The following is a 56475-nucleotide window of genomic DNA, read 5'->3' as shown; positions in this document are numbered from 1 at the left end:
AGGTCGGCACCGACTTCGCGGCGGCCTGGTTCTCCGACCTCACGCGGGCCGTGACTCCGACCCTGACCTCCACCGACACCGCGGGCGGCGCCTACATGCTCACCTACCGCCGCTACAACGCCGACAACGTCCTGATGCCCATGCGCCTGGACATCACCGTCTCCACCTCCGGCCGGGTCATGGCGTCATCCGCACGCTGGGACGCCGATCCCCAGTTGCCGCACCCCACCGTCACCGCCGACGCCGCCAAGCAACGGGCCCTCGCTGCCGTGCCGGGATCCCGCGCGGACACCACCTTCCTCCTGGCGAAGCAGATCGACGGACAGTGGCGGCCCTGCTGGGTGGTCAACCTCATCAAGCCCGGCGAGACCCAGAGCTCCGGCACGGTCGAGTTCATCGACGCCGTCACCGGGCAGTCCGTGGCACACCAGGGGTGAACGCGCCGTCGACAGGCTGCTGATCGTGAGCGGCCCTGCTCCCCTCCCCGCGGGGAGGGGGTGGTGGGGGCAGGTGCGGGCGTCCGGGTGAACTCGTGGGCTGCGACGGAGGGATGTGTCCGTGTGCGATCGGTTCGCGGCTACGGTCCGGCCACGAGCGATCGAAAGGGGACGCATCATGGCCACCGGGGTTCTGGACTACGAGAGCGACGCGATCGTCCAGCTGATGAACATCGCGGAGGACGACTGGACCGAGCAGGAGCTCAAGGACGCGCTGCAGCGGGCGATCATGCTGGAGCTCTCCACCATCCCGCCGTACGCCACCGCGCTCTGGTCGATCACCGATCCGGACAACACCAAGCCGGTCCGCCACACCATCCGCGAGATCGTCTTCGACGAGATGTCGCACTTCGGCCTGGTCTGCAACATGCTCACCAGCATCGGCGGCACGGTCGTGCTCACCGACCCGCTCACCGTCCCCAAGTACCCCGGTGAGCTGCCCGGCGGCGTCAACCCCGGTCTCGAGGTGTTCCTCAGCGGGCTGACCCGGGACTCCGCCGCACTGTTCGCCGCCGTCGAGAAGCCCGAGCACCCGCTCGGCTTCGCCGCGGACGGCAACACCATCGGCGCCTTCTACCAGCGGATCGCCGACGTCTTTCCCAAGTTCGCCCACCTGCTCACCGGTCAGCGGCAGGTGAGCTTCCCCCTCGGGTCGAGCCACGGGGCCGGCAACGACATCGTCCCGATGAACGCCCTCGGCGATGTCCTGACCGCCATCCACGTCATCCAGGCCCAGGGCGAGGGCACCACCGCCTCCCCGGAGAACCCCTTCCCCGGCACCCCGGGAGAACTCGCCCACTACTACGCGTTCAAGGAGATCGCCGTCGGCAAGAGGTTCGTCCGCGACGAGCGGACGGGGACGTTCGACTTCATCGGTCCCGACGTGCCGCTGCCGGACACCTTCCCGGTCGGCCGGGTCCCCCAGGGCGGCTGGGCCGGCTCCCCCAACGCGCCCGACGCGCCCACCGCCGCCCTCCTGCACACCTTCAACCAGCAGTACAGCGACATGCTGCGCGCCCTGGAGGCCGCGTGGGGACCCACCGGGGCGGACATCTTTCCGGCGATCGGCCTGATGGGCGACCTGCGCCGGACCGCCCAGAAGATCAACAGCATCAAGCTGCCCGTCGACCCCCGCTTCACCTACGGCCCGGAGTGGCTGTTCGTCACCTCCTGACGCCGCGGGCCGCCGTCGGCTCAGCCCTTGACCGAGCCGGCGGTGAGGCCCTGGGCGAGGTAGCGCTGGAGGAACTGGTAGACCAGGATCACCGGCAGCGAGGTGACCAGCGCCCCGGCCGCGAAGAGGCCGTAGTTCTGGTCCTGCTGGCCGGAGATGATCCCGTAGAGGCCGACCGCCACCGTCTTGGACTCGTTGGAGGTCAGGAAGATGCCCGCCAGGATGACGTCGTTGAGCGCGGTGGTCAGCGAGAGGATCCCGACCACCACCAGCATCGGCGCGGCCAGCGGCAGGATGATCCGGAAGAAGATCTGCGCGTGCCCGGCCCCGTCCATCTTGGCGGCCTCGTCGATCTCCTTCGGAATGGTGTCCAGGTACCCCTTCATCAGCCAGGTGTTCACGCCCATCGCCCCGCCCAGGTAGACCAGCAGCAGTCCCCAGGGCGTGTCCAGGCCGATCACCGGCAGCACGTCACCGATCCCGGCGAACAGCAGGTAGAGCGAGACGACCGCGAGGAACTGCGGGAACATCTGGGCCAGCAGGACGGTGAGCAGCCCCACCCGCCGGCCGCGGAAGCGGAAGCGGGAGAACGCGTACGCCGAGCAGACCCCGAGCAGCACGTTGAGCACGGCGAAGCTGCCGCAGATCAGCACCGTGTTGAGCAGCCAGCGGCCGAACGGGTACTGCTCGTCGGTGAACAGCGCGGTGAAGTTGGCGAACGAGGCGTGCTCGGGAAGCAGCGTGGAGGACTGCAGGGTGCCGAGCGGGTTGAGCGCGGCGGAGAACACGAAGAGCAGCGGGAGGAGCGCGAAGCAGACGGCGAGGACGGCGACCAGGTGCCGCCAGCCGAACCGGCGCAGCCATCGGGCGGTGGTGGTCATGCGTTCAGCTCCTCAAGGGCCCGGGTGCGGCGGAAGCCCACCAGGGTGATCAGGCCGACCAGCAGGAAGATGAAGATCGACAGGGCGGCGGCGAAGCCGTACTGGGCGCCCTGCCCGCCGAAGGCCACCCGGTAGGTGTAGCTGATCAGGATGTCGGTGGAGCCGGCCGTCCCGCCGGCGCCGTCGAACGGGCCGCCGCCGGTGAGCAGTTGGACGGCGTTGAAGTTGTTGAAGTTGAAGGCGAAGGAGGAGATCAGCACGGGCGAGGCGGCCACCAGCAGCAGCGGGAAGGTCACCGCCCGGAAGGCCGTCCACGGCCCGGCGCCGTCGATCCGCGCGGCTTCGTTCAGCTCGGCGGGCATCGACTGCAGCACCCCGGTGCAGATCAGCAGCATGTTGGGGAAGCCCAGCCACAGGCTGGTCAGGACGACCGCGAAGCGCGCGCTCCAGGTGTCGCCGAGCCAGTCGATCCGGGTGTGCAGCAGCTGGTTGAGCAGCCCGAAGTCCCGGTTGTACATGCTCTGCCAGATCAGGATGCCGATGAACGCGGGCATCGCGTACGGGAGCAGCAGCAGCGAGCGGTAGGCCCGCTGCCCGCGCAGCCGCGGGTGGTGCAGGGTGAAGGCGAGGCCGAGGCCGAGCGCGAAGGAGGCGCCGGTGGAGAGCGCGGCGAAGCCGAAGGTCCAGGCGAGCACGCCGAGGAAGGGGCCGCGCACGGCCGGGCTGGTGAGCACGGCGGTGAAGTTGGCGAAGCCGACGGTGCGGTGCCAGCCGGTGGGCAGGGTCCGTCCGGAGCCGTCGTCGGCGGTGAACCGGCCGTCGCCGGAGCGGTAGACGGTGCCGGTGCGGGTGTCGGTGAGGGTGTCGGCCCGGGCGTCGTGCACCAGGGTGGGCCGGGCGGTGGTGGCCGAGGAGAGTCCCTGGCCGACCACGAAGCCGCCGTCCACCGGGACCCTCAGGTCCTTCAGCTCCTGGGCGCGGCCGTTGACCTGGCCCGGGGTGAGGATCCGCAGGCCCGGCGCGGTGGTCACCCGGCCGTCGGGCGCGGTCACCGTCCCGGCCGGGGCGGGGGCCAGGCCGTGGGCGGTACCGGCCTCGGTCCGGCCGGTCGCCGGGTCGGTGAGCAGCAGGACGAGCGGGCCGCCGGCCGGCTCGGTGGCGACGGTGAGCGTGTACGAGGGGCCGTCGGGGACGGGCTCCACCGAGTTGTCGACCAGGGTGCGGACGGCCTGGTCCTTGGTGAGCAGGTGCCCGTCCCCGTAGTCGGTGAAGGAGACCGCGACGATGTGGAGCACGGGGTAGACCACGAAGGCCAGGAAGAGCACGGTGGCCGGCAGCAGGTACTTGGCGGCGAGCCGGCGCGGCGAGAGGTAGATCCAGAAGGTGGCCCCGGTCCCGGCGGCGAGGACGCCGAGGCCGGCCCAGTGGCCGGCCCCGTAGAGCTTGGGCGCGGCGAACAGGGCGAGTGCGGCGACCCCGGACAGCAGGGCGAGCTTCACCAGCTGCGCGGTCAGTGCGCCGGCCCGGCGGGGCGGGCGGATCGGGGCGTCGGCGGGGCGGGCCGGACGCCTGCTGTCCTGAAGGGTGGGGGAGGTCATGGGGGTGGTCCCTGGTCCGTCCGGGAGGGGCGCGGGGCGCCGGGGAGTGTGTCAGTGGCCGGCGCCGAGGGCGGCGCGGATGGCCTCGCCGGCCTGGCGCATGGTCTCCGCCGGGTCGGCGCCGGCCACGATGCTCGCCTCGGCCTGGCCGAGCGGTCCCCAGATCGCGTTCATCGCGGGGATGGTCGGCAGCGGCTGCCCCGCCTCGCCCGCGGCCGCGAAGGCGCCGATGTCCGGGTCGCCGGCCGAGACCTTGGCGAGGGCGGAGGTCAGCGCGGGCGGCTCCGGCGAGGCCTGGTAGAGCGCCAGCTGGCCCTCTTCCGAGCCGATCGCGCGCAGCAGGAACTCCTGGGCCAGCGGCTGGTTCTTCGCCTTGGCGGAGAGGTAGAACGCCTGCACGCCGATGAAGGGACGGGCCTGCTCCTTGCCGGCCCAGCCGGGCACCGGGGAGATCGCGTACGGCAGGCCGGCCTGCTTGACCTGCCCGAGCGCCCACGGCCCGGCCACCAGGTAGGGCGACTTGCGCCCGGTGAACAGCGAGATGGCGTTGGTGTCCACCGAGCGGTTGAACAGCCCGGCGCCCTTCTCCCCGTACTGCTTGAACAGCTCGCCGGCCGCGATCGAGCCCGGGCCGCCGACCCCGAGGTCCGCGGTGTCCCAGCCGCCGTCCGGCTTCCCGCCGAACAGGTAGCCGCCGGCCGAGGTGAACAGCGGCTGCAGGGCGTAGGCGTTGCCCTGCTGGCCGATCGGCAGCGCCAGCGGGACCTCGGCCTTCCCGGCCCGGACGGCGTCCTGGGCGGTGCCGGCCAGGTCCTCGAAGGTGGCGGGGGCGGCCGGGGCCAGTTCGGTGTTGCGGAACAGCACCAGGGTCTCGGTCGCGTACGGCACGCCGTACTGCTGGCCGCCCTGGGCCACGGCCGCCAGGGCGGTGGGCTGGAACAGCGTCTTCTGCTGCGCGGTCAGCGGGACGGGGGCGACCGTGCCGTTCTGCACCAGGTTGCCGAGCCAGTCGGAGGCGCCGACCACGAGGTCGGGGCCCTTGCCGGCGTTGGTGGCCGTGACGTACGCCTGCTGGGTGTTGACGGACTGCGGGGCGACGGTGACCTTGACGCCGTGCTCCTTGCCGAAGCGGTCGGCGAGCGGCTGCAGGGCGGCGGCCTGCTGGGTCTGGGCCCAGATCACCAGGTCGCCCCCGTCGGCGGTGATCGGCGGGGCGGTCATCGGCCCGTCCGCGGCGGCGGTGCCGCCGGCGGGCGCGGGGCCCGCGGAGGGCGAGGTGCCGCCGCAGGCCGTGACCAGCAGGGCGAGCAGGCCGAGTGCGGCGGTTCTGCGGGGGCGGGGGATCCGGTGGCGCATGGTCCGAGACTCCTTCGTCCGGGAGGGGTGCGGTGGTGGGTCGCGGGGGGTGGGGGTCGCGGGGGCGGGGGTCAGATGCCGTCCGCCGGCCGGTACCAGCGCTCGACAGTGAGGTCGAGCCTGGTGTCGCGGTCGACCCGCAGCGGGTGCAGCACCCGCCGGCCGTCGGCGTCGACGGCGTCCAGGCCCCAGCCGCGCGAGACGCCGCCGTCGAAGCCGGTGCCGCGCGGGACGGCGATCCGTCCGCGGAACCGGCCGGGCCCGGCCGGAGCGCAGGGCAGCGGGCCGAACATCACCGGGGCGTCGTCGGGGGTGCCGGGCGGGACGGTCACGGTGACCTCCAGCACCGGGCGGGCCGGCAGCTCCGGGTCGACCGCGACCTCGGTGCGCGCCGTCAGCCCGTGGGCCCGGACGGTGACCGCCGTGCACCCGGCGGCCAGCGGGCGCAGTCCGCCGTGCGGCGAGACGGCCGCCACCCCGGGCCGCTCGACCCGGTAGCCGGCCTCCAGCGCGGTGTACCGCACGCCGTCGGCGCGGACCGCGACCGGGTTGACGGCGCTCCAGGTCTCGCCGGGCGCCAGCAGGATCCGCGGCTCGACGGTGAGCGAGCTCACCGGGGAGGGCGCGCCGAACAGGTGCAGCAGCGCGTGCCGGGCGCGCGGGCGCCAGGCGTTCTCGTGGTGCGGCGCGGCCGGGTCCTCGTAGTAGAGCAGGTCGGCGCCGGAGGTGTAGCCGGCCTCGTCGACCAGCCGGCCGGCCAGTTCGCGGGCGGGCCGGGCCATGATCAGCCCCTCCCGGCCGCCGATGTCCAGCCAGATCCGCCGCGGCCCGCGCCGCCGGTAGCGCTCGTGCACCACGCGTTCGCCGAGGCTCTCCGGGTCGACGTGGGTGAGGAACGGGGAGAGGACGGCGGCCAGGCCGAAGACCTCGGGGCGGCGGAAGGCGATGTGGTACGTGACCAGGCCGCCCATCGAGGAGCCCATCAGCGCGGTGTGCTCCGGGCCGGTCCTGGTCCGGTAGCGGGCGTCGACGAAGGGCTTGACCTCGTCGGTCAGGAAGGCCTCGTAGCGGTGGCCCTTCAGCGGGGTGCCGGGGGTGCGCCAGTACTCGGCGACGTGGGAGTACTCGACGCCCCGGTCGGCGCCGGCGTTGGGCACGGCGACCGCGATCAGCTCGGGGATCAGCCCCTGCGCGTACAGCGCCTCCAGCGTCCGGTCCACCGCCCAGGTGGGCTGCTGCCCCTGGTCGAAGACCTGCTGGCCGTCGTGCAGGTAGAGCACCGGGTAGTCGGCGTCCGGCCGGTCGTCGTAGCCGGGCGGCAGGTGGACCAGCAGGTCCCGTTCGTTGCCCAGCAGCTCGGAACGGAAGCCGGGGATCCGTTCGATCCGACCCCGGCGCACGGCGGGCTCGCCGCGCCGGGCGGTCCCTCCGGACGCGCCGGCCCAGGCGGTGTCGGCGCTCATCGGGCCACCGACCAGACGTGCACGGCCGGGCCCTCGTTGGGCAGGTCGCGGCCGGGGACCAGCTGCGGGCCGCCGAGCAGGTGGGTGGCGTGCCACTCCCCCGCCACCGGCGGGTGGTCGGCCCGGCTGATCTGCACCAGGATCCGTTCCCGCTCGTCCTCCCGCTCGAACAGCAGGACGTCGCCCTCGGCGACCAGCCAGCGCAGCCCGCCGCCGGTCAGCGCGCTGTGGCTGCGGCGCAGCCGGACCAGGTCCCGGTAGGTGCGCCAGGTCTGCTGGTCCCAGGCGGACTCGTCCCAGGGGAACGGCTTGCGGCCCTCCTCCAGGCCCTCGCCCAGCACCCCGACCTCGTCGCCGGAGAACACCATGGGGATGCCGGGCAGGGTGAACAGCAGGGCCGCGCCGAGCAGTTGCCGCTCCGGGCCGGCGAAGGTCCGGAACCGGGCGGTGTCGTGCGAGTCCAGCAGGGTCAGGTTGTGGGCGCGGCTGCGCCAGGGCAGCGCGGCACCGAAGGCCGTCATGGTGGCGCGCACCCGGGCGGCGTCGTAGTCGGGGATCGGCCCGGGGACGGCCCAGAAGTCCTTCTGGTCGTGCTTCTCGACCAGCCAGCTCCAGACCGGCCGGGTGAAGCCGGCGTAGCTCATGGTGCCCTGCCAGCCGTCGCCGGCCAGGGCGAGCGAGGCGTCGTGCTGGTGCTCGGCGAGCAGGACGGCGTCGGGGTTGGCGGCCCGGACGGTGGCCGCGGTGGTGGTGGCGACCAGGTGGTTGAGCTCGACGTCGCCGCGCCGGCCGGCCATCTGCGCCACGTCGACCCGCCAGCCGTCCAGGTGGAAGGGCGCGCCGAGGTACTTGGCGATCACCGAGCCGGGGCCCTCGTAGAGGCGGCGGCGCAGCTCGGCGGAGCGGTGGTCGAGGGTCGGCAGGGTGCGCACGCCGAGGAAGGTCGCGTAGTCGTCCGGTCCGCCGTCGCCGAAGAAGTAGAAGCCGGCCTCGGGGCTCGCCGGGTCGGACTGCGCGGTGCGGAACCAGGCGTGCTGGTCGCCGGAGTGGTTGAGGGTGATGTCGCCGATCACCCTGATGCCGCGCCGGTGCGCCTCGGTGGTGAGGGCGATCAGCGCCTCGTCGCCGCCGAGCGCCGGATCGACCCGGTCGAAGGAGACCGCGTCGTAGCGGTGGTTGGAGCGGCCCTCGAAGAACGGGGTCAGGTAGATCACCGTGGCGCCGAGCCGCTGGATGTGGTCGATCTTGCGCACCACGCCCCAGAGGTCGCCGCCGTACATCTGCTGGAGGGCCTCCGCGTCGCCGGTGCGCAGCGGGGTGTCCCAGTCGGCCGGGCCGGCCCAGGCGGCGAGCGGGGAGTCGCCGGAGCGGTGGTAGCGGTCCGGGAAGATCTGGTAGACCACCGCGTCCGCGGCCCAGGCGGGCGGCGCGGGGTGGGTGGTGAGGCGGAAGTCGGTGGCGTCCGGCAGGTCGTGGTCGTGCAGGCCGGCGGCGGTGAGCCAGCGCCCGCCGTCCGGGGTGTGCAGCCAGAACCGGTAGTTCATCTCCGGGTTGACCATCTCCAGGGCGGCCCGCCACCAGGTGGTCCCGGTGTCGTCGACGCGGTCGACGACGGCGGCCGTGAAGTGCGGTTCGCCGTCCGGGACGGAGCGCAGGAAGACCCGCTCGACCTCCTGCCCGGCGGGCACCCGGACCAGCAGGTCGACGTGCTGCCCGAGGCGCGGGGCGAGGTCGCCGACGTAGCGCGCGGACCCGTCGTGGTGCGGCTGGTGGCGGGCGGCGAGGCGGTGGCTGCTGGCCGGGTCCATGGGGCTCCTCGGGGCGGGTGGACAGGCTGACGGATGACGGCATTCCGCTTATCGGGGCCGACGAGGGAACCGTAACGGCGATGAAACTGTTGCGCAATATGTTGCTAAGATCGTTTCATCCTGGTGCGCGGCCTGTCGCACCGGGCTTTGTAAGATGCAGGCCGGACCAGACCGGAGGACCAATTGAGCGGCCCGTCACTGCGCGACATCGCCGCCCGGGCGGGCGTCAGCGCCGCCTCGGTGAGCAGGGTGATCAACGACCGGCCGGGCGTCTCCGACGACACCAAGGTGAAGGTCGCCGAGGCCATGCGGGAGCTCGGCTGGCAGCCCGACCAGGGCTACGACCCGCACCAGGGCGCACTGATCGGCATCGTCGTCCCCGAACTCGACAACCCGGTCTTCCCGCTGCTCGCCTCCGCGATCGAGGTGCAGCTCGCCAAGCACGGCCTCACCGCCGTGGTCGGCACCTCCACCCGCCAGGGCACCGCCGAACTCGGCTACATCGACGTCCTGCTCCGCAAGGGCGTCTCCGGCCTGGTCCTGGTCTCCGGGCGGCACGCCAACCCGAACGCCGACCACGGCTTCTACCGGCTGCTGCACGAGCGCGGCATCCCGATGGTGCTGGTCAGCGGCCGGGTGGAGGGCCTGGCCGTCCCCACCGTCGCCACCGACGAGGCGCTCGGCGCCCGGATCGCCGTCGCCCACCTGCGCGAACTCGGCCACCGCCGGATCGGCCTGGCCGGCGGCCAGGGCTATCTGCGCCCCTCGCTCAACCGCCTGGACGGCTACCGGCGGGCGATGCGCGAGCTGCTCGGCGGGGAGCCGCCCGCCGACTGGTACGCCGAGTCCGCCTACTCCATCGCCGGCGGCGCGGCGGCCGCCCGCCAACTGCTCGACGCGGACGTCACCGCCGTGATCGCCGGCAGCGACCTGATGGCCCTCGGCGTGGTCCAGGCCGCCCGCGAGGCCGGCCGCAGCGTCCCCGGCGACCTCTCGGTGATCGGCTACGACGACTGCTACCTCGCCGCCCACAGCAACCCGCCGCTCACCACCGTCCGCCAGCCGATCGACGAGATGGGCGCCGCCGTCGCCGACGCGCTCTGGCGCCAGCTGGAGGGCCACGGCGGCCGGGCCCGGGACTACCTGTTCACCCCCGTCCTGGTCGCCCGGGACTCCACCGCCCGCTCCCGCGGCTGACCCCGGACACCTGCCGGACACGCCGGAGGGCCGGTGAGCTGCTGCTCACCGGCCCTCCGGCGTGTCCGGGCGACGTCAGTCGTTCAGGACGGTCGCGTAGCGCGCGGTGCCCTCGGCCATCTGCCGCAGGGCGTCCTTGCGGTCCCGCTTCGACAGCTTGTCGATGTAGAGGAAGCCGAACAGGTGGTCGGTCTCGTGCTGCAGGCAGCGGGCGAAGAAGCCGGTGCCCTCGACCCGGATCGGGTTGCCGTCCTTGTCCTGGCCGGTCACCGCCGCGTAGTCCGGGCGGGGCAGCTCGGCGTAGGCGGTCGGCACCGACAGGCAGCCCTCGTTGCCGTCGTCCAGCACCCGCTTGCGGTCCTTCGGGAACTCCTCCAGCACCGGGTTGACCACGTGGCCGATGTGCCGCACGCCCTCGTCGTCCGGGCAGTCGTAGACGAAGACCTTGAGGTCCACGCCGATCTGGTTGGCGGCCAGGCCCACGCCCTCCGCCGCGTACATCGACTGGAACATGTCGTCGATCAGCGCGGACAGCTCGCCGTCGAAGGCCGTCACGTCCTTCACCTCGCGGTGCAGCACGGGGTTGCCGTAGACGGTGATCGGGCGCGCCGTGCCCTTGGAGAGGTCCGGCTGCTCGCCGACCACCTTCGGGGTCTCGTCGTGCTCGTGCTGGTCCTGCTCCGCCATGTCTTCCGCTTCCCTAGGCCTACGCGTACCGCACCAGGGTACTCAGCGCGCTCAGCAGACCTCTTCGAGATCCCGGTAGGCCCGGCTTCCCGGCGACGCGGCGGCCCAGCGGTCCAGCAGCACCCGTACCAGGTGCGCCGGGGCGGCGATCCCGCACTCGCGCTCGGCCAGCCAGGACATCCCGCCCGCGCCCGGGCTCAGGTGGCTGAGGTGGCCGGGGTGCGCGGCGTCCCCGTCGTCGTGCGGGTCGTGGTGGGCGGTGTGCCCGTCGTCCGAGGCCATCCGGCTCTCCGAGCAGGCCCGGCACAGCAGCCGCACCGAGGACGTCCAGTCCTCCGCCGCGTAGCCGGCGTCCGCGACCAGCCGCTCCAGCGCGTCCCGGTCCGCCTCGGTCGCCGCCTGCAGCAGGACCACGTACGTCGGCACCGGGGACGGCGCCCACAGCTCGATCTCGTCGAACACCGGGTAGGCGACCCCGTCGGTGACCCGCTCGCCGTGCGGGGCGCCGTCGTGCAGCACCACCTCGCCCCAGCGGCGGCCGGAGGACGGCAGCGGGATCGACAGCACCTCGATCCGGGCCGGGTCCAGCCGGCGGCCCCACACCACCTCGGACTCGCCGTCCGGGGAGAGCCGCACCGGGGTGGTCCCGAGGTCCAGGCTGACCGGCCCCTCCTCGCGCCCGCCCGGGCCACCGGGCAGCTTCAGCCCGTACGCCTGCCAGGCCCGGCGGGCCAGCGGCCAGTCCTGCAGCGCGGTCGCGGTGATGCCGAGGTTCCACCAGTCCGGGGCGCCCTGCTCGCGGTCCAGCAGCGCCACCGCCCGCAGCCCGGCCGCCCGGGCCTGCTCCCAGTCGCGGCGGAACTTGTGCAGCAGCGCCAGGTTGAACCACGAGTCCGACAGCCACGGCTCCAGGTCGGCCGCCATCACCAGCAGGGCGCCGGCGTCCTCATAGCGGCCGTCGCCGATCAGCGTGAAAGCCCGGTCGGTCGTCTGCCGCCAGGTGGCGGACGGCCGGTGCCGTGCCCGGTGGAAGATCCTCACGTTCGTCCCTGCCGTCGTCGTCCGCTCAAGTCCCGCGACCGCTCCCGCGTCACGGGCCCGGTGTCCCGGGTCGGTTTTCCACGCTACGACCGCATCCAACCACGACGGCCGCCGCCCGCGCTCCCCACCGCCGGGGTTGCCCGGTTCCGTCCCGGCCCGTTTCCGGCCCCTCCCCCAGCCTGCCCGTCCGGCCCCGGCGCCTCAACCCCGGACGCCCCGCGGCCCGGCCCGGCCGCGGGCGCCGGAGCCGGGGGCGCGCGCTCAGCCGCGCACCCGCACCAGCGCGTCCACCACCCTCGCGTCGTACACCCGCCCCCGCTCCAGCCGCAGCGCCTCCAGCACCTCCAGCCGGCCCACCGCCTCCCCCACGCCGCGCCCCCGGGCCGCCGTGAGCAGGTCGTCGTGCGCGTTCGCCACCCGGATGATCCGCGCCGCCAGCGGCACCGGGCGCCCGCCGCCGTCCGGTCCGGGGAACGGGTCGGCCAGCCGGGCGACCTGCTCGGCCACCCGCCGCGGCACCCCGGTGCGCCGGATCACCTCGCTGCCCAGCCGGGCGATCCGCTGCTGCTCCTCGTCCGGCAGCAGCGCCGTCGCCCCGTCCGGCACCGGCTCCACCAGCGACAGCTGCCCGACGTCGTGCATCAGCGCCGCGTACTCCAGCAGCGCCAGCTCACGGGTGCCGAGACCCAGCTCGCGGCCGACCGCGCACGCCGTGTCGGCGACCCGGCGGGCGTGCCCGGGCGGCGTGTACCCGGCCACCTCGGTGGCCTTGGCCAGGCTGGCGATGGTCTGCCCGGTGGTGGCCCGCACCGCCGCCGCCCGCCGGAACGACACCTGGGCCAGCAGCAGCGGCGCGCAGAACAGCGGCAGCGCCCACAGCCCGACCTCCCCGGCGGCGAGGCTCACCAGCATGCCGGTGGCGGCGATCGCCGTGCCGACCCCGAACAGCGAGCGCAGCTCGTCCTCCAGCGCCGCCGGGAACCGCAGCCCGCCGCGGGCCCGCCGCAGCAGCGCCGCCAGCACCGCGTCGCAGAGCGTGGCCAGCGCGGCCACCGCCGTCAGGAACGCGCCGTACGCCGGGCCGTCGGCGGAGAACCGGTCGACCACACCGCTGTTGTAGAGCGGCTGGAACACGGCGGCCGCGAAGCCCGCCCCGAGCAGCCGGCGCGCCGCACCGTCCCGCCGGGCCCGCTCGTGCCACGGCGCCGGCCCGGACCGCCCGGACCCTCGCGCACCGGCCGCCGCCCGGCCCGCCGCCGGCAGCAGCGCCAGCAGCAGACCGACGCCGGTCACCGCCACCACCTGGAGCACCCCGGGCCCGGCCGGCAGCCCGCGCAGCGGCCCGAGCAGCGCGTACGCCAGCGCGCCCGCCGCCCCGATCGGCGCCTGCTCGCGGTCGCCCGGAAGAGTGATCCGCACACACTCGCCGAGGGCGATCAGCGCGGTGAAGGCCAGCGCCACCCCCGGCTCGGCCGGACCGCGCACCGCCACCGCCCCGAGGGACGCCGCCAGCAGTGCGAGCGCCGCACCGTGCACGGCGCACACCGCGCCGGCGCACCCCAGTCGCGCACCCGCACGCCCGGCGCCCGGCTTCCGGCGCGCGCCTCCCGGTGCGGCCGACGCGCCCGGCTTCGCACCGCCCGGCCGCTCACCGCCCGACCGCGAACCGTGCCGGGTGCTCATGAGGGCCCGGTCGTCGGCACGCCGCCGCCCTGGGCGGGCACCCCGCGCGGGGCCGCCCGGGGCGCCGGTTCGGGCACGCCGAGCGGGATGTCCGGCACCGCCTTGATGCAGTCCGGGGGCGGCAGCACCGGCTGCCAGTCGTGCACGGCCAGCGCGTCCACCAGCGCCCGCACCATCACCGGGTCGAACTGGCTGCCCGAGCAGCGCTCCAGCTCGGCGACCGCCTCGGTGACCGGCCGGCCGCGCCGGTAGGACCGGGTGGAGGTCATCGAGTCGAAGGCGTCGGCGACCGAGATGATCCGGGCGAACTCGGGGATCTGCTCGCCGGCCAGCCCGGCCGGGTAGCCGCGGCCGTCCATCCGCTCGTGGTGGTGCAGGATCCCGGCGTGCGCCTCGCCGAGGAAGGCGATCCCGCGCACCAGCTCGTACCCGTGCACCGGGTGCACCTCGACGGCCCGGCGCTCCGCCTCGGTCAGGGGACCGTTTCTGCGCAGCAGCTCGGTGGCGACGCCGAGTTTGCCGACGTCGTGCAGGATGCCCGCGTAGCGCAGGGTGCGCAGCCGCTCGGCCTCCATGCCCAGCTGATCGGCGATCAGCACCGCCGCCCGGCCGACCCGTTCGCTGTGGCCCCGGGTGTAGGCGTCCTTGATCTCCACCGCCTGGACCAGCGCCCGGACGGTCGCCTGGTGGGCGTCGCGCTCCCGGTGCCCCTGGGCGAACACCCACGCCGAGACGGACAGCGGCAGCAGGGCCAGCAGCGCCGCGAACGCGCCGTACGGGCCCTGCCACAGCACGGCGAGCATCAGCCCGCCCGCCGCGTGCAGCAGCACCGGCACCCATGCGGCGGCGGACGCGTCGCGCAGCAGCTCGGCCGGCCGCCGGCCCTCCGCCAGCACCCGCATGCCGCCCACCAGAACACCGTTGACCAGGCAGAACGCCCCGAGCGCGGCAAACGCGGGCAGCAGCGCGGCCGGAAAGCGGGAGCCGAGCAGCAGCTGCGGACCGGCCAGCAGGTGGAACACCGCCGAGGCCGCGAAGGCGGACAGCGCGAGCTGCGCGCCGTTCCACGCCTGGCGCCGCCGGCCCTCCGACTCGGCGGCCCCGAGCAGCGCGGCCGGGACGGCCACCAGCCCGGCGGCGGCCGGCGGCAGCATCAGCACCCCGGCGAACAGCACCGGGAAGAAGGCGTTGACGCCGGGCCGCACCGGCCGGCGCGGTCGCAGCGGCGGACGGCGCAGCAGCAGCCACGCCAACCGCAGGCAGGGCGTCGACAGGCCCTGGGCGAGCGACTCCCAGCAGGTGTGCAGGAAGGCCAGCAGCCCGACCTTCGGCCAGTCCACCGGGGCACCCAGCCAGTGCGCCCCGGGCACCGGGGCCGGTAACGGCAGCAGCGGCAGCAGGCAGCACAGCGCCACCGCCGGCACGGCCACCAGGTAGCGCGCCGCGCCCGGCGGCAGGTCCGCGTCTCCACTGTCGGTAGCGATGGTGATATCGACCTCCCCGCGTGCCGGCCCGCGTCGCCCTGGCCCGCCGTCCCGGGCCGCCGGCCGCCCGCGCTCGCCGAGGCGGCGGCGTACGGGCGGCGGTGAGCGTCCGTCAGGAGGATAGGACGCCGCTCCCGCGCCGGGACGCGTGATCGCGCAATGCCGCTGCTGGCACACCGCCAACTCATCCGAACGAGTGACGGTGTGCCAGGGCCGCCGGGGACGCGGACAGACGACGGCCCCGGGAGCATCCGCTCCCGGGGCCGTTCACGTCCACATCGTCCGGTGTGCGCCGTCCGCCGCGCCTCAGGTTCCGGCCGCCGCCTCCGCGGCACGGCCCGGACCGGCCGGCTCACCGGCCGACTCGGCGTGCACCTCGACCGCCGTCTCGACCGCGACCACCACCGCCTCGCCCGACCGCTGCCCGGCCCGGATCGAGTCGATCCTGGCCAGTACCTTGCCGCGCAGGTCGGCCGGGGTGTCGTCGCAGCCGCAGGAACGCTTGATCAGCGCCTTGATCGCCTGCTCCAGCCCGTACTGCTTCAGGCAGGGCGAGCACTCCTCGAAGTGCACGCGCAGCTTGACGCAGTCGCCCTCGGCCATCTCGTTGTCGAGGAATTCGTAGAGGTGGTCGAGGACCTCGCCACACTCGGTGTCGTGCGGATCGCCGCAGCTCATGAGCCCGAGCCCTTCGCTTCCTGCCCTGCCCCGCTGCCGGCCGGGACCAGCCCGCGCTCACGGGCGTAATCCTCCAGCATGCCGCGCAACTGACGGCGGCCGCGGTGCAGCCGGGACATCACCGTACCGATGGGAGTACCCATGATGTCCGCGATCTCCTTGTACGCAAAGCCCTCTACGTCCGCGAGATAGACGGCGATGCGGAACTCCTCCGGGATGGCCTGGAGGGCGTCCTTCACATCGCTGTCCGGGAGGTGGTCCAGAGCCTGGGTCTCCGCCGAGCGCAGACCCGTCGACATGTGCGACTCGGCCCGGGCCAGCTGCCAGTCCTCGATCTCCTCGGCGGCGGTGCGCTGCGGCTCCCGCTGCTTCTTGCGGTACGAGTTGATGAAGGTGTTGGTGAGGATGCGGTACAGCCACGCCTTGAGGTTGGTGCCCTCGCGGAACTGGTGGAACGACGCGTACGCCTTCGCGAACGCCTCCTGCAGGAGGTCCTCCGCGTCGGCCGGGTTGCGGGTCATCCGCAGGGCGGCCGAGTACATCGGGTCCAGGTAGCCCAGGGCGTCGCGCTCGAAGCGCTCCCGCCGGGCCTCCTCGCTCTCCTCCGCCGACACCCGGAAGGTGTCCTCACCGATCGCCTCGGCCAGCTCCTCACCGGTGAGCGCCTCGCCCGCGGGCCGGCCCTCCTCCGGGCCCCGGCCCGGCTCGGCCTCGTGCTCGGTCCCGACGACCGGACCCACCTCCTCGGCATGACGGACACGGCCCACGGCGGGCCGCCCCGAAAGCGAGGATATCGGGCCGACGGGCTTCTCGCCCGCCGCCGGCCACTCCGGCCAGGACAGCGCGAAGGCCTCGCGCTCGTCCGGTCGCTCGGGGCACGCGATCGAACCCATCTGCCCTGCCTTCCACCGGGACGCCAACTGACGACCGTCACAACCACGCGGGCCCCGCCCGCATTCCCGGGCCCCGGTGACCGGTCTCACACCACCCGCAGCACCCAGTCACCGACCGCCGAGACGATCAGGTCCAGCAGCTCCCGCTGCCCCACCGCCGCCCGCTTCGGCACCTCGAAGCCGTGGTTGCCGACCGGCAGCGCCACCAGCTCGTGCGAGTCCGGCAGCTCCGGGAACTCCGCGGGCCCGCCGAACGGATCCGCCGCCCCCTGCACCACCAGCGTCGGCAGCCCCGACCCCAGCAGCTCCTCGGCCCGGCTGCGCTCCGGCCGGCCCGGCGGGTGCAGCGGGAACGCCAGCGCCACCACGCCCACCGCCCCGCTCTGCGCCCCGGTCCGGCAGGCCACCCGCGCCCCGGCGCTGCGCCCGCCCACCAGCAGCGGCAGACCCGCCCCGGCCAGCCGCCCGGCCACCGGCACCCAGCCCGCGTCCAGGGTCTTCGGCGCCGGCGCCACCTTGCGCCCCGCCACCCGCCAGGGCTGCTCGACCAGCGCCACCGACACCCCGCGGGCCGGCAGGGCGGCGGCCAGCGCCGCCAGGTCGCGCGCCTCGATCCCGCCGCCGGCGCCGTGCCCCAGGGCCAGCACCGCCCGCGGCGCGGACGCCGGGTGCAGGGTGATCCGGGCCTCCCCGGCGGGCGTGGTCACCGACTCGGTGGTCACGGGGGCCGATTTCACGGCGGTCACGGCGGCGGTCGTCACAACAGGGTCGTCAGAACAGGGTGGTCTCGTACTCGACCTCGGTGTACGGCGCGGTGAGCCCGGCGTGGTCGTTGCGGATGCTGCCGACGTCCGGCGACACCGGCGTCACCCGCAGCGCGCCCGGCGGCGGCGGTACCAGCAGCCGCCGCAGCTCCTCGGACCCGCCGTCGTCCAGCCCCGGGTCCAGCCAGGCGTCGAACGATCCCGGGTCCAGGAACAGCGGCATCCGCTCGTGGACCGGCGCCAGCAGCTCCTCGGCCTCGGTCGTCACGATCGTGAACGTCACCAGCCAGCCCTCCGGGTGGTCCGAGGGCACCGCCCGGTTGCGCCAGAACTCGTACAGGCCCGCCAGCGCCAGCGGAGCGCCGTCCGCCCGGGAGACGAAGAACGGCTTCTTGCGCGCCCGGCCCCGCTCCCCCGGCACGGTCTGCCACTCGTAGTAGCCGTCCACCGGCACGACGCACCGGCGCGCGGCGAACGCCTGCCGGTACGACGGCTTCTCGTGCACCGTGTCCGCCCGGGCGTTGATCATCTTCACCGCCGCCTCCGGCGAGCCCGCCCACTGCGGCACCAGCCCCCAGCGCAGCACCCGCAGCTGGCGCACCGGCGCGGGCGCCCCCTTCGCCAGGCGCTCCAGCACCACGAAGGCGCTCTGCGTCGGCGCGACGTTCCAGCTCGGGTCCAGCGTCTCGGCCGGGTCCCACTGCTCGACGCCGAACAGCTCGACGACGGACTCGGGCCGGGTACTCGCGGCGAAGCGACCACACATACCGTCAGCTTGCCACGGCCCCGCCCGCCCCGTGCCCCCCGCCCGCTCGCAGAACCACCCGCCCCGGGCCCGCCGTCCTCCCCATGGCAGGCTGCCGTGCGCAGGAAGCGGCCGAACCGAGGCGGAGGAGAACCATGGACGCCAGGACCCTCGACGAGCTGTGGACCGCCGTCACCGGCACCCAGCCCGACCCGCCCGGCTGGCTCGCCCTCGCCACCGGCGCCACCGCCCTGCTCACCGTCCTCGCCCGCCCGCTGTGGCGGATCGCCCGCAACGCCGTCACCATCGCCCACGAGGGCGGCCACGGCCTCGCCGCCCTCGCCACCCGCCGCAGGCTCGCCGGCATCCGGCTGCACTCCGACACCTCCGGCCTCACCCTCTCCTACGGCCGCGCCACCGGCCCCGGCATGCTGCTCACCCTCGCCGCCGGCTACACCACCCCCGCCCTGCTCGGCCTCGGCTGCGCCGCCCTGCTCGCCGCCGACCGGATCACCCTGCTGCTGTGGCTCGCCGTCGCCCTGCTGCTCGCCCTGCTCGTCCGGATCCGCAACGCCTTCGGCCTGTTCACCGTGCTGCTCGCCGGCGGCGCCTTCTTCCTGGTCTCCTGGTTCGGCTCCCCCGGCGTCCAGGCGGGCTTCGCCTACCTCGGCACCTGGTTCCTGCTGCTCGGCGCCGTCCGCCCGGTCCTCGAACTCCAGCGCCAGCGCCGGCACGGCGAGGCGCACGACTCCGACGCCGACCAGCTCGCCCGGCTCACCGGCATCCCCGGCCTCGCCTGGATCACCCTCTTCCTGGTCACCGCCCTCGTCTGCCTCGCCCTCGGCGCGAGCTGGCTGCTGAGCCCGCTGTGACCGACCGGGGCCGCCCGGGGCCGGCCGGGGCCCGCGGACCGCACCCTCGGGTAACAGGACGGTTCCCGTACGGCCCCTAGACTTGGCCCATGACCGAGACCCTGTGGCCCGCCCCCGTCGCGACCACCCCCGTGGACGCCACCGTCACCATCCCCGGCTCCAAGTCGGTCACCAACCGCGCCCTGCTGCTGGCCGCACTGGCCGACGGTCCCGGCTGGGTGCGCCGCCCGCTGCGCAGCCGCGACTCCCAGCTGATGGCCGACGGCCTGCGCGCCCTCGGCGTCACCATCGAGGAGCAGGTCAACAACGACACCGGCGGCACCGGCGGCGGCGAGGCCTGGCGGGTCATCCCCGCCCCCGTGCTGCGCGGCCCCGCCTCGGTCGACGTCGGCAACGCCGGCACGGTCATGCGCTTCCTGCCCCCGCTCGCCGTCCTCGCCGACGGCCCGGTCCACTTCGACGGCGACCCGCGCAGCCACGAGCGCCCCCAGCACGGCGTCATCGACGCCCTGCGCGCGCTCGGCGCCCGGATCGAGGACGGCGGACGCGGCACCTTCCCGCTCACCGTGCACGGCACCGGCGCCCTCGACGGCGGCACCGTCGAGCTCGACGCCTCCGCCTCCTCCCAGTTCGTCTCCGCGCTGCTGCTCTCCGGCGCCCGCTACAACAACGGCGTCGAGGTCCGGCACGTCGGCGGCCCGGTCCCCTCGCTGCCGCACATCCGGATGACCGTCGACATGCTGCGCCTGGCCGGCGTCCAGGTCGACGCCCCCGAGGACGGCGGCGAGAAGGACGTCTGGCGGGTCACCCCCGGCGCCCTGCTCGGCCGCGACCTGGTCGTCGAGCCCGACCTCTCCAACGCCGCGCCGTTCTTCGCCGCCGCCCTGGTCGCCGGCGGCCGGGTCACCGTCCGCGACTGGCCGAAGCACACCACCCAGCCCGGCGACCAGCTGCGCGACCTCTACACCCGGATGGGCGGCAGCTGCGCCTTCACCGACGAGGGCCTGCGCTTCACCGGCACCGGCCGGATCCACGGCATCGAGGCCGACCTGCACGACGTCGGCGAGCTCACCCCGGTGATCGCCGCGGTCGCCGCCCTCGCCGACTCCGAGTCCCACCTCTACGGCATCGCCCACCTGCGGCTGCACGAGACCGACCGGCTGGCCGCCCTCGCCAAGGAGATCAACGGCCTCGGCGGCGACGTCAGCGAGACCGAGGACGGCCTGCGGATCCGCCCGCGCAAGCTCACCGGCGGCGTCTTCCACACCTACGAGGACCACCGCCTGGCCACCGCCGCCGCGGTGATCGGCCTCGCCGTGCCCGGCGTCCAGGTGGAGAACGTGGCCACCACCGCCAAGACCCTGCCGGACTTCCCCGCCATGTGGGACGAACTGCTCGCCGGACCGGTGGCGGGCGGCTGAGCGGGGGACTGGGCACATGCGCCGCTACGGCAAGGACGCCGACGAGGACGACATCCGCAACCGCCCCGCGCGCCGGGGCTCCCGGCCGCGGACCCGGATCCGGCCCAAACACGAGGACGCCGCCGAGGCGATGGTGCTCACCATCGACCGCGGCCGGCTGACCTGCCTGGTCGACCCGGGCACCAAGCAGGAGCACGAGGTCGTCGCCATGAAGGCCCGCGAGCTGGGCCGCAAGGGCGTGGTCGTCGGCGACACCGTCTCCCTGGTCGGCGACCTCTCCGGGGACACCGACACCCTGGCCCGGATCGTCCGGGTCGAGGAGCGCACCTCGGTGCTGCGGCGCACCGCGGACGACGACGACCCCTACGAGCGGATCGTCGTCGCCAACGCCGAGCAGCTCGCCATCGTCACCGCGCTGGCCGACCCCGAGCCGCGGCCCCGGCTGATCGACCGCTGCCTGGTCGCCGCCTACGACGCGGGCATGGAGCCGCTGCTCGTCCTCACCAAGGCCGACCTGGCCCCCGCCGAACCGCTGCTGGAGTCCTACGCGCCGCTGGGCATCCAGTACGTCGTCACCCGCCGCGACGAGCTGGAGACCACCGGCGCCGAGGCCGTCCGCGCGCACCTGCGCGGCCTGCGCACCGTGTTCATCGGCCACTCCGGCGTCGGCAAGACCACCCTGGTCAACGCCCTCGTCCCGGAGCGGCAGCGGATCACCGGCCGGGTCAACGCCGTCACCGGCCGCGGCCGGCACACCACCGTCTCCGCGCTCGCGCTGCGACTGCCGCCGCCGCCCGGCGCCAAGCCCGGCTCGAAGAAGGCACTGGACGCGGGCTGGGTGATCGACACGCCCGGCTTCCGCTCCTTCGGCCTGTCGCACATCGACCCGTCCCGGGTCATCCACGCCTTCCCCGACCTGGAGCCCGGCACCGAGGGCTGCCCGCGCGCGTGCAGCCACGACGAGCCGGACTGCGCGCTGGACGCCTGGGTGGCCGACGGGCACGCCGACCCCGCCAGGCTCTACTCGCTGCGCCGCCTGCTGGCCAGCAAGGAGGCCCGCGAGGGCGACTGACGGCCGGCGCCGGGCGGTTTCCGCATTCGAGGTGTCACGGCGCCCTCTCCTGGTGATCATAGGAAAGTCGGGCCGGATCACGGCCCGGCCGGCCGACCGGTCCCACCGACCGGCCGCGCCGCCCGGTCCGCCGACCGACAGGGAGAGCACGCGATGGCATGGGCCCTGGTGATCCTGGCCGGTTTCCTGGAGACCGGCTTCGCGATCAACCTCAAGCTCAGCGAGGGCTTCACCAAGCTCTGGCCCACCATCAGCTTCTGCGTCTTCGCCCTCGGCAGCTTCGGCCTGCTGACCCTCTCCCTGAAGACCCTCCCGGTCGGCCCCGCCTACGCGGTGTGGACCGGCATCGGCGCGGCCGGCACCGCCATCTACGGCATGATCTTCCTCGGCGAGTCCACCTCGGTGCTCAAACTCGTCTCGATCTCCCTGGTCATCGCCGGGGTCATCGGCCTCCAGCTCAGCGGATCCGCGCACTGACGGAGGCGGAACGCTAGGGTTTCGACCATGGCCGACTACCACGACGACCTCCGACTCGCCCATGTCCTCGCCGACTCGGCCGACTCGGTCACCCTGGACCGCTTCCGCGCGCTCGACCTGCGGATCGAGACCAAGCCCGACCTGACCCCCGTCAGCGACGCCGACAAGGCCGCCGAGGAAATGGTGCGCGGCGTCCTGCAGCGGGCCCGCCCGCGCGACGCGGTGCTCGGTGAGGAGTTCGGCCTGCAGGGCTCCGGCCCGCGCCGCTGGGTGATCGACCCGATCGACGGCACCAAGAACTACATTCGCGGCGTCCCGGTCTGGGCCACCCTGATCGCGCTGCTGGAGGACGGCCCGGACGGCGTGGAGCGGCCCGTCGTCGGCATCGTCTCCGCCCCGGCGCTGAACCGCCGCTGGTGGGCGGCCAAGGACCTCGGCGCGTTCGCCGGCCGCAGCCTCGCCAAGGCGGGCCGGATCCACGTCTCCGGCGTCTCGCGGATCGAGGACGCGTCCTTCTCCTACTCCTCGCTCACCGGCTGGGAGGAGCGCGGCCGCCTCGACCCGTTCCTCGACCTCACCCGGGCCTGCTGGCGCACCCGCGCCTACGGCGACTTCTGGTCGTACATGATGGTCGCCGAGGGCGCGGTGGACATCGCCGCCGAGCCGGAGCTGTCGCTGTGGGACATGGCGGCGAACTGCATCATCGTCGAGGAGGCCGGCGGGCGCTTCACCGGCCTGGACGGCATCCCGGGCCCGGGCGGCGCCGACGCCGTCGCCTCCAACGGCCTGCTCCACGAGGAGGCGCTGCGCCGCCTGAGCGTCTGATTCTCCGCTCGACCTGCCTGGGGATTCTTCGAAGGATCCCCCTCACGTGGTGCGGGCCCCGGGTGCCGGTTCTCCGTCGGCACTCGGGGCCCGCTGCTCGGCGGGGCCCCTCACCGGGCCCCGCGCCGGGGTGCGTCAGCGCTGCTTGCGCAGCTCCCGCACCGCCGTCTCCAGCCGCTGACCGAAGTCGGCGTCGGCCTTGCGGAAGTTGCCCACCGCCCGCTCGACGATGTCCTCGCGGTCCGCGGAGACCTTGGCGATGAAGCCGGACAGGTTGCCGATCAGCCGCTGCTTCTCGTCCTCGCCCATCAGCCGGTAGAGGTTGCCGGCCTGCACGAAGTCGTTGTCCTCGGCGTGCGAGGGGGCCTCGTGGTTGCCGGTGGCGCCGTCGACCGGCAGCGGCGCCCACAGCGGGCGGCCGGTCTGCACCGGACCGCCGAAGCTGTTCGGCTCGTAGTTCTTGCGGCGCCCGTGACGGCCGTCGTACAGGTGCCCGTCCCGGTGGTTGGTGAGCGCCTCGGTGGCGTGCGGGCGGTTCACCGGCAGGTGGTCGGCGTTGACGCCGACGCGGTAGCGGTGGGCGTCCGCGTAGGCGAACAGGCGGCCCTGCAGCATCTTGTCCGGGGACGGGCCAATGCCGGGCACGAAGTGCGACGGCGAGAATATCGACTGCTCGACCTCGGCGAAGATGTTGTCGGGGTTGCGGTTCAGCTCCAGCTTGCCGAACTCGACCAGCGGGTAGTCCGCGTGCGGCCAGACCTTGGTCAGGTCGAACGGGTTGAAGCGGTAGTTCGCCGCGTCCGCCGCCGGCATGATCTGGACGCTGACCGTCCAGGTCGGGAACTCGCCGCGCTCGATGGCCTCGCGCAGGTCGCGCTGGTGGCTGTCCGGGTCCTCGCCGGCGAGCTTGTTGGCCTCGTCCTGGGTGAGGCTCTTGACGCCCTGGTCGGTCTTGAAGTGGTACTTCACCCAGAAGTACTCGCCGGCCTCGTTCTGCCACTGGTAGGTGTGCGAGCCGAAGCCGTCCATGTGCCGGTACGAGGCCGGGATGCCGCGGTCGCCGAACAGCCAGGTCACCTGGTGGGTGGCCTCGGGCGACAGGCCCCAGAAGTCCCAGACGTTGTCCGCCTCCTGCGAGCCGGTGTACGGGTCCCGCTTCTGGGTGTGGATGAAGTCGGGGAACTTGCCGGCGTCCTTGATGAAGAACACCGGGGTGTTGTTGCCGACGAGGTCGTAGTTGCCCTCCTCGGTGTAGAACTTCAGCGCGAAGCCGCGCGGGTCGCGCACCGCGTCCGCCGCGCCGAGGTTGCCGGCGACGGTGGAGAAGCGCAGGAAGGTCTCGGTCTGCTTGCCGACCTCGGAGAGGAAGGCGGCCCGGGTGTACGCGGTGACGTCCCCGGTCACCGTGAAGGTGCCGTAGGCGCCGGCGCCGCGGGCGTGCACCACGCGCTCCGGGATGCGCTCGCGGTTGAAGTGCGCGAGCTTCTCGAACAGCTGCTGGTCCTGGATCAGCGCCGGACCGCCGACACCGGCGGTCTCGGTGTTCTGGTTGTCGGCGACGGGGGCACCCGCCTCCGTGGTGAGGGTGGGGCGCAGCTCGTCCTGGGTAGTCATGTGAGGGGCCTCCGCGTGATCAGGTCGTGACGAACCGATCCTAACTTGGACTTTGTCTAAGTCAACACTGGAACCAAACTCGGAGTGTCACTTACCCTGAGTCCATGAGTGACCTCCTGGAGAGACTGCGCGGACGTGGATGGCGGCTGACCTCGCAGCGCCGGGTCGTGGCCGAGGTCCTCGACGGCGAGCACGTCCACCTGACCGCCGACGAGGTGCACGCCCGCGCGGTCGAGCGGCTGCCCGAGATCAGCCGCGCCACCGTGTACAACACCCTCGGCGAACTCGTCGGCCTGGGCGAGGTGTTGGAGGTCGCCACCGACGGCCGCGCCAAGCGCTACGACCCCAACGCCCACCACGCGCACCAGCACCTGGTCTGCTACGGCTGCGGCGCCATCCGCGACGTCCACCCGCAGGGCGACCCGCTGGCCGCGCTGCCCGCCGCCGAGCGGTTCGGCTTCACCGTCTCCGGCGCCGAGATCACCTACCGCGGCCTGTGTCCGGACTGCTCCGCCGCCACGCCCTGAAGCACCGCCGCGCCCTGAACCACCGCCGCGTCCCGAACCGCCCCCGCGCGCACGGCGCACCCGCCGGAGCACACGCCTCCGCACCCGCCCCCGTGTCCGGCCGCGCGCCCGGCTACGCGCTCAGCTCCGCGTGCAGCGCGCCCAACAGCCGGCCCGCCCGCTCGGCCACCTCCGCCGGACCGTAGTCCGCGGCCCGCCGGCACCAGCCCTCCGCCAGCACCGGCTCGCCCCGGCGCAGCGCCAGCAGCGCCAGCCGCAGCGCCGCCCGCCCGTGCCCGGCGTCCGCCGCCCGGGTGTACCAGAGCATCGCCTCGGCCTCGTGGTCCTGCCGGGCCAGCAGCAGCCCCAGGTTGAACGCCGCGCTGCGGCTGCCCGCCTCCGCGGCCCGCCGGTACCAGCTCTCCGCGATCTCCAGCGCGCCCCGCTCGGCCGCCCGCACACCCATCCGCACCTGCGCCCGGCGGTGCCCGGCGTCCGCCGCCAGCGCGTACCAGTGCTCGGCCTCCGCGTCCGCGTCCCCCCGCCGGTCCAGCACCGACGCCAGCCGGAACGCGCCCTCCGTCGAACCGCCCGCCGCCGCCTGCCGGTAGCGCTCCAGCGCGCCCGCCGCGTTGCCGCGCTGCTCCTGCACCACCGCCAGCTGCAGCGCCGCCTCGCCGTGCCCCTCCGCCGCGGCGCGCGCGTACCACTCCTGCGCCTGCCGGTGCTCCCCGCGCCCGGCGTGCAGCACGCCCAGGTTGAACGCGCCGTCCACGCTGCCCGCCTCGGCGGCCTTGGAGAACCACGGCTCGGCGCCCGACTCGTCGCCGCGCTGCAGCAGCACCACGGCCAGCGCGTTGCACGCCTCCCGGTGCCCGGCGTACGCGGCCCGCCGGTACCACTGCTCGGCCTGCTGGGCCCGGCCCGCCCCCGCGCACAGCAGGCCCAGGTTGAACGCGCCGTTCTGGTCGCCGGCCTCCAGCGCGCTGCGGTACCAGTGCTCCGCCCGGGCGGCCTCGCCGCGCGAGGCGTGCAGCGCGCCCAGCGCGTTGGCCGCGTTGCCGTCCCCCGCCTCGGCCGCCTCCTGCCACCACTCGGCGGCAGCGACGAGGTCCCCGCCGTCGCGCAGCAGGTAGCCCAGCGCGCACGCGGCCCGCGGCTCGCCGTTCTGCGCCGACTGCCGGTACCAGCGGGCCGCCTCGTCCAGCAGCGACTGCTCGCCGCCGGCCCGGTCCTCCAGCAGCACGCCCAGGCGCAGCGCGGCGCGGGCGTGGCTGCGGGCGGCCGCGATCCGGTACCAGGCCTCGGCGGTCTCCTTGTCCCCGGCCGCCTCGCGCATCCGGGCCAGCCGGTAGGCGGCCTCCCGGTGCCCGGCGTCCGCGGACACCTTGAACCAGCGCTCGGCGCGCACGTCCCGGCGGTGCTCCATGAGGTCGCCCAGCGCGTAGGCGCCCAGCGGGTGGCCGTGGTCGGCGGCGAAGTGCAGCCAGTACTCGGCGGCCTCCTCCTCGCCCTGGTCGCGCAGTTGCAGGCCCAGCGCGTGGGCGGCGGGCGCGCTGCCGGCCACCGCCGCCTGCCGCCACCACTGGGCGGCCTCGGCCCGGTGACCCCGCTGGTGCAGCAGCACGCCGAGGTTGTTGGCGGCGGCGCGCAGCCCGGCGGCGGCCGCGGCGCGCAGGTAGGGTTCGGCGTCCTCCAGGTCGCCGCGGCGCAGTAGCAGGGTGCCGAGCCGGGCGGCGGCGTCCGGGTCCCCGTCGTCGGCGGCGCGCCGGTGCCGGGCCTCCAGGGCGGCCTGCTCGCGGGCGGCGAGCGCGGTCTCGAAGCTCGCCGAGTCGAAGCCGGTGTCGCCCTCGACTCCGGCGACGGCGGGGGCGTCGGCAGGTGCGCCGCGCGGGCCCGGGGCGGCGGCGAGGCCGCCGGCCGGGACGTGCACCAGGGAGTCCGGGCCCCAGCCGCCCGCGGGGCGGCGCTCGGCCAGGCCGCTGGTGCGCTGGGCGGGTAGGGCGCCGGGCTGCCGTTCGGGACTCTCCGCCCAGGCCTCGGTGTCCGCCTCGGTGGTCGCCGGCTTCGCCCCTGCCCCGTTCCTGCCGATCAGCCTCATGCCGACTCCCACTCCCCCCGAGTGTCGCGGCGCCGTCCTCCGGCCCGGGGCCGGAGGGACCCCACGGGGAGCACACGGACCCGACGGCCGGTCAGCAGCCGGGCAGCGTCCCCCGTGTGTCCCATCGTCGCATCACCCGCAACCCGCGTACACCTGCCCCGGCCGATTTCGGCGGGGCGGACCCGAAGCCGACGAAATTGCTTCGGCGCTTTGTCGATTTCCCGACACTTGGCCCCCACAAACCCCGCTGCCGTCGTCCTCGGCGACGCTCGATGGTACCGGAGCGCCCCGGCCCGCCCGCGCGCGCAAACGCCGAAGGCCCGGAGGAAGAATCCTCCGGGCCTTCGTGCTACTGAGTAGCGGGGACAGGATTTGAACCTGCGACCTCTGGGTTATGAGCCCAGCGAGCTACCGAGCTGCTCCACCCCGCGTCGGTAGTTGAACCATAGCACGGGCGCGGGGTGGAACCGAAATCGGTTACCGCGGGATCGTCGCAGCTCAGGGGCCGCTGCTCGGGGCGGGTGAGGCCGGCGGGGTGGCCGGGGCGGTCGCCGGCGGGGTGGCCGGCGCCGTGCCGGTCGCCGTCGGGGCCGGGGTGATCCCGGCCTTCTGCTCGGCCGCCTCGACCGCCTTGAGCGCGTCGTTGAGGGCCTTCTGGGCCTGGCCCCAGGCCACCCAGTCGCCGTTCTTGAACGCGGTCTGGCTGTCGTTGTTGGCCTTCACCGCGTCGGAGATCGCCTTCTGCAGCTCCGGCGTCACCGCGCCGCCCGGCGTCGGCGCGGTCGGGGTCGTCGGGTTGGTGGGCGTCGTCGGCGCGGTCGGGCTGGTCGGCGTGGTGCCGGGTGCGGTGGGCGTGACCGGCGCACCGGTCACCGCACCGCCGAGCACCTTGGCCAGCGCCTTCTCCAGGTTGTCCTCCACCGCGACGACCGCGTTCTCGTTCCCGTACGTCGCCAGCACCTTCTTCAGCACCGGCACCTTGGCGCTGCGGCCGATGAGGTAGACCGGCTCGACGTTCAGCAGGCCGCCGCCGACCGGCAGGGTCAGCAGGTTGCCGTACTCGATGTCGGAGTCGGTGCCGGTCTTCAGCAGGGTCAGCTGGTTGGCGACCAGCGGGTCCGAGTTGAACTTCGCCTGCACCTGCTTGGGACCCAACGCCCCGGCACCGGTCGGGATCTTGGCGATCCGGATCTTCCCGTAGTCCGGGCCCGGGTCGGCGCTGACCGACATGAACGCGGCCAGGTTGTCCCGGCCCTGCGGCGCGAAGGTCGTGGTGAGCGAGAACGTCGCGTCCTGCGCGTCCGGCATCCGGACGGTCAGGTAGTACGGCGGCTGCACCTCGTTGGTGTTGGTCGTCGGGTCGGTCGGCACCTGCCAGATGTCCGTGCCGTTGAAGAAGCCGCCGGCGTCGGTCATGTGGTACTCGGCGAGCAGGTCGCGCTGCACCTTGAACATGTCCTGCGGGTAGCGCAGGTGGGGCGCCAGCTCGGACGGGATGTCGGCCTTCGCCTTGACCGTGCCCGGGAACGCCTTCATCCAGGTCTTCAGCACCGGGTCGTTCTCGTCCCACTGGTAGAGCGTCACCTCGCCGGTGTACGCGTCCACGGTGGCCTTGACCGAGTTGCGGATGTAGTTGACCTGGTTCGCGGCGGTCAGCAGCTCACCGCGCTGGTTGGTCAGTGAGTCCTTGGTGGCGTCGCCCAGGGTCGTCTTCGAGGAGAACGGGTAGCCGTCCGAGGTGGTGTAGCCGTCCAGCACCCACACGACGCGGCCGTTCTCGACCACCGGGTACGGGTCGGCGTCGATCGACAGCCACGGCGCGACCTTCTCGACCCGCTCCTTGGGCGTGCGGTCGTAGATGATCTTCGCGCCGTCCCGGATCGCGCTGGAGTAGAGGATCTGCGGCTCGGCGAACTTCACCGCGTAGGCGGCGCGGGTCAGCGGGTTGTCCAGTCCGACGCCGCTGCCGCCCTCATAGGTGGAGTGCACCGGGGTGCCGTCCTCGGCGGTGTAGTCGATGTCCTGGTAGCCGCCGCCGACGATCGAGTACGTCGACGTCTTCTCGCCGTAGTAGATCCGCTGCTGGTAGTCGCCGAACGCGCCCTTCGTCGGCAGCGCCGACTCGGTGTAGACCGGGTTGCCGTTGGCGTCCACCTGGTTGCCCTTGGCCGCGATCACGCCGTAGCCGTGGGTGTAGTTGAAGTGGTCGTTGATCCAGTTCCGCTGGATGCCGTTCAGGTCCAGCTCGCGCACGCCCAGCACGGTGTCCTGGTCGCCGTACCGGTCGACGTCCAGCGACTTGGGGAACGCGTAGTACTTGCGCAGCGCCTCGTTCTGCTGGAACGTCGGGCCGACCACGTTGGGGTCCAGCAGGCGGATGTCCGAGATGGTCTGCGCGTCCGGCTTCAGCGCGTCCGCGTTGGTGCCGTTCGCCGGTTCGTACTGGACGACCTGGCTGTCGGCGATCCCGTACGCCTCACGCGTCGCGTCGATGTTCTTCTGGATGTACGGCGTCTCCTTGGCCTGCTCGTTCGGCTTGACCTGGAACTGCTGCACGATCGCCGGGTACACCCCGCCGATCAGCACCGCCGACAGCACCATCAGGCCCAGGCCGATCAGGGCCGGTGCCCAGGTGCGGCGCACCGGGGTCAGGAAGAACAGCACCGCGCAGATCACCGCGACGAAGAACAGGATCGTCTTCGCCGGCAGGAACGCGTTCGCGTCCACGTACCGCAGGCCCGTCCAGCCGGTCACGCCCTTGTACGTACCGGTCTTCACCGCCAGCCCGTACCGGTCCAGCCAGTACGCCACCGCCTTCAGCAGCACGAACACGCCCAGCAGCACCGCCAGGTGCCCCTGCGCGCCGACGCTCGCCCGCCGGCCCGGCCCCTGCAGCCGCAGCCCGCCGTACAGGTAGTGCACCAGCGCCGAGGTCAGCAGCGAGACGATCACCGCGCTGAACGCGAAGCCCAGCAGGAACTCGTAGAACGGCAGGTCGAAGGCGTAGAACGAGACGTCCTTGCCGAACTGCGGGTCCTTGGTGCCGAACGACGTCCCGTTCGTCCACAGCAGCCAGGTCCGCCACTGGCCGGAGGCCGCGGCGCCCGCCACCAGCCCGATCACCAGCGAGATCCCGAGCAGCGCCCAGCGCTTGAACGGCGCCAGGCCGGAGCGGTAGCGGTCCAGGCTCTGCTGCTCCACCGACATCGCCGACAGCGGCGGCCGGAGCCGGTGCGCCAGCCACACGTTGAAGCCGACGATCACCGCCATCAGCACGCCGAACACCGCGAACAGGCCGATCTTCGTCCACAGCTGGGTGGTGAAGACCGACGAGTAGTGCACCGACCTGAACCAGAGCCAGTCCGTCCAGAAGCCGGCGAACATGACGAACAGCAGGAACAGCACCGCGAGTACGCCCAGGGTCAGCAGGAGCACCCGCGCCCGCCGGGAGGGGGGTCCTACTCTTCGCCGGAACCCCGGTCCTGAGCGTTCCGGCATCTGGAATACCACGGTGGCACCTCAGCTGTGTCGTCTTGGGTCAGTCGGTCTCCAGTGCAACTTAACCAGTCTTTGGCCGAGTTCCCACCGTTAGCAGACGGTTACGACAACCCCTCCCCCGGGACCCCGCGACAACCCCTCCGGCGCCCCCTCCCGCGGGCGGTCCCGCCGGCCGTCCCACCGGCCCGGAGCGCCCGGGCGCCACGCACCGGGCGCCCGGCGTGTGAGGATTGAGACATGTCCGATGGATCCAACCTCCCCGACGACGTCTCCACCCTCCCGGCCGGCAGCCCGCTGACCCGGGCCGCGCTGGAGATCGACGAGTACGCCGCCACCCTCGGCTGGGACCTCCCGGCCCGCCTCTTCGCCCTGGTGGACAGCACCGCCCTGCGCAAGGCCGACCCCCGCATCGCCGAGCAGCTCGGCCTCGCCGACAGCAACGAGCCCGGCCTCACCCCGGTCGAGCAGGACGAACTGCCCGCCGGCATGGAGCTGGACAAGTTCCTCGGCACCATCGCCTGGCCCGACGCGGTGGCCGGCTGCGCCCTGGTCGTCGAGCGCCTGATGCTGCCGCCGGGCGCCGAGCAGTCCCGCCCGCGCAACGCGAGCGACGCCCAGCTCGCCGAGTGGGTGGCCAACCACCCCAAGCGCGAGGAGGTGCGGATCACCGCCGCCGTGCTGCGCGACGGCAGCAAGGAGATCGCGCTGCGGCTGCGCTCCAAGGACACCGCCCGCGAGGTGCTGACCGGCCCCGAGCTGGTGCCGGGCCTGACCAAGGCCCTGCTGGCGACCTTCGCCTGAGGCGCCCGCACGGCCCCGCGCGGTTCGGGCCCACGAGGTCCGGGCCTCGCGGGTCCGGACCTACGGGGTGCAGGACGGCAGCGCGGAGGTCTGCCCGGAGCGGATCTGGTCCAGCGCCTTCAGCGCGCCGTCCAGCGTCTCCACCTTGATCAGCTTCAGCCCGGACGGGGTGTTCTTGCCGGCCTCCGCGCAGTTCGAGGCCGGGGCGAAGAAGTACTCGGCGCCCGCGTCCCGGGCGGCGATCAGCTTCATCGCTATGCCGCCGATCGGACCGACCTCGCCCTCGTCGGTGATGGTGCCGGTGCCGGCCACGAACTTCCCGCCGGTCAGGTCGCCCGGGGTCAGCTTGTCGATGATGCCGAGCGAGAACATCAGGCCCGCGCTGGGCCCGCCGACGTCCTGCAGCCCGATGTCGATCCGGAACGGGTAGGTGTGCCGCAGACCCGGGCGGATGCCGACCATCGCGGCGCCGGTGTCCGACGACTTCACGGTCGGGACGGCGATGTCGGTGCGCACCCCCGGCTCGGCCGAGCCCTCCTTGACCCGCGGCACCACGGTGAAGACCGCCTCCTCGCCGGGCTGGTGCCGGGTGACCGCCTTGGCGACCGCCTCCGCGTCGGCGACCGGAGTGCCGTCGACCGCGACGATCTGGTCCCCGGCGTGCAGCCGGCCCTCCGCCGGGGCGCCGGCGGTGACGCTCTGGACGATCAGCTCGCTGCCCATCGGGATGCCGAGCTGGCTCAGCGCCGCGGTGCGGGCGTGGTCCTCGGAGAGCGCGAACTCCTCGGCGTTCTGCCGCTTCGCGTCGGCGTCGCTCTGGCCCTTCGGGTAGACGTTGTCGTGCGGCACCACCAGCACGTCGTCGCGCAGCCAGCCGACCACCGCGTTGACCAGGCTCGGCTCGTACTTGGCGCCGGTGACCTGGACGGTCGTCATGTTGAGGTTCCCGCTCGCCGGGAAGGACTCGTGGCCGGTGATGGTGATCACCGGGGTCCCCGTCTTCTCCTGCACCCCGAGCGTGTTGTACGTCGGGCCCGGGCTCATCTCGGTGTACGGCACCTTCATCAGCACCGAGGCGCAGAGCAGCGCTATGAGCAGCAGGGTGGCGGCGAGCATCGTCGCAGAGCGGCGTGGCATGCCTCGACAGTACGGGACGCGCGTGACGGCGCGCCCGGCGGCCCGGACCCCACCGGCCCCCGGGCCGCTACCGCTCCCGGCGCTCGCGCGGGTCGCCGCCCGCGGTGGTGCGTTCCATCGCGGCCATGAACCGCTGGTGCTCGGCCAGCGAGGCCGGGTCCCCCGTCGCCTTCGGGGCCCGCTGGGCCCAGATCGCCCACACGGCGGCCAGCGCCCCGGCGACGCAGGGAATGCTCAACCAGGCGAGTACAGCCATCTCGGTACTCCCAGTTCGTCGTGTCTATGAGCAGATTAACCAGTCCGGCGGACAACGCCGCGGGCGCCGTCCGGGTTACGGCGCCGCCGATCGGCTCACTTCCAGGGAGTATCCGGCGCAGCGTCCCACACCCGTTCGAGTGAGCGGACGGCGCGCCTGCACGACACGGGGGGTCCGGCGGGTGCTCAGCAGTCGCCGGCGCCGACCCACTCCTCGCCGCCGTCCGCGAACACCTGGTGCTTCCAGATCGGCACCTCGTGCTTGAGGTCGTCGATCAGCCGGCGGGCGGCGGCGAACGCCTCGCCGCGGTGCGCGCACGACACCGCGACGATCACCGCCTTGTCGGTGATCCCCAGCCGGCCCACCCGGTGCACCGCGGCCAGCGCCCGGACCGGGAAGTCGGCGACGACCTTCGCGGCGACCCGGCGCAGCTCCCGCTCCGCCGACGGGTGGCAGCTGTACTCCAGCACCGAGACCGGCCGGCCGCCGTCGTGGTCGCGGACCGTGCCGACGAAGACCGTCGTCCCGCCGGCCGCGTCGTCGCCCACCGCCTCGTACACCTCGTCGAGCGAGAGCGGGGTGTCGCGGATCGCGAGCAGGCGGATCGGATCGTGGTTCTCGGGCATGCCCCCCATGATTGCCCATCCCGCTCGGGCCGGGACACGCCCCTTCCGCCCCGCGACGACGGGCCCCCGCCACGGCGGGGGCCCGCTCAGAACCGGGGCCGGCTCAGGACCCGGGCCGGCTCAGAACCGGCGCCGCCTGCGCGCCCGCCGCACCAGCGCCGCCGTACCCACCAGCGCCACCGTCGCCCCCGCCGCGCCCAGACTCGTCGCCGCCTCCTTGCCGCCCAGGCGCCGGCCCGCCACCGCGTGCTTGCCCTCCACCTGCGCCAGCAGCTCCGCCAGCACCTCCTCGTTGGTGTGCGCCGGACGCCAGCCCGCCTCGTGCAGCCGGCTCCCCGACACCACCCACGGGTACATCGTGTACGCCAGGTCCCCGGCCGGCGCCGGCGTCAGCCCCAGCCGGTGCAGCCGCGCCGCCGTTCCCAGCGCCAGCGAGGCCGGCAGCTCCATCCGCCGGATCCCCGACAGCCGCTCCACGTCCTCCTGCTCCAGCCAGCCGTCGCAGCCGACCGTCACCTCGCCCTCGACCAGGCCCAGCGCCGCGTACTCCAGCGCCGCCGCCAGATCGTCCACGTGGCAGAACTGCCAGCACGGGCGCGAACCCGCCACCACCAGCAGCCGCGGTGCCTCGAAGTGCCGCGTCAGCACCGTGTCCACCCCGGGGCCCACCACCACCGCCGGCCGCAGCACCGTCACCTGCAGCCCCGGGTGCGCCCGCGGCGCCCGCCGGGCCAGCCGCTCGATCTCCAGCAGGTCCCCGACCAGCGAGGCCTCCTCGGTCGCCCGCAGCTCCGAGTCCTCCGCCAGCGGCACCTCGTTGTCCGCCAGCGCGCCGTAGACCATCGCCGAGGTGCACAGCACCACCCGGTGCACCCCGGCGGCCGCGGCCGCCGTCAGCACCGTCTGGGCGCCCCGCACGTTGTAGGCGCTGCGCGCCCGCGGGTCCGACTCCATGCCGAGGTCCATCGCCAGGTGGACCACCACGTCCACCCCGGCCAGCCGCTCGGCGACCGCCGGGTCCCGGACATCCAGGACCCGCCACTGCACCCCCGGCACCTCACCGCGCCGGTCGTCCACCGCCAGGACCCGCTTCACCCCCGGCGAGGCCACCAGCCGGGCCGCGACCCGTTCGCCGAGCACCCCGGCGGCTCCGGTGACCGCCACGGTCAGCGGTCTTCCGGCATAGGCTGGAGGCGGCGACGCCGTGATGTCCGGGGCGTCCTCTCCTCCGGTCAGCCCAGAGCGAACGTCCGAGGGCGGGGAACTCACCGGCCATCCTCCACGGTTAGCTTATGTGCGTACGTACGTGTGTCACGTACGTCCATCCTGCCCGAGGCGAAGGCCCGGCGGTGCACCCGGCGCGGGCCAGCCGCGCGGGAGCCGCCCACCGGCCGGGAGTCCCCCCACTCCACCGACCGCCCCGGGCACGCAGACTTCACCGCCACCACCCGTATGACGGCCGACCGGATCGAGGACCCCGTGAGCGACCTTCCCTTCGGATTCGGCGTTCCGCCCGAGGAGCCCGAGGACGGCAAGGCCAAGCCCGACGACGACCAGAAGAAGAAGGACGAGGGCGGCGGCGACCGGTCCGACGGCCCGCACCCCTTCGGCTTCGCCGGCGGCAACCCGCTCGGCGCCCTGTTCGGCATGGGCCTGCCGGGCATGCCCGGCACCCCCGGCGCGGGCGGTCCCGGCGCCGGCGACAACCCCTTCGCCGCGATGTTCGGCGGCCTCAACCCCAACGACCTCGGCGCCGCCTTCCAGCAGCTCGGCCAGATGCTCTCCTTCGAGGGCGGCCCGGTCAACTGGGACCTCGCCAAGGACATCGCCCGGCAGACCGTCGTCGCCGAGCCCGCCGAGGGCAAGAGCAAGGACCGCTCGGTCGGCGCCGCCGAGCGCTCCGCCGTCGCCGAGGCCGTCCGCCTCGCCGACCTGTGGCTCGACGGCGTCACCACCTTCCCCTCCGGCGCCGGCACCGCCGTCGCCTGGAGCCGCGCCGAGTGGATCGAGGCCACCCTCCCGGTCTGGAAGGACCTCGTCGACCCGGTCGCCGAACGTGTCGGCAACGCCATGGGCGGCGTGCTGCCCGAGGAGATGCAGGCCATGGCCGGCCCGCTGCTGGGCATGATGCGCTCCATGGGCGGCGCCATGTTCGGCACCCAGATCGGCCAGGCGCTCGGCGCCCTCGCCGCGGAGGTCGTCGGCTCCACCGACGTCGGCCTGCCGCTCGCCCCCGCCGGCAAGGCCGCGCTGCTGCCGCAGAACGTCGCCGAGTTCGGCGAGGGCCTCAGCGTGCCCGCCGAGGAGGTCCGCCTCTACCTCGCCCTGCGCGAGGCCGCCCACCAGCGGCTCTTCGCCCACGTGCCGTGGCTGCGCGCCCACCTGCTCGGCGCCGTCGAGGCCTACGCCCGCGGCATCAAGGTCGACAGCTCCCGCATGGAGGAGCTCGTCGGCCAGCTCGACCCGAGCAACCCCGAGGCGCTCCAGGAGGCGCTCGCCGGCGGTCTGCTCCAGCCCGAGGACACTCCCGAGCAGAAGGCCGCGCTCGCCCGCCTGGAGACCGCGCTCGCCCTCGTCGAGGGCTGGGTCGACGCCGTCGTGCACGCCGCCGCCGAACCCCACCTGCCGCAGGCCGGCGCGCTGCGCGAGACCGTCCGGCGCCGCCGCGCCGCCGGCGGGCCCGCCGAGCAGACCTTCGCCACCCTCGTCGGCCTCGAACTGCGCCCGCGCCGGCTGCGCGACGCCGCCCGCCTCTGGGCGCTGCTCGCCGACGCCCGCGGCACCGAGGGTCGCGACGACCTCTGGCAGCACCCGGACATGCTTCCCACCGCCGCCGACCTCGACGACCCCGACGCCTTCGTGCACCGGGGCAACGGCGGCGACCTGGAGGGCGGCATCGACTTCGACGCCCTCGACAAGCTGCTCGGCGAGGCCGCCGCGGGCGGCGCCCCGGACACCGGGAAGCCCGATCCGACGAAGAACGACGGCGACGACCAGGGGAAGGGCGAGCCCACCGCATGACGGCCACCGAGACGGACCGCGCCGGAGCCCTGCACGCCGACGCGGTCCGCGCCCTGGGCGACTGGCGGGGCCACGACCCCGAGCAGGAACAGCTGCGCCTCGCCTACCTGCGGCACCTCGCCGAACAGCCCGAGGGCCTGTTCCGCTCCTGCCTGCCCGCCCACATCACCGCCAGCGCCGCCGTCGTCGACCCCGCCGCCGGCCGCGTCCTGCTGACCCTGCACCCCAAGGTCGGCCGGTGGCTGCAGATGGGCGGCCACTGCGAGCCCGGTGACCGCGACCTCGCCTCGGCCGCCCTGCGGGAGGCCACCGAGGAGTCCGGCATCCCCGACCTCGCCCTGCTCACCCGCGACGGCGCGCCCGTGCCCGTCAAGCTCGACCGCCACCAGGTCCGCTGCACCGGCAAGGACCGCCCCGAGAACACCCACCTCGACGTCCAGTACGTCGCGGTGGCCCCGCCCGGCGCCCAGGCGCTGATCAGCGAGGAGTCGCTCGACCTGCGCTGGTTCGACTACGACCGCCTGCCCGAGCTCACCGACCGCTCCGTGCGCGAGCTCGTGGCGCGCGCCCGGGAACTCACCGGCTGAGGCACTCGGGAGCGCCCGGACGACGGGAGGGGCACGGACCGATGTGGTCCGCGCCCCTCCCGTCGTCCGTTCCGCGCCTGCTTCGTGTGTGCTCCGCGCGTGCTTCGTGCTCCGTGTGTGTTCCGCGCGTGCTTCGTGCTCCGTGTGTGTTCCGCCCGGTGACCGCTCAGCCGCAGGACTCCGCCGGACCGGCCTCCGACGGGGCCTCGTGCCGGGCCCCGGGGATGTGCGGCAGCCGGGCCGCCGACACCACGCCCTCCAGGTAGCCGCGCGCCCGCTCGGTCCGCGGATACGCCTCCAGCAGTGCCCAGAAGTCCGGCCCGTGGTCCGGCACCAGCAGGTGCGCCAGCTCGTGCAGCAGCACGTAGTCGACCACGTACTCCGGCATCCCCTGCAGGCGGTGCGAGAGCCGGATCGTCCGCTCGCTCGGGGTGCACGAGCCCCAGCGCGAATTCTGATTGGTCACCCAGCGGACCTGGGCGGGCCGGGCGCGACCGCCCAGATAGGCCGCCGAGAGCTCCCGGGCCCGGGCCACCAGCGCATCGTCACCGAGCACCCGGCGGCTCTCCTGCGCGGCCAGCTTCTCCAGCATCTGGGCGACCCAGCGCTGCTCCTCCGCGTGCGACATCCGGGCCGGAATCAGCACGATCGTGCGATCGCCCTCGCGGTAGGCGGACACCGTCCGGCTGCGGCGGGCGCTGCGCCGCACCTCCACCCGGGACCGGTCGAACGGCTCGCGCGCGGCCGTCGTCGGCGAGTCCGGGCGCGGTTCGGACCCCTGGTCGGGACGCTGCTCCGGACGCCCACGCGTACTCGGCGCCGCCACACGCGACCCGGACGCTGCACGGGCACGCCGAGGCGACGCCGAGGGATGGGAGTCCCGTTCGGCTGCCATGGCACACGACGTTACCCGCTCCCCCTGACAGAAGTCCGCTGCCATGGCCGAAATGTTTCGTGGAGCGGTCGGGAACGAAAGGCCGACGGGAGGTGTCCGGAATCCGACTTCACGCCGGACGCCAAGTTATCCACAGGGTGTGCGAACGGATCACCTGATCATGTGCCCGTCCCTGTGGACAACGCGCCGCACCCCGTCCCCCCGATCGGGCATGCTGCCGTCAGCCGTCCGGAAACCGTCGGAAGGAAGACCGCCGTGCGCCTCGCCCTCAAGCCCGCCCTCTCCCGCAGCTGGCGGGACTCGGACACCCTCCAGTTCGGCACCATCCCCCAGCACGCGGGGGTGCTCGGCCACGCCGCCGACGGAGCCCTGCGCACCTTCCTCGGCCTCGTCGACGGGACGCGCGACCGGCCCGCCCTCCTCGCCGAGGGCGAGCGGATCGGCTTCGGGCGCGACCCCGCCGACTCCCTGCTCGACCTGCTGGAGGAGGCCGGGGTGCTCGACGACGCCGAGGCCTCGGACGAAGCCCTGGCCCGCTTCCCGCAGCCGCACCGCGAGCTGCTCGGACCCGACCTCGCCTCGCTGTCGCTGATCCACGCGCCGCCCGGCGCCGCCCCCGCGGTGCTGGCCCGGCGGCCCGAGCACGCCGTCGAGGTCCGTGGTGCGGGCCGGATCGGCGCGGCCGTCGCCGCCGTCCTCGCGGCGGGCGGCATCGGCACGGTCACCGTGGTGGACTCCGGCCGGGTCACGCCCGCGGACTGCTCCCCCGCCGGGCTGCCGGCGGTGGATGTCGGCCGGCTCCGGGCCACCGCCGCCCGTGAGGCCGTCGACCGGGCCACCGCCCGGCGCCCCGGCCGCCGCAGCCGACGGCCGAGACCGGGGCTGCCCGACCTGGTGGTGCTCGCACCCCGGGACGGCAGCGGCGCGTTCGCGGGCGGCACGCCGCAGGCCCGCGAACTGCTCCGGGCCGGGGTCCCGCACCTGTACGTCGGGGTGGTCGAGGAGTACGGGGTGGTCGGACCGCTGGTCCTGCCGGGCGTCTCGGCCTGCGGCCACTGCCTGGTCCTGGCCCGGGAGGACGAGGACGCCGCCTGGCCTCGGATCCTCGCCCAGCTCGCCGAGGGCGGCTCGGGACGGGCGCCGACCCCGGCCTGCGACACCGCGCTCGCGACGGCGGTCGCCGGGCTCGCGGCACTGCACGTCCAGGTCCTCCTGGACGGCGGCCGGCCGCCCAGCGTGGACGGCTGGTGCGAGCTGTCCGCCGTGGACGGCATGGCCCGACGGCTACGGCTCAAGGGCCACCCGGACTGTGGCTGCCTCTGGCAACCGACACCGCCGCGCTGAGGGCCTGCCCCGGACCCCGGCCGTGGCGCCCCGGGCACCGCCGACGTGCCCCGGGCGACTGCGGGCAGGGCCTCGGGTGGCAGTCGGCGCGCCACCCGGGTGACTGCGGCGCAGCCTTGGGCAGCGACTGACGGTGCCCCGGGCAACCGCGGCAGGACATCGGGTAGCGGTCGGCGTGCCGCCTTGGCGACTGCGGCAGGGCCCCGGGCAGCGGTCGGCGTGCGACCTGGGTGACTGCTGCGCTGCCCTGGGCAACGGTCGGCACGCCTCCGGCAATTGCGGCAGGGCCGCGGGTGGCGGTCGGCGTGCCCCGGAGCGCGGCGGCACAGTCCCCGGGCAACCGTCGGCGCAGCCCTGGGCGGTGGTCGGAGCGCCCCGGTCCGCCTGCCGGAGGGCCCTGGGCAGCGGTCGTGGAGCTCTGGGCAGTACCGGGCCTGCCCGGGCAGCTGCGGCAACGGCCCTGGGCCGTTGCCGGAGTGTGCCCAGGGTGCCGGTGGGATCGGCTGTGCGCCTCGGGGGCACAGCCGAGGAGAAGGCGGAGGAGAAGGCGGAGGAGGCGGGGGGTGGGGGTGGGGGGGGAGGGGCCCCCGAGAAGGGGAAAGACCGCCGCAGCGGGGCGCCCAACGACTACTGTGGCGTCGGCCATCCGGCCGACGCGGCCCGGGCGGCCGGCTCAACGATCGCAACGCTCGTGCACGACCTCACCGAGAGGTATCGACATGATCACTCGCAGATCGCTCATCGGCGCCGCCGGCGCCCTGGCCCTCCCGCTGACCGCCGTCTCCACCGCGCCCGCCGTCGCCACGGCCGCCGAGGCGCGGCGACGACGCTGGTCCCGGCTCGCCGGTCATCTGCACGGCACCCTCGTCCTCCCCGGCGACCCGGCCTACGGCACGGCCAAGCAGATCGGCCAGGCCCGCTTCGACTCCGTCGACCCGGCCGCCGTCGCCTACTGCGCCGACGAGGCCGACGTCGCCCTCTGTCTCCGCTACGCCCAGGACCAGGACCTCCCGATCGCGGTCCGCGCCGGCGGCCACAGCGGCGGCGGCTACTCCACCGGCACCGGCCTGGTGGTCGACGTCTCCCGGCTCGACTCCGCCGTGGTGACCCCCGGTGCGGCCACCTTCGGCGGCGGCACCCAGCTCGTCGACGTCACCAACGCCGTCGCCCCGCACGGGCTCGCGGTCTCGGGCGGCTTCTGCCCCACCGTCTCCCTCGGCGGCTTCCTCCAGGGCGGCGGCATCGGCCTGCTGACCCGCCACGTCGGCATCTCCAGCGACAAGGTGACCGCGGCCCGCGTGGTGCTGGCCGACGGCAGGACCGTCACCGCCTCCCCCGAGCAGCACGACGACCTGTACTGGGCGCTGCGCGGCGGCGGTGGCGGCAACTTCGGCGTCGTCACGTCCTACACGGTGACCCCCGTCCCGCTGGCCACCCTCACCCTCGCCAGTCTCACCTGGTCCTTCGATCACGCGGTGGACGTGCTGGACGCCTGGTCGCACTGGCTGCCGGACGCCCCGCGGACGCTGGGCGGCGGCGCCGTGGTCGGCCTGCGGGACGCCGCGCCCGGCGCGACCCCGTTCGTCTCGGTGCTGATCGGCTCGGTCGGCACCGAGGCCGAACTCGCCGCCGAGATCGCCCGGTTGACCGATCTGGTGGGCGCGCTGCCGGCCACGAGGAACAGCTTCACCGCCCCCTACCTGTCGGTCATGCTGGGCCTCTACGGCTGCGGCTCCTACACCCAGGACCAGTGCCACCGGGCGGGCACCGGCCCGGCGGCCGCACTGGCCCGGCCGACCGCCGCCGTCGACCGGGGCCGGCTCTTCGACGCCCCGCCGCCGCGTTCGCTCTGGGACGCCGCAGTGGGCCTGTTCGACCGGGAGCGGCTGGCCGGCCAGCAGCGCATGGTGCAGCTGAGCGCGCTGGGCGGCGCTGCCAACGACCCGGCGCGCACGGCCACCGCGTACGTGCACCGCACCGCGCTGTTCAACGCGAGCTTCGGCGCGGTGATCGCCACCGGCCCGGTGGACGAGGCGGCGCTGACGGCGGCCCGCGGCTGGGCGGACGCCGGGTTCGCGCTGCTCGACCCGCACTCGGCCGGCGAGACCTACCAGAACTTCGTCGACCCCAAGCTGGCGGACTGGCGGCGCGCCTACTACGGAGAGAACTATCCGCGGCTGGTCGCGGTCAAGCACCGCTACGACCCGTACCGCCTGTTCTCCTTCCCGCAGGCGGTCGGCGCGACCCCGGGCGCCTGGGACTGACGCGGACGGGGCGGCCCCGGCGGGGCGGCGGATTTCGGCCGGGGCCGCGCCGCCGAGCGGGCACAATGGCGTATGACGGTCGGCTCCCGCCGCGGGGGCCTTGGGCGTGTCGACTTGGAGGCCCGGGTGAGCGATCTTCCGCGCAAGGCAATGACCCGCACGGCAAGACTCGCCGCCCTGCCGCTGGGGATAGCCGGCCGTGCCACCCTGGGCCTCGGGAAGCGGATCGGCGGCCGGTCGGCCGAGGTGGTCACCGCCGAGCTGCAACAGGCCACCGCCGACCAGCTGTTCAAGGTCCTGGGCGAGCTCAAGGGCGGGGCGATGAAGTTCGGGCAGGTGCTGTCCGTCTTCGAGGCAGCCCTGCCGGAGGAGGTGGCCGGCCCCTACCGGGCGGCACTGACCAAGCTGCAGGACGCCGCGCCGCCGATGCCGGCCGCGAAGGTGCACGCGGCGCTGGCGCAGCGGCTGGGCGAGGACTGGCGGAGCCTGTTCCGGGAGTTCGACGACCGGCCGGCGGCGGCCGCGTCGATCGGCCAGGTGCACCGGGCGGTGTGGCACGACGGCCGCGCGGTCGCGGTGAAGGTGCAGTACCCGGGGGCGGGGGACGCCCTGTTGGCGGACCTGTCGCAGTTGAGCAGGGTGGCGTGGCTGCTGGGTCCGCTGATTCCGGGCCTGGACATCAAGCCGCTGATCACGGAGTTGCGGGAGCGGGTCGCCGAGGAGCTGGACTACGCCCTGGAGGCGCAGGCGCAGCGCCGGCACGCCGAGGAGTTCGCGGGCGATCCGGAGATCGTGGTGCCGGGTGTGGTGGCGCAGGCGGACCAGGTGCTGGTGTCGGAGTGGATGGGCGGCACGCCGCTGGCGGAGGTGATCGCCTCCGGTTCGCAGGAGGAGCGGGACCGGGCGGGCCGGTTGCTGGCGCGGTTCCTGTTCGCCGGTCCGTCGCGGACGGGGTTGCTGCACGCGGATCCGCATCCGGGCAACTTCCGGCTGTTGAAGGACGACGGTCCGGTGGAGGGCTGGCGGCTGGGGGTGCTGGACTTCGGGACGGTGGACCGGTTGCCGGGCGGGTTGCCGGCGCCGATCGGGGCGTCGCTGCGGATGGCGCTGGCCGGGGACGCGGCGGGTGTGCTGGCGATGCTGCGCGAGGAGGGTTTCGTCAAGCCCTCGATCGAGCTGGACCCGGACGCGGTGCTGGACTACCTGTTGCCGATCATCGAGCCGGCGGCGGTGGAGTCGTTCCACTTCACCCGGGCGTGGATGCGGGCGCAGGCGGCGCGGATCGCCGATCCGCGGTCGCCGGCGTACAACCTGGGCAAGCAGTTGAACCTGCCGCCGTCGTACCTGTTGATCCACCGGGTGACGCTGAGCACGATCGGGGTGCTGTGTCAGCTGGGTGCGAAGGCGCCGTTCCGGGCGGAGATGCTGGAGTGGCTGCCGGAGTTCGCGGAGGCGGGGTCGCCGGGGACGCGGGCGGCCGGGAAGGCGGCGGCGAAGAGCCCCACGGCTAAGGGCCCCGCGGCTAAGGGCCCGGCTAAGAGCCCGGCGAAGAAGGCCGCAGCCGGGCAGGCGCAGACGCCGGCCGCCAAGCGGGCGGCGCCGAGGAAGACGGCGCCGGCGAAGCGCAGGAGCCCGTCGGCGGAGGGCTGATCCGCCGCCCGCCGAACGGCCGCAGGCCGCCTCCCGGTGTCGGGGGGCGGCCTGCGGCGTGATGTGGGTCCGGCGGGCCCGCGTGGTCGGGCCCGGTGGTGGCGCCGGGTGGTGGGGCCGGGCGTGGCGGCGCGCCGGCGTCCGGGTCACCTCGGGGAGGTCACATCAGGGCGACGGCGAGTGCCTTGCGGGCCCGAAGCGAGGCGCGTTCGGCCTTCCGCTTGAGCCGGTGGGCCCGGGCGAGCCGGCCGACGAGCCGTTGGTGCTCGGCCTCCTGGAGGCGCTCTTGCATATGCGCCCGGGCCAGGGATTCGTGGAGGAGTTGCATTTCGAGGGTCCTGTTCTGGATCTGGAGTTCGGTGGTCTGCTCGGCGCGGACGGTCGGATCGATGGCGGCGGCGGTCATGTGGTGGTCCTGCTCGTGGTGCGTCGTCGGGAAGGGGTGGATGCGGGCGGCGTCGGCCTTGGCGGCGGCGAGGCGTACGGAGCGGCGGAGGGCGTTGTCCGGCAGGGGCTGCTCTCCCCGGCGGACGGTTCCGGCTCCGGACGCGGGGTTCACGCCGCGACCTCGGTCTTGCGCGGGCGGCCACGCGGCCGCTTGCGGGCCACGATGACGCCCTGGACGAAGAGCTCGCCGCCCCAGACGCCCCAGGGCTCGCGGCGCTCCAGGGCGCCGGTGAGACAGGCGTCCTTGACCGGGCAGGTGCCGCAGAGGGACTTCGCGTACTCGACGTCGGCGGGCGTCTCGGCGAAGAAGACCTCGGGGTCGAAGGCGCGGCACGGGATGGGGAGCCCGAGCTCCTCGGCCTGGTCGATCGAGGTGAACTGCATGGGGAGAACCTCCGGGGGGTCGGCCTGGTCGGCCTTGGTCTGGCTTGACTGCGGTACGGACGGGGTGGGCGGTGTGATGACCGTGGACACTGTGGGCGTCTTCCTCGTCTTCTCAGTGGGTCCGGCTCAGCTGACTGGTGGGGCTGGGCCGGAGGCCCCGGGGGGCCTGGGTGGTCTTGCGTACCGGACAAAACAGAAGGGCCGCGGATCCCGGTGTGTGGGGTTCCGCGGCCCTGGAGGCGCCGACCTGAGGCTGGCTCAGGTTCGTTCTCTCCAGGGTTCGGGGCCGCGGAAGGCCCGCATCCGGATGGCCGTGGCGTCGGCAAAGACGGCCATGGCCTGCGTGATCTGCTGCTGCTTCTGCTCCTGGGCGTTTCCGGCACCGACGACCTGCTCATAGCCGCCATGCATGGCGAGGGCTACAGCCGTCTTCGGTGCCTGGGTCGGTCGCTCATCACGCAGGGAGCGCGAAGCATCGATCGAGGCCCAGTCGCCGGACAGACCGATCTCGACACGGGTGCCGTCGAGGCTGCCGCCCTGGATGCCATTGCTGCCGGGGCCAGTGTGTCCGAGGCCACTGACAGCGGGGGCGGGGGAAGCGGGAACGACGGAGACACCGGTGGTGTCGAGACCCAGACCGGTTCCGCACAGCTCGGCGGCGAGCCGCAGGCTGGCGGCACGCAGGGAGGCAGCGTCGACGGTCTGGCCAGTCATTTTGGTGATCATGATGTCCACTGTCTTCGCCTCCTCTCGGCGCCTAGCGGAGCCTGGTCTCCCGGGCTCCGAACTGTTCGGATGTCTGTCTCGGTGATGCTGGTGAAGCTGTGTGAAGTGAAGCTGTGTGAAGCCGATCGAGCGTGTGAGGCTCGTGGCTGCAGGGGCATGCGGTGACAGGCGTCACCCCGGACGACCGCGTCCCCTTGACCGCTCCGGCAGGCTATTGCGCTCCCGGTACGGCGCGCAAACTATTTTTCCGGCGAGTTTCCCGACGGTCTCCGCGACGCCCCTCGGCGTCGGCCGCGATCGCCCCGGACCGGCTCAGGCCGGTTCGTCCGGCCGGCCGTCCGTGACGTCCTCCGGATCCCTGACGGGCTCCTCCCCCGCACACAACGAGAGCACGGCCGCCCCGTATTTGTCCAACTTCATCGCGCCGACCCCGGAGATTCCGGCGAGCTCCTGCCGGTTGGCGGGAACGTCCTCGGCGATGGCCATCAGGGTGGCGTCGGTGAACACGACGTAGGCGGGGGCGCCCTGTTCGCGGGCCTGGGCGGCGCGCCACTCGCGCAGCCGCTCGTAGAGCGCCTCGTCCATCGTGGAGGGGCAGCTCTCGCAGCGGCGGAGCTTGCGTTCGACGGCCTCGGTGAGGGCCCGCCCGCAGACCCGGCAGGTGACCGGGCCGCGGACCCGGCGCCCGGCGGAGCGCTCGCCGGCCTCGGCGGCGCCGCGCCCGCCGCGCCCGGCGGGGCGGGTGCCCGGGGCGCTGGAGCCCGGGCGCAGCCCGTCGAGGAAGCGGCTGGGCTTGCGGGAGGCGCGGCCTCCCGGGGAGCGGGAGAGCGCCCAGGAGAGGGTGAGGTGCTTGCGGGCGCGGGTGACGCCGACGTAGAGGAGGCGGCGTTCCTCCTCGACCTGTTCGTCGGTCTTGGCGTAGATGATCGGCAGGGTGCCCTCGGTGAGGCCGACGAGGTAGACGGCGTCCCATTCGAGGCCCTTGGCGGCGTGCAGGGAGGCGAGGGTGACGCCTTCGACGGCGGGGGCGTGCTGGGCGGCGGCGCGGGCGTCGAGTTCGGCGACGTAGGCGGCGAGGTCGGTGGACTGCCCGTCGGCGGTGCGGCCGCGTTCGAATTCCTCGGCGAGCCGGACGAGGGCGGCGAGGGACTCCCAGCGGTCGCGGACGGCGCCGGAGCCGGCGGGGGGTTCGGCGGTGAAGCCGCGGGTGGCGAGGACGGCGCGGACCTGGCCGGCGAGGTCGGGGGCCCCGTCGGTGACGGGGTCGGAGGCGGCGCGGGCGGCGCCGCGCAGCAGGACGCCGGCGTCGCGGACCTCGGGGCGTTCGAAGAACCGCTCGGCGCCCTTGAGCTGGTAGGGGACGCCGAGGTCGGCGAGGGCCTGCTCGTAGACCTCGGACTGGCCGTTGGTGCGGAAGAGGACGGCGATCTCGCTGGCGCGCACGCCGGTGGCGAGGAGGTCCTTGATCCGGCGGGCGGTGGTCTCGGCCTCGGTGGGTTCGTCCTCGTACTCGGTGTAGACGGGGTCGGGGCCGGCCTCGCGCTGGGAGACGAGTTCGAGGCGGTGGCGGGCGGCCTCGCCGCGGGCCTGGGCGAGCAGTCCGTTGGCGAGGTGGACGACCTGGGGGGTGGAGCGGTAGTCGCGGACGAGCTTGACGACGGTGGCCTCGGGGTGGCGGGTGCGGAAGCCCAGCAGGTAGTCGGGGGTGGCGCCGGTGAAGGAGTAGATGGTCTGGCTGGCGTCGCCGACGACGCAGAGGCTGGCGCCGCCGCCGGGGCCGGTCCACTGGTCGAGCAGGCGCTGCTGGAGCGGGGAGACGTCCTGGTACTCGTCGACGGTGAAGTGCCGGTACTGGGAGCGGACCTGGTCGGCGATGTCGGGGCGGTCCTCCAGGATGGCGGCGGTGAGCAGCAGCACGTCCTCGAAGTCGATGTTCCCGCGGCGGCTCTTGGTCTCCTCGTAGACCCGGTAGACCTGGGCGGTCTCGGCGGGGTCGCGGGGGGCCTCGCGGCCGGACTTGGCGACGGCGGCGGGGTAGTCGTCGGGGCCGGTCTGGGTGACCTTGGCCCATTCGATCTCGGCGGTGAGGTCGCGCAGTTCGGTGCGCTGGACGCGCAGGCCGCAGCGGCCGGCGGCCTCGGCGACCAGCTGGACCTTGCGTTCGAGCAGCTGGGGGACGGGTCCGCCGACGGCGCGCGGCCAGAAGTACTGGAGCTGGCGCAGGGCGGCGGCGTGGAAGGTGCGGGCCTGGACGCCCTCGGCGCCGAGCTGGCGCAGGCGGCCGCGCATCTCGCCGGCGGCGCGGGCGGTGAAGGTGACGGCGAGGACCTGCTGGGGCTGGTAGACGCCGCTGCGCACGCCGTAGGCGATGCGGTGGGTGATGGCGCGGGTCTTGCCGGTGCCGGCGCCGGCGAGGACGCAGACGGCACCGTGCAGGGCGGTGGCGACGGCCCGCTGTTCGGGGTCGAGTCCGGCGAGGACGGCGTCGGGGCCGCCGGCGGCGAGGTGGCCGGGCCGGTGGGCGCCCTGGTGTCCGTCGAACGGGCTGCCGCTCAAGAGGTCTTCCTGCATGCGTTCCATCCTCTCAGTCCGGGCGGACATCGCGGGCGGGGTTGTCCACAGGTGCGGTGTGATCGCAGGATGATCGCGTTGCGGACGGCGGATGGTGGCACGCGGGGGCGCGTACCTTCCGCCCCGCGCCGGTTCGGACGGGCGTACGCGGGCGCGACCCGGCCGGTCCGGGTGCGGAATGACCGCCGGTCGGTGGGCGTTGACCCCCCGGAGCCGCGTGACCCGCACGGCGCCCCCGTGCAGGCCCCTCCCCTACCCGAAGGAGTCCCCTCGATGTCCGGCAGCGTGACGATGTACAGCACGACCTGGTGCGGCTACTGCAACCGGCTCAAGAGCCAGCTGCAGCGCGAGGGCATCGGCTACACCGAGATCAACATCGAGGACGACCCGGCGTCGGCGGCCTTCGTCGAGTCGGTGAACAACGGCAACCAGACCGTTCCGACGGTGCTGGTGAAGCCGGCCGGCGGCGGCGAGCAGGTCGTGATGACCAACCCGAGCCTGCTGCAGGTGAAGAAGGCCCTGGCGGCCTGACGCCCAGCGCCCGACGCCCGGCGCCCCCGCGGCGCCGGGCCGGTGCACACCGACCCGTCCGCACACCGACCCGTCCGCGCATCCGTCCACCCGCACGCACGCCGCGGCTACGGCGCGTCCGCCCGGGCCGGGTCGACGGGCGCGGCTGGCGCCGGCAGCGAGGCGCGCGCGCCGAGGTCGCCGACGCCGTAGACCAGCCGGCTGCGGTCGGCGGAGTAGCGGGTCTCGATGACCCGCACCGGCCCGCGCCGGTCGTAGGTGACCCGGGTCTGGACCACCAGCGGCACCCCCGGCCCGCCCTGGAACCACTGGGCCTCCTCGGGCCCGGGCATCCGGGCGACCAGGTGGTCGACGGCACCGACCTCGGTGCGGCCGAGGGCGGCGAGCACCGCCTCGTCGCCGCCGTCGATCTGGTCGGGCTCCATCAGCGGGGTGCCGGCGGCGAGGCCGGCCCGGTAGTGGCTCTCCTCGATGGAGTACGGCTCGCGGTCGAGCATGCGCAGCTGGCGGCGGACGACGATGGCCTCGCCGGGGCGCAGTCCGAGCCGTTCGGCGATGTCGACGCGGGCCCGGACGATCATCATCTCGAAGTCGACGCCGAGTTCGCGCCCGCTCTCCGCGGCCTCGCCGCGGTAGACCGCGCTGGGCACGGCCAGGCAGTCGTGCGGGGCGGCGCCCTGCGGGTCGAGGCGGGGGGCGGGACCGTAGGCGCGGTGGTCGAGCACGGGGTGCTCGCGCAGGTAGGTGCCCTTGCCCTGGAGGCGGACCAGCCGGCCTTCGTTGACGAGGACGTCGACGGCGAGGCGGACGGTGTTGCGGGCGACGCCGTACTGGCGTTCCAGTTCGCTCTCGACCGGGAGTGCGGCCGCGGTGGTGAACTCGCCCTCGGCGATCCGGCGGCGCAGGTCGGCGGCGAGGCGCTGGTATTTGGGGGATTGGGCGGTGCCCCGGGGGATTGTCACCCGAGTGAATGTAGCGAGCCGGGTGAGGGGCTTTCAGGCGTTTGCGGCAAAGTCGACCGGGATCGGTGACTCCGCCCGCCGGGGCCCTACGGACCGTACTGGACAGGGCCGCTCCGGTTACGAACATCCTGGGGAGAAGGGTTCGAAAAGGAAATTGGGGGCGCGCAGATCAACTCCGCGCGCCCCCAATCCGTGGAACGCTCCGTGAACCGCCCGCCGGAATTACCAGCGGGCCGCCGCCGGCAGCGGCTCCCCGAACCAGAGCTCGACCAGGTGGCGGGCGATCGAGATCCCCGACGGCGGCAGGATCTCCCCCGCCTCCATGCCCGCCCGCAGCTCGTCCCGGGAGAACCAGCGCGCCTCCGCCAGCTCCTCGCCGTCCACGGTGATCCCGGTGCCCTCCGGGTGCGCCCGGCCCAGGAAGCCCAGCATCAGGCTGGACGGGAACGGCCACGGCTGGCTGGCCACGTAGGAGACCTCGGCGACCCGCACCCCGGCCTCCTCGTACACCTCGCGCACCACCGCCTGCTCGATCGACTCCCCCGGCTCGACGAAGCCGGCCAGCGTCGACCAGCGGCCCTCCGGCCACAGCGCCTGGCGGCCGAGCAGGCAGCGGTCCTGCTCGTCGGTGATCAGCATGATCACCGCCGGGTCGGTGCGCGGGTAGTGCTCGGCCGCGCAGGAGGTGCAGCGCCGCACGTGCCCGGCACCGGCCTTCTCGGTCGGGTGGCCGCAGCGCGAGCAGAAGCTGTGCAGCCGGTGCCAGTGCTCCAGCGCGACGGCGTGCACCAGCAGTCCGGAGTCCCGGTCGGAGAGCAGCGCGCCCACCTCGCGCAGCCCGGCCGGACGGGCGTCGCCGTCCAGCCGGCCCGGCAGGCTCTCGCCGGCCAGCGCGAAGTAGGAGACGCCGTCCTCGTCGGTGCCGAGGAAGTACCGGTCACCGCCCTGCGGCGCCTCGAAGGAGGGCAGCAGGACCAGCTCGGTCCCCTGCCCGGTGTCCACCACGAACGCCTCGCCGCCGGCGATCGGCAGCACCTTGGTGGACGGGTGGCTCCACGCGGCCGCCAGCCAGGGCTCGTCGAACCGGTGCTGGGCCGCCCGGTCCACCCCGGCCCGGGCCAGCGCCAGGTGCAGCGGGCGTTCGGTCTCAGGCACGGTGCTCAACTGTTCCATCCCCACGTGATGAGTCTTCCGGACGGTTCGGGTCCCACGGTCGGGTTCGCCCGGGCCACCGGGTCGGGACGTGCCCGGCCCGGTGTGCCCGCGCGCCCGCGGTTCACGCGTGCTCGCCGCCGGGCCGCCAGTTCTCGGCCAGGTCGGACCACAGGTAGGCGGCGGTCTCGACGCCCTTGGCCAGCAGCTCCAGCTCGACCTTCTCGTCCACCGAGTGCCAGCCGTCCGAGGGCACCGAGATGCCCAGGAACAGCACCGGCGCGCCGAGCACGTCCTGCAGATCGGCGGCCGGGCCGGAGCCACCCTCACGGGTGAACAGGATCTTCTGCTCGAACGCCCGGCCCATCGCCCGCACGGTGGACTGCAGCGCCGGGTGGTCGAGCGGGGTCAGGCAGGGGCGGGTCGCGCCCGGGAAGACCAGCTCGTACCGGATGCCCTCGGGCACCCGGTCGGCCACCCAGGAGCGGACCGCCTCACGGACCTTCTCCACCTCCTGCCCGGCGACCAGCCGGAAGGAGAGCTTCAGATGGGCCGAGGCGGGCACGATCGTCTTGCCGCCGGGGCCCGTGTAGCCGCCCCAGATTCCGTTGACCTCGGCGGTCGGGCGGGCCCAGATCCGCTCCAGGGTGGAGTAGCCCGCCTCGCCGCGGGTGCCGTACGACTTGGCGGTCCGCAGCCAGGCCGCCTCGTCGAAGGGCAGCTCGGCGAAGAGCGCGCGCTCGCGGTCGGTCAGCTCGACCACGCCGTCGTAGAAGCCGGGGACGGCGACCCGGTGGTCGGCGTCGTGCAGGCCGGCGGCCAGCTCGGCGGCGACGGTGGCCGGGTTGGGCACGGCGCCGCCGAAGGAGCCGGAGTGGATGTCGGTGTCCGGCCCGTACAGGTCGATCTGGGCGTCGGCCAGGCCCCGCATGCCGGTGCAGACCGTCGGCGTGGTCTCGGACCACATACCGGTGTCCGAGATGATCACGACGTCGGCGGCCAGCCGGTCGGCCTCACGGCGGACCAGGTCGGCGAAGTGCGGCGAGCCGGACTCCTCCTCGCCCTCGACCAGCAGCTTGAGGTTGACGGCCGGCGCGGTGCGGCCGGTGGCGGCCAGGTGGGCGCGCACACCGAGGGTGTGGAAGAACACCTGGCCCTTGTCGTCGGCGGCACCCCGGGCGTAGAGCCGGTCGCCGACCACGGTCGGCTCGAACGGGTCGGTCGCCCAGCCGTCCTCGCGGGCGGCGGGCTGCACGTCGTGGTGGCCGTAGACGAGGACGGTCGGCGCGTCCGGGTCCCCGGAGGGCCACTCGGCGAAGACCGCCGGCAGGCCGTCCGTCTCCCAGACCTCGGTCACCGGGAAGCCGGTGTCGCGCAGCTTGGCGGCCAGCCACTCGGCGGAGCGGCGGACGTCGTCGGCCCGGCCGGGGTCGGCGGACACCGAGGGGATGCGGAGCCAGTCCGCGAGGTCCGCGAGGAAGGCGGGCCGGTGCTGGTCGATGAAGGAGCGGACGACGCTGTCCGGAGTTCTCGTCATACGGACGACTTTAGTTCGCCCGGGTGCCTGCGAGCGGCCCCGGTCCCGAAGGGTGGGCACCCCGGGGCCTGTTACGTCCGTCACCCGTACGTCCGCACCGGCCCCCGGCACCCCGACCGACCCGTACGTCCGCACCGGCCCCGGCACCCCGCCGGGCACATGCGTCCGGCACCCCGGACGCGCGCGGGCGTCCGGGGTGCCGGGGGCGGGGCGACGGGAGCGGCTCAGCCGGTGCGGCGCAGCAGCGAGATCCGCGAGCGGGTGAGCAGCGCGGCCAGCGCCACCGCGAGCAGCGGCAGCAGGATCAGGGTGCCCCCGATGTTGAGCCAGGGGAACACGATGACCTCCTTGGCCGCCTGCTCCTGCGCGCTCATCCCGGGATAGGCGTACGTGGCGGCCTCGACCTTGCGCAGGGCGATCGCGGGCACGATGCCCGCGACGGCGCCGAGCACGGCGCCCATGGCGGCGATGACGCCGCACTGGAAGCCGGACAGGGTGCGCCGGATCCGGGGTGCGGCGCCGACCGCCGCGAGGGTGGTCAGGTCGCGCTGGGAGTCGGCGGCGGCGAGGCCGGTGGCGATGCCGGCGGCGCCGAGCGCGACCAGGCCCGCGAACACGGTGAGGCCGAGGGTGATCAGGTTGCCCGGGGACTGGTAGCCGCGTTCGATGTCGAACTGGACGCCGTCGGTGAGCTTGGCGAGCGCGGCGCGGGCCTTCTGCTCCGCGCCGTCGGTGGCCGCGGTGTCGGGCCGCCACACCGAGCCGTTGTCGCGGGTGGTGAGGCCGAGGCGCTGCGCGGTGTCGGGGTTGAGCACGACCTGGTCGACGCGGCCCAGCGGGGAGTCGGCGAGGTGGGCGTCGACGGTGACGGGGTGGACGACCGGCTCGGCCTCGGGGTTGTTCTGGTCCCTCGGCTCGGTGAGCTCCAGGAGGGCCTTGCCGTCCTTGATGAAGCGCTCGTCGAAGACGACGGCCTTGCCGGCCGCGAGGGCCTGGGCGGTGGCCGTGTCGGTGACGTCGTAGAGGTTGCGCAGCAGGGCGCCGTCACCGGCCTGGACCATGCCGAAGGGGCTGCCGCGGGAGATCCGGTCCGACTTGCAGCGCGGGTCCTCGCGGCTGAGCCGCTCCAGTTCCTGCGGGCTGACCTGCAGGCTGTGGCGGCCCCAGGCGGGGCAGCGGCGCTCCTCGGGCAGGGCGAGCGTGGCCCAGCCGCAGTTGCCGTTGCGGCTGACCATGCAGTCGCCCTGGTAGTTGACGCGCTGGACATCGGCACGGGTGCCCAGTCCGGGGACGGTGTTCTGCACGGCGCCGCGCATCTGCGGCAGCAGCGAGCCGTCGGAGCCGGCGCCCCAGCCGGCGGAGAGGATGACGGCGTTGGCGGGGCCGGAGGCGACGTACTCCCGGCGCTGCTCCTCGTCGCTGCTGACGGTGTAGACGCCGACGGCGACGGAGCCGGCGACGGCGGCCATGACGGCGGCGACGGCGGGGGCGGTGCGGCCGCGGTGGCGCACCGAGTCGCGCAGGGCGAGGCGGGGGCCGAGCGGCAGCCAGCGGCCGATCCGGCCGAAGAGGCCGACCAGGTAGGGGGCGAGGGCGACCATGCCGAGTTCGGCGATCGCCGAGCCGCCGAGGACGCTGAGGGAGCGGCCGCCGAAGTCGCCGGTGGCGCCGAGCAGGGCGAGGGCGGAGCCGCCGCCGAGCATCAGCAGGCCGAGCAGCGCGAGCTTGCGGCTGGGCGGCTTGAGGTTGTCGCGGCCGGTGAGGGCGGCGACGACGTCCTGCCGGGAGGCCTGGACGGCGGGCACGACGGCGGCCAGCAGGCCGGTGACGAGGCCGATCGCGGCGATGCCGAGCAGGTCGAGCGGCTGGAGGTCGAAGTGGCCGAAGCGCTGGCCGGAGAACTCCTCGGCCCGGGTGCGCAGCAGGGCGACCAGGCCGAGGCCGAGGCCCAGGCCGACGACGGCTCCGGTGAGGCCGAGCACGACGCCGCCGCCGAGGACGACGGCGCGCACCTGGGAGCGGTCGCCGCCGCCGGCGGCGAGCAGGCCGAGCTGGCGGCGGGAGCGGCGGGCGCCGACGGCGAAGGCGGGGCCGGCGAGCAGCACGATCTCCAGCAGGGCCATGCCCATGACGGTGCCCATGATGACGACCGAGGTCCGGTCGAGGAACGGGGTGGGGCCGCTGCCGCCGCCCTGGCTGTCCTGGTAGACGTAGTACGGAACCTCGGCGCGGGGCGGCGGGTCGAGGATCACGCTGCGGGAGGCGGCGAGGAAGCCGTACTTGTTGAGCTCGACGACCTTGGCCCAGTCGAGGGTGGTCCCGGCGGGCAGCTTGACGAGCCAGTTGTTGACCTCCTCGCTGACGGAGGTGCGCCCGCGCGGCGCGGACTCGGCGCTGCCGGGGAGCTTGGCGAGCGGGTCGAGCAGGGCGCCGGGGCGGGCAAACAGGGTGAGGCCGCGCAGGTCGCCGGGGTGCTCGGCGACGCCGGTGATGGTGTACGGGGTGGCTTCGAGGCCGCGCGGCGAGGTGCGGTCGCCGATCTTCAGCCCGGATGTGTCGAGGAAGGCCTGGGTGACGGCGATCTCGTGGTCGGCGCTCGGCGCGCGGCCCTTGACCAGGTCGTAGCGGCCCTGCCAGACGGGGTCGGTCAGGTCGAGTTCGGTGACCCGGACGTTGGTGAGGCCCTCGGCGGTGCTGGTGGTGAGGTAGGGGCCGTCGCGCAGCGGCACCAGGGTGGCGCCGGGCAGCAGCTGCCGGACGAGGTCGGCGGGCGGGGTGTCGAGGCCGCGCTGCTGCTCGGGGGTGAGGACGGGCTTGCCGTTCTCCTTCTTCGCCTCGTCGACGGTGGTGATCTTGCGCTCGACACCGGGGTCGGGGGTCTGCAGCACGATGGCGCCGCGTTCGACGATCTCCAGGGAGGCGTCGGCCCGGCCCATGGTGCGCTCGATCTTCTCGACGGGGTCGAGTTCGGCGCTGCGGAAGAACACGTCGGCGCCGGTGACGCCGAGCACGGGCAGGGCGACCATGGCGACGACCAGGGCGCTGCGGCCCTTGGCGCGCAGGGCGTCGCGGCGGGCGATGCGCAGGGCGACCCGCCAGGAACCGAGCTTCACTCGCCCACCGGGCCCTTCGCGTTGGCGGCGGCGGCGACGAGCAGGCTGCCGGCGTCCTGGCTGGCGCTCTCGTCGACCATCCGGCCGTCGCGCAGGAAGACGACGCGGTCGGCCCAGGCGGCGTGGCGGGGTTCGTGGGTGACCATCATGGCGGCGGCGCCGGCGTCGCAGCGGGCGCGCAGCACGGCGAGGACGGCTTCGCCGGTGGTGGAGTCGAGGGCTCCGGTGGGTTCGTCGGCGAGGACGAGGCGGCGGTCGCCGATGAGGGCGCGGGCGATGGCGACGCGCTGCTGCTGGCCGCCGGACATGTCGTCGGGGAAGCGGTCGGCGAGTTCGGGGATGCCGAGCTCCTCCAGCGCGGCGAGGGCCTCGCGGCGGGCGGCGCGGGTGGACAGGCCGTCGAGTTCGCGCGGCAGGGAGATGTTCTCGGCGGCGGTGAGGGCCGGTATGAGGTTGTAGTCCTGGAAGACGTAGCCGACGGAGCGGCGGCGGACCTCGGCGAGCCGCTTGCGGTTGAGTCCGCCGAGCGCGACGCCCTCCACCAGGACCTGGCCGGTGCTGGGGGTGTCGAGGCCGCCGGCGAGGGTCAGCAGGGTGGACTTGCCGGAGCCGGAGGGGCCCATGACGGCGACGAACTCGCCGGGGTGGACCTTGAGGTCGACTCCGCGCAGCGCCTGGACCTCGGCGGCACCTTGTCCGTGGACGCGGGTGACGTTGTCCAGGTGCAGGACGGCGTTGGCGCCGTTCCCGCTCGGACCGGTGTGGGACACGATTCCCCCTGCTGTGGTGGGGCCGTCGCGCGGTGGCGCGGGCGGGCCGGTGGTTCGGATGGTTCGGACGGTTCGGGTACGTCGGGTACGTCGGGGCGGTTCAGCCGGTCCGGGTGGCTCAGGCCTTGCTGCGGCGGCGGCCGAACCGGGTGGGCGCGGCCGGGCCCGGGCCGTCGCGGGTCTCGGCGGCCCGCGCCTGTTCGATCTCGGCGCGCTGGGCCAGCCGGGTCTCGCAGTGGTCGAGCCAGCGGACCTCGGCCTCGGTCTGGAAGATCAGCTGTTCGAGGACGAGCAGCCAGGCGAGGTCGGAGCCGGGCTGCTCCTCGGCGCCGCCGGGGCGGGCCTCGCCGGCCAGGGCGCGGGCCTTGAGCCGGGTGTAGTCCTGGAGCGCCTTGATGCTGTGCCGGCGCTGGCCCTGGACCACGGCGGGCACGTCGACGCCGGGGACGGTGACGGCCATCGCGAGTTTGATGGCGAGTTCGTCGCGGGGCGGGTTGGTGCGCGGCACCGGGGTGTCGAACCAGGCGCGCAGTTCGGCGCGGCCGGCGTCGGTGGCCGCGTAGAACTGGTGGCCCTCCTCGTCCTCCCCGGCGGGGGCGACCAGGCCGTCGCGCTCCAGGCGGGCGAGGGTGGTGTAGACCTGGCCGACGTTGAGCGGCCAGGTGGCGCCGGTGCGCGCCTCGAACTCGGTTCTCAGTTGGTAGCCGTAGCGCGGCCCCTGGTCGAGCAGGGCGAGCAGGCCGTGGCGGATGGACATACCGAGTATGTATACCGGGTATGCTCGACGGGTCAAGCCGGAGGGGTCCGTCCGGGGGCCGGTCCGGGGTCCGGCCAGGGAGCCGACCGGGGGTCCGGCCGTCACCGGCGCCGGGTAACGTCGGGGGGCGTGAGCCAGTTGCGCATCGCCACCTTCAATCTGTTGCACGGTCAGCCGCTCGCGCCCGACGGCGCCCCGCGGCCCTTCCCCGCCGACCCCGGCGGACCGCTCGCCGAGGCCGTGGCCGCGCTGGACGCCGACGTGCTGGCGCTCCAGGAGGTGGACCGCGGCCAGGCCCGCTCCGGCGGCACCGACCAGACCGCCGTCGCCGCCAAGGCGATGGGCGCGGCCGACTGGCGGTTCGCCGCCGCGCTGCACGGCCGCCCCGCGCCGGTGGCCGGCTGGCTGCCGGAGGCCTCGGCACCCGCCGGGATCCGGGTGTACGGACCGGCCGAGGTCGGCGACGACGCGCCGCCCGCCTACGGCACGGCGCTGCTGACCCGGCTGCCGGTACAGCACTGGCGGGCCCGCCGGTTCGCGCCGGCGCCGTTCGGACTGCCGCTGCGGGTGGCCGGGCGGCGCGGGCTGACGCCGGTGCCGGACGAGCCG

General features: G+C 74.3%; 48 protein-coding genes and 1 tRNA gene (2 of these 49 running past the window's edge). 17 read left to right on the top strand and 32 right to left on the bottom strand.

Translation table 11 applies throughout. From position 1 onward, the window contains the following. Positions 1 to 437: the end of a VanZ family protein gene (locus tag ACFVUH_RS11225; RefSeq protein ID WP_387912557.1), read on the top strand. The gene continues 847 nt to the left of window position 1, outside the view; 437 of the gene's 1284 nt are visible here — the last part of the coding sequence; its start codon lies beyond the left edge, outside the window; the stop codon is at positions 435 to 437. A 178-nt stretch (positions 438 to 615) separates the two neighbouring features. Beyond that, positions 616 to 1671 carry a ferritin-like protein gene (locus ACFVUH_RS11220; protein ID WP_387912556.1) on the top strand — a complete coding sequence of 352 codons (1056 nt, stop codon included), beginning with the start codon at positions 616 to 618 and terminating at the stop codon, positions 1669 to 1671. Between the two features lie 20 nt (positions 1672 to 1691). Here the strand turns inward: ACFVUH_RS11220 and ACFVUH_RS11215 are convergent, their stop codons facing one another. From ACFVUH_RS11215 to ACFVUH_RS11195, 5 genes are all read right to left on the bottom strand, one after another. Beyond that, positions 1692 to 2552: a sugar ABC transporter permease gene (locus ACFVUH_RS11215; RefSeq protein ID WP_387912555.1), complete on the bottom strand. Its 861-nt coding sequence runs from the start codon at positions 2550 to 2552 to the stop codon at positions 1692 to 1694. Next, entirely contained in the window at positions 2549 to 4150 is a 1602-nt protein-coding gene (locus ACFVUH_RS11210; RefSeq protein ID WP_387912553.1) for an ABC transporter permease subunit, read from the bottom strand. The genes ACFVUH_RS11215 and ACFVUH_RS11210 overlap by 4 nt, the downstream gene beginning before the upstream one ends. Positions 4151 to 4201: 51 nt before the next feature. Beyond that, positions 4202 to 5506 carry an extracellular solute-binding protein gene (locus tag ACFVUH_RS11205; protein WP_387912551.1) on the bottom strand — a complete coding sequence of 435 codons (1305 nt, stop codon included), beginning with the start codon at positions 5504 to 5506 and terminating at the stop codon, positions 4202 to 4204. A 71-nt stretch (positions 5507 to 5577) separates the two neighbouring features. Continuing rightward, positions 5578 to 6969, bottom strand: a complete 1392-nt coding sequence (locus ACFVUH_RS11200; RefSeq protein WP_387912550.1) for an alpha/beta hydrolase — start codon at positions 6967 to 6969, stop codon at positions 5578 to 5580. Next, positions 6966 to 8777: a glycoside hydrolase family 13 protein gene (locus ACFVUH_RS11195; protein ID WP_387912549.1), complete on the bottom strand. Its 1812-nt coding sequence runs from the start codon at positions 8775 to 8777 to the stop codon at positions 6966 to 6968. The genes ACFVUH_RS11200 and ACFVUH_RS11195 overlap by 4 nt, the downstream gene beginning before the upstream one ends. A gap of 183 nt (positions 8778 to 8960) precedes the next feature. Between ACFVUH_RS11195 and ACFVUH_RS11190 the strand changes: the two genes are divergently transcribed. Continuing rightward, positions 8961 to 9974, top strand: a complete 1014-nt coding sequence (locus ACFVUH_RS11190; protein ID WP_355363843.1) for a LacI family DNA-binding transcriptional regulator — start codon at positions 8961 to 8963, stop codon at positions 9972 to 9974. A gap of 75 nt (positions 9975 to 10049) precedes the next feature. Here ACFVUH_RS11190 and def read toward each other — a convergent pair whose 3' ends face one another. The 8 genes from def to ACFVUH_RS11150 form a co-directional block, all read right to left on the bottom strand. Then, positions 10050 to 10661: a peptide deformylase gene (def, locus tag ACFVUH_RS11185; RefSeq protein ID WP_355363840.1), complete on the bottom strand. Its 612-nt coding sequence runs from the start codon at positions 10659 to 10661 to the stop codon at positions 10050 to 10052. Between the two features lie 51 nt (positions 10662 to 10712). Continuing rightward, positions 10713 to 11702 carry a tetratricopeptide repeat protein gene (locus ACFVUH_RS11180; RefSeq protein ID WP_380681859.1) on the bottom strand — a complete coding sequence of 330 codons (990 nt, stop codon included), beginning with the start codon at positions 11700 to 11702 and terminating at the stop codon, positions 10713 to 10715. Between the two features lie 261 nt (positions 11703 to 11963). After that, positions 11964 to 13238 (bottom strand): HD-GYP domain-containing protein, encoded by a 1275-nt coding sequence (locus ACFVUH_RS11175; protein WP_387912779.1) that lies wholly within the window; start codon positions 13236 to 13238, stop codon positions 11964 to 11966. Positions 13239 to 13381: 143 nt separating this feature from the next. Then, positions 13382 to 14809, bottom strand: coding sequence for an HD-GYP domain-containing protein (locus ACFVUH_RS11170; RefSeq protein WP_387912547.1), 1428 nt, complete (start codon positions 14807 to 14809; stop codon positions 13382 to 13384). Between the two features lie 366 nt (positions 14810 to 15175). Continuing rightward, positions 15176 to 15547, bottom strand: coding sequence for a mycothiol system anti-sigma-R factor (rsrA, locus tag ACFVUH_RS11165; RefSeq protein ID WP_387912545.1), 372 nt, complete (start codon positions 15545 to 15547; stop codon positions 15176 to 15178). After that, positions 15544 to 16287 (bottom strand): sigma-70 family RNA polymerase sigma factor, encoded by a 744-nt coding sequence (locus tag ACFVUH_RS11160; protein ID WP_355364035.1) that lies wholly within the window; start codon positions 16285 to 16287, stop codon positions 15544 to 15546. Before ACFVUH_RS11160 ends, rsrA begins: the two co-directional genes overlap by 4 nt. Before the next feature lie 239 nt (positions 16288 to 16526). After that, the gene (locus ACFVUH_RS11155; RefSeq protein WP_387912543.1) at positions 16527 to 17162 is read right to left on the bottom strand and encodes an alpha/beta family hydrolase; all 636 of its coding nucleotides are present in this window, start codon (positions 17160 to 17162) and stop codon (positions 16527 to 16529) included. Positions 17163 to 17211: 49 nt separating this feature from the next. After that, complete coding sequence (locus tag ACFVUH_RS11150; RefSeq protein ID WP_387912541.1) at positions 17212 to 17970, bottom strand: SOS response-associated peptidase; 759 nt, start codon at positions 17968 to 17970, stop codon at positions 17212 to 17214. Between the two features lie 134 nt (positions 17971 to 18104). Between ACFVUH_RS11150 and ACFVUH_RS11145 the strand changes: the two genes are divergently transcribed. The 5 genes from ACFVUH_RS11145 (at position 18105) to hisN (ending at position 22616) form a co-directional block, all read left to right on the top strand. Next, positions 18105 to 18821 (top strand): M50 family metallopeptidase, encoded by a 717-nt coding sequence (locus tag ACFVUH_RS11145; protein WP_387912539.1) that lies wholly within the window; start codon positions 18105 to 18107, stop codon positions 18819 to 18821. A gap of 89 nt (positions 18822 to 18910) precedes the next feature. Continuing rightward, positions 18911 to 20242 (top strand): 3-phosphoshikimate 1-carboxyvinyltransferase, encoded by a 1332-nt coding sequence (gene aroA / locus ACFVUH_RS11140; RefSeq protein ID WP_387912538.1) that lies wholly within the window; start codon positions 18911 to 18913, stop codon positions 20240 to 20242. A gap of 16 nt (positions 20243 to 20258) precedes the next feature. After that, positions 20259 to 21314, top strand: coding sequence for a ribosome small subunit-dependent GTPase A (gene rsgA, locus ACFVUH_RS11135; protein ID WP_355363814.1), 1056 nt, complete (start codon positions 20259 to 20261; stop codon positions 21312 to 21314). Positions 21315 to 21467: 153 nt separating this feature from the next. Then, positions 21468 to 21791 carry a multidrug efflux SMR transporter gene (locus ACFVUH_RS11130; protein WP_355363811.1) on the top strand — a complete coding sequence of 108 codons (324 nt, stop codon included), beginning with the start codon at positions 21468 to 21470 and terminating at the stop codon, positions 21789 to 21791. Positions 21792 to 21818: 27 nt separating this feature from the next. Further along, complete coding sequence (gene hisN / locus ACFVUH_RS11125) at positions 21819 to 22616, top strand: histidinol-phosphatase (RefSeq protein ID WP_355363808.1); 798 nt, start codon at positions 21819 to 21821, stop codon at positions 22614 to 22616. A 135-nt stretch (positions 22617 to 22751) separates the two neighbouring features. On the opposite strand, the gene ACFVUH_RS11120 is transcribed toward hisN, so the two are convergent. Further along, positions 22752 to 24230 (bottom strand): catalase, encoded by a 1479-nt coding sequence (locus tag ACFVUH_RS11120; RefSeq protein WP_387912536.1) that lies wholly within the window; start codon positions 24228 to 24230, stop codon positions 22752 to 22754. Positions 24231 to 24334: 104 nt separating this feature from the next. Here ACFVUH_RS11120 and ACFVUH_RS11115 point away from each other — a divergent pair, with 104 nt between their 5' ends. Beyond that, positions 24335 to 24757, top strand: coding sequence for a Fur family transcriptional regulator (locus tag ACFVUH_RS11115; protein ID WP_355363803.1), 423 nt, complete (start codon positions 24335 to 24337; stop codon positions 24755 to 24757). Between the two features lie 112 nt (positions 24758 to 24869). Here the strand turns inward: ACFVUH_RS11115 and ACFVUH_RS11110 are convergent, their stop codons facing one another. The 3 genes from ACFVUH_RS11110 to ACFVUH_RS11100 all read right to left on the bottom strand — a co-directional run bounded on the left by ACFVUH_RS11110 (position 24870) and on the right by ACFVUH_RS11100 (position 30335). After that, positions 24870 to 26837, bottom strand: coding sequence for a sel1 repeat family protein (locus ACFVUH_RS11110; RefSeq protein ID WP_355363800.1), 1968 nt, complete (start codon positions 26835 to 26837; stop codon positions 24870 to 24872). A 357-nt stretch (positions 26838 to 27194) separates the two neighbouring features. Further along, positions 27195 to 27268 (bottom strand) — tRNA-Met (locus ACFVUH_RS11105). 67 nt (positions 27269 to 27335) lie between these two features. Further along, a complete protein-coding gene (locus ACFVUH_RS11100; RefSeq protein ID WP_387912778.1) occupies positions 27336 to 30335 on the bottom strand; it encodes a UPF0182 family protein in 3000 nt (999 codons plus the stop codon). A gap of 237 nt (positions 30336 to 30572) precedes the next feature. On the opposite strand from ACFVUH_RS11100, the gene ACFVUH_RS11095 reads away from it, so the two are divergent. Then, positions 30573 to 31136, top strand: a complete 564-nt coding sequence (locus ACFVUH_RS11095; protein WP_387912535.1) for a PPA1309 family protein — start codon at positions 30573 to 30575, stop codon at positions 31134 to 31136. A 60-nt stretch (positions 31137 to 31196) separates the two neighbouring features. Here ACFVUH_RS11095 and ACFVUH_RS11090 read toward each other — a convergent pair whose 3' ends face one another. The 4 genes from ACFVUH_RS11090 to ACFVUH_RS11075 form a co-directional block, all read right to left on the bottom strand. Continuing rightward, positions 31197 to 32273, bottom strand: a complete 1077-nt coding sequence (locus ACFVUH_RS11090; RefSeq protein ID WP_387912534.1) for a PDZ domain-containing protein — start codon at positions 32271 to 32273, stop codon at positions 31197 to 31199. 67 nt (positions 32274 to 32340) lie between these two features. Beyond that, on the bottom strand, positions 32341 to 32529 hold the full coding sequence (locus ACFVUH_RS11085) for a hypothetical protein (protein WP_355363788.1): 189 nt from the start codon (positions 32527 to 32529) through the stop codon (positions 32341 to 32343). 185 nt (positions 32530 to 32714) lie between these two features. After that, positions 32715 to 33164, bottom strand: coding sequence for a molybdenum cofactor biosynthesis protein MoaE (locus tag ACFVUH_RS11080; RefSeq protein ID WP_387912533.1), 450 nt, complete (start codon positions 33162 to 33164; stop codon positions 32715 to 32717). A 111-nt stretch (positions 33165 to 33275) separates the two neighbouring features. Continuing rightward, positions 33276 to 34424, bottom strand: a complete 1149-nt coding sequence (locus ACFVUH_RS11075) for an NAD-dependent epimerase/dehydratase family protein (RefSeq protein ID WP_380690249.1) — start codon at positions 34422 to 34424, stop codon at positions 33276 to 33278. Between the two features lie 210 nt (positions 34425 to 34634). Between ACFVUH_RS11075 and ACFVUH_RS11070 the strand changes: the two genes are divergently transcribed. Both ACFVUH_RS11070 and ACFVUH_RS11065 read left to right on the top strand, forming a co-directional pair. Then, entirely contained in the window at positions 34635 to 36176 is a 1542-nt protein-coding gene (locus ACFVUH_RS11070) for a zinc-dependent metalloprotease (protein WP_387912532.1), read from the top strand. After that, complete coding sequence (locus ACFVUH_RS11065) at positions 36173 to 36763, top strand: NUDIX hydrolase (protein WP_355363779.1); 591 nt, start codon at positions 36173 to 36175, stop codon at positions 36761 to 36763. Before ACFVUH_RS11070 ends, ACFVUH_RS11065 begins: the two co-directional genes overlap by 4 nt. Before the next feature lie 166 nt (positions 36764 to 36929). Here the strand turns inward: ACFVUH_RS11065 and ACFVUH_RS11060 are convergent, their stop codons facing one another. Next, positions 36930 to 37589: a M48 family metallopeptidase gene (locus ACFVUH_RS11060; RefSeq protein ID WP_387912530.1), complete on the bottom strand. Its 660-nt coding sequence runs from the start codon at positions 37587 to 37589 to the stop codon at positions 36930 to 36932. Between the two features lie 324 nt (positions 37590 to 37913). Here ACFVUH_RS11060 and ACFVUH_RS11055 point away from each other — a divergent pair, with 324 nt between their 5' ends. The 3 genes from ACFVUH_RS11055 to ACFVUH_RS11045 all read left to right on the top strand — a co-directional run bounded on the left by ACFVUH_RS11055 (position 37914) and on the right by ACFVUH_RS11045 (position 42916). After that, positions 37914 to 39002 carry a ThiF family adenylyltransferase gene (locus ACFVUH_RS11055; RefSeq protein WP_387912528.1) on the top strand — a complete coding sequence of 363 codons (1089 nt, stop codon included), beginning with the start codon at positions 37914 to 37916 and terminating at the stop codon, positions 39000 to 39002. A gap of 719 nt (positions 39003 to 39721) precedes the next feature. Next, entirely contained in the window at positions 39722 to 41266 is a 1545-nt protein-coding gene (locus ACFVUH_RS11050; RefSeq protein ID WP_387912526.1) for an FAD-binding oxidoreductase, read from the top strand. Between the two features lie 126 nt (positions 41267 to 41392). After that, positions 41393 to 42916: an ABC1 kinase family protein gene (locus tag ACFVUH_RS11045; RefSeq protein ID WP_387912524.1), complete on the top strand. Its 1524-nt coding sequence runs from the start codon at positions 41393 to 41395 to the stop codon at positions 42914 to 42916. A gap of 160 nt (positions 42917 to 43076) precedes the next feature. Here ACFVUH_RS11045 and ACFVUH_RS11040 read toward each other — a convergent pair whose 3' ends face one another. From ACFVUH_RS11040 to ACFVUH_RS11025, 4 genes are all read right to left on the bottom strand, one after another. Beyond that, on the bottom strand, positions 43077 to 43322 hold the full coding sequence (locus ACFVUH_RS11040) for a hypothetical protein (RefSeq protein WP_376092170.1): 246 nt from the start codon (positions 43320 to 43322) through the stop codon (positions 43077 to 43079). 149 nt (positions 43323 to 43471) lie between these two features. Beyond that, positions 43472 to 43837, bottom strand: coding sequence for a WhiB family transcriptional regulator (locus tag ACFVUH_RS11035; protein WP_387912522.1), 366 nt, complete (start codon positions 43835 to 43837; stop codon positions 43472 to 43474). 168 nt (positions 43838 to 44005) lie between these two features. Continuing rightward, the gene (locus ACFVUH_RS11030; RefSeq protein ID WP_355363762.1) at positions 44006 to 44482 is read right to left on the bottom strand and encodes a hypothetical protein; all 477 of its coding nucleotides are present in this window, start codon (positions 44480 to 44482) and stop codon (positions 44006 to 44008) included. A 303-nt stretch (positions 44483 to 44785) separates the two neighbouring features. After that, the gene (locus tag ACFVUH_RS11025) at positions 44786 to 47053 is read right to left on the bottom strand and encodes an ATP-dependent DNA helicase UvrD2 (RefSeq protein ID WP_387912521.1); all 2268 of its coding nucleotides are present in this window, start codon (positions 47051 to 47053) and stop codon (positions 44786 to 44788) included. Positions 47054 to 47317: 264 nt separating this feature from the next. On the opposite strand from ACFVUH_RS11025, the gene ACFVUH_RS11020 reads away from it, so the two are divergent. Beyond that, positions 47318 to 47575, top strand: coding sequence for a mycoredoxin (locus ACFVUH_RS11020; RefSeq protein WP_387912519.1), 258 nt, complete (start codon positions 47318 to 47320; stop codon positions 47573 to 47575). Positions 47576 to 47682: 107 nt separating this feature from the next. Here the strand turns inward: ACFVUH_RS11020 and ACFVUH_RS11015 are convergent, their stop codons facing one another. From ACFVUH_RS11015 to ACFVUH_RS10990, 6 genes are all read right to left on the bottom strand, one after another. After that, entirely contained in the window at positions 47683 to 48537 is an 855-nt protein-coding gene (locus tag ACFVUH_RS11015; RefSeq protein WP_355363756.1) for a GntR family transcriptional regulator, read from the bottom strand. Between the two features lie 222 nt (positions 48538 to 48759). Further along, the gene (gene nudC, locus ACFVUH_RS11010) at positions 48760 to 49710 is read right to left on the bottom strand and encodes an NAD(+) diphosphatase (protein WP_355363753.1); all 951 of its coding nucleotides are present in this window, start codon (positions 49708 to 49710) and stop codon (positions 48760 to 48762) included. A gap of 103 nt (positions 49711 to 49813) precedes the next feature. Next, on the bottom strand, positions 49814 to 51226 hold the full coding sequence (locus tag ACFVUH_RS11005; protein ID WP_355363750.1) for a dipeptidase: 1413 nt from the start codon (positions 51224 to 51226) through the stop codon (positions 49814 to 49816). 224 nt (positions 51227 to 51450) lie between these two features. Continuing rightward, positions 51451 to 54339, bottom strand: a complete 2889-nt coding sequence (locus tag ACFVUH_RS11000) for an FtsX-like permease family protein (RefSeq protein WP_387912516.1) — start codon at positions 54337 to 54339, stop codon at positions 51451 to 51453. Then, positions 54336 to 55109, bottom strand: coding sequence for an ABC transporter ATP-binding protein (locus ACFVUH_RS10995; RefSeq protein ID WP_355363744.1), 774 nt, complete (start codon positions 55107 to 55109; stop codon positions 54336 to 54338). The genes ACFVUH_RS11000 and ACFVUH_RS10995 overlap by 4 nt, the downstream gene beginning before the upstream one ends. 118 nt (positions 55110 to 55227) lie before the next feature. Next, positions 55228 to 55866 carry a PadR family transcriptional regulator gene (locus tag ACFVUH_RS10990; protein ID WP_355363741.1) on the bottom strand — a complete coding sequence of 213 codons (639 nt, stop codon included), beginning with the start codon at positions 55864 to 55866 and terminating at the stop codon, positions 55228 to 55230. Between the two features lie 129 nt (positions 55867 to 55995). Here ACFVUH_RS10990 and ACFVUH_RS10985 point away from each other — a divergent pair, with 129 nt between their 5' ends. Then, a protein-coding gene (locus ACFVUH_RS10985) for an endonuclease/exonuclease/phosphatase family protein (protein ID WP_355363737.1) crosses the window boundary here: on the top strand, positions 55996 to 56475 show its beginning. The gene runs 492 nt beyond the window's last position; only the first 480 of its 972 coding nucleotides appear in the window; it begins with the start codon at positions 55996 to 55998; the stop codon falls past the right edge of the window.

The sequence above is a fragment of the Kitasatospora sp. NPDC058032 genome (genome assembly GCF_042885845.1).
GTDB lineage: Bacteria > Actinomycetota > Actinomycetes > Streptomycetales > Streptomycetaceae > Kitasatospora.
The sequence above is the reverse complement of the archived record's forward strand: the minus strand, read 5'-3'. Positions and strand labels throughout refer to the sequence as shown.

Coding starts and splice junctions, on each gene's coding strand:
- ACFVUH_RS11130 (WP_355363811.1), top strand. CDS start 21,468: ATGGCATGGGCCCTGGTGATCCTGGCCGGTTTCCTGGAGACCGGCTTC.
- ACFVUH_RS11145 (WP_387912539.1), top strand. CDS start 18,105: ATGGACGCCAGGACCCTCGACGAGCTGTGGACCGCCGTCACCGGCACC.
- ACFVUH_RS11115 (WP_355363803.1), top strand. CDS start 24,335: ATGAGTGACCTCCTGGAGAGACTGCGCGGACGTGGATGGCGGCTGACC.
- ACFVUH_RS11100 (WP_387912778.1), bottom strand. CDS start 30,335: ATGCCGGAACGCTCAGGACCGGGGTTCCGGCGAAGAGTAGGACCCCCC.
- hisN (WP_355363808.1), top strand. CDS start 21,819: ATGGCCGACTACCACGACGACCTCCGACTCGCCCATGTCCTCGCCGAC.
- ACFVUH_RS10990 (WP_355363741.1), bottom strand. CDS start 55,866: ATGTCCATCCGCCACGGCCTGCTCGCCCTGCTCGACCAGGGGCCGCGC.
- ACFVUH_RS11200 (WP_387912550.1), bottom strand. CDS start 6,969: ATGAGCGCCGACACCGCCTGGGCCGGCGCGTCCGGAGGGACCGCCCGG.
- ACFVUH_RS11080 (WP_387912533.1), bottom strand. CDS start 33,164: ATGGGGGGCATGCCCGAGAACCACGATCCGATCCGCCTGCTCGCGATC.
- ACFVUH_RS11205 (WP_387912551.1), bottom strand. CDS start 5,506: ATGCGCCACCGGATCCCCCGCCCCCGCAGAACCGCCGCACTCGGCCTG.
- ACFVUH_RS11215 (WP_387912555.1), bottom strand. CDS start 2,552: ATGACCACCACCGCCCGATGGCTGCGCCGGTTCGGCTGGCGGCACCTG.
- ACFVUH_RS11210 (WP_387912553.1), bottom strand. CDS start 4,150: ATGACCTCCCCCACCCTTCAGGACAGCAGGCGTCCGGCCCGCCCCGCC.
- ACFVUH_RS11120 (WP_387912536.1), bottom strand. CDS start 24,230: ATGACTACCCAGGACGAGCTGCGCCCCACCCTCACCACGGAGGCGGGT.
- ACFVUH_RS11020 (WP_387912519.1), top strand. CDS start 47,318: ATGTCCGGCAGCGTGACGATGTACAGCACGACCTGGTGCGGCTACTGC.
- rsgA (WP_355363814.1), top strand. CDS start 20,259: ATGCGCCGCTACGGCAAGGACGCCGACGAGGACGACATCCGCAACCGC.
- ACFVUH_RS11025 (WP_387912521.1), bottom strand. CDS start 47,053: ATGGAACGCATGCAGGAAGACCTCTTGAGCGGCAGCCCGTTCGACGGA.
- ACFVUH_RS11220 (WP_387912556.1), top strand. CDS start 616: ATGGCCACCGGGGTTCTGGACTACGAGAGCGACGCGATCGTCCAGCTG.
- aroA (WP_387912538.1), top strand. CDS start 18,911: ATGACCGAGACCCTGTGGCCCGCCCCCGTCGCGACCACCCCCGTGGAC.
- ACFVUH_RS11195 (WP_387912549.1), bottom strand. CDS start 8,777: ATGGACCCGGCCAGCAGCCACCGCCTCGCCGCCCGCCACCAGCCGCAC.
- ACFVUH_RS11085 (WP_355363788.1), bottom strand. CDS start 32,529: ATGGCTGTACTCGCCTGGTTGAGCATTCCCTGCGTCGCCGGGGCGCTG.
- ACFVUH_RS11150 (WP_387912541.1), bottom strand. CDS start 17,970: ATGTGTGGTCGCTTCGCCGCGAGTACCCGGCCCGAGTCCGTCGTCGAG.
- ACFVUH_RS11050 (WP_387912526.1), top strand. CDS start 39,722: ATGATCACTCGCAGATCGCTCATCGGCGCCGCCGGCGCCCTGGCCCTC.
- ACFVUH_RS11065 (WP_355363779.1), top strand. CDS start 36,173: ATGACGGCCACCGAGACGGACCGCGCCGGAGCCCTGCACGCCGACGCG.
- ACFVUH_RS11005 (WP_355363750.1), bottom strand. CDS start 51,226: ATGACGAGAACTCCGGACAGCGTCGTCCGCTCCTTCATCGACCAGCAC.
- ACFVUH_RS11095 (WP_387912535.1), top strand. CDS start 30,573: ATGTCCGATGGATCCAACCTCCCCGACGACGTCTCCACCCTCCCGGCC.
- ACFVUH_RS11110 (WP_355363800.1), bottom strand. CDS start 26,837: ATGAGGCTGATCGGCAGGAACGGGGCAGGGGCGAAGCCGGCGACCACC.
- def (WP_355363840.1), bottom strand. CDS start 10,661: ATGGCGGAGCAGGACCAGCACGAGCACGACGAGACCCCGAAGGTGGTC.
- nudC (WP_355363753.1), bottom strand. CDS start 49,710: ATGGAACAGTTGAGCACCGTGCCTGAGACCGAACGCCCGCTGCACCTG.
- rsrA (WP_387912545.1), bottom strand. CDS start 15,547: ATGAGCTGCGGCGATCCGCACGACACCGAGTGTGGCGAGGTCCTCGAC.
- ACFVUH_RS11040 (WP_376092170.1), bottom strand. CDS start 43,322: ATGACCGCCGCCGCCATCGATCCGACCGTCCGCGCCGAGCAGACCACC.
- ACFVUH_RS11090 (WP_387912534.1), bottom strand. CDS start 32,273: ATGCCACGCCGCTCTGCGACGATGCTCGCCGCCACCCTGCTGCTCATA.